The following is a 41,448-nucleotide window of genomic DNA, read 5'->3' on the forward strand; positions in this document are numbered from 1 at the left end:
GAGCCGTCGGGGTGAGGAAGTGCTCTGGCAGAAATACCATCGAATAACCCAGCTGCTCGGCGTGTTGGGCGACTCGCGCAATGTCGGCACCGGAGAGCTGATGTTCCCAGGGCTGCGTGATGGCGGCGACGTGCATGCAATTGGGCAGGTAAACCGTGAATCTCATCTGGCGCCTTCCGATTTCGTGGTCCGGGGGCGGAGCGCCGACTGAATGGTTCTCGCGCACCCGACCGTGGCCCGCCCATTATGGCAGTCTACTGACAAACGTCAAGGTTCCGGCGGCCGACCCAGCCGGTTCGGCGCCCGGTCAGGTCACGCCATCGGCGAGCCATGAGTCTGACGTTGACTGTGACAGTCGACTGTCATATTGTGGGTCCAATCCCTGGTTGTTGCGAAAGGCGTGTCACGTGGCTCCGAACCTGTTTATAGCGCTCACCAACCCGATCGAGGGTGAAGATGATGCCTTCAACAAGTGGTATGACGCTCAGCATGTACCGGAGGTGCTCGACGTTCCGGGAGTGGTTGCAGCGCAGCGTTACGACATCACCGAACTGAAGGTGCCCGACGACGAGGATCTGCCGGCCCAGCTCCCGCCGCCGACCCACCGTTACATGGTGATCTACGAGCTGGACAACGAGCCCGATGTCGTCATGGCGGAATTTCTAAAACGTGTCATGGCCGGAACCCTCACACTAGGGGAGTGGCTTGATCTGACCACGGTGTCGCTCACGGGATGGACGCCGCGCGGCGAACGCGTGCAGGCGGACCGCTAGTGGGCGAGCTGCTCGCCGGTATTCGCGCCCAGCGGGCGTGTCGGCGATTCGACCCGGACGGCAAAGTACCCGATTCCGACGTCGAGCAGATGTTGGCGGCCAGCGTGCACGCGCCGAGCGCGGAGAATTCTCAGCCCTGGACGTTCATCGTGGTTCGCGACGAGGGCAACCGTGCACTTCTCGCGTCTTGGTGGACGGAGACGTGGAATGCCGGCGGCGGCGACTTCGTCAAGCAAAGCGTCGAAGACAAGGTGCTGGTCGCCGACCTCGAATTCGGTTTCAGCAAAGGCGGCTTCGCCGCGGCGCCGGTTGTCATAGTGGTGTGCGCCGACACGGACCGCGTGCCGGAGATCTATGCACCGTCGTCGATCTACCCCGCCGTGCAGAACATGCTGCTTGCCGCTGCCGACCTGGGATATGGCTCGTGTCTGACCACCGGTCTGACTACCTTTGGTGTCGATCGTGTGCGGGAACTGCTGCAGCTGCCGCAGAACCTGATACCGATGGCCGCGGTCTACGTGGGCCTGCCCGCACGCAAGCTTTCACCACCGCGCCGCCGCCCGGCGACGTCGGTGACCTACCGCGAGGCTTTCGGTAACCCGTGGTGACCAGAACGGAGAGCTGCCAATGCCATTGGCGATAACCGAAGATCATCGCGCGCTCGCCGAAGTCGCGGCCGCGATGGTGGCCGGGCGCGCGGGCACCGTGCGTGCCCGCCGGATCCTGCTCGACCGCGAAAAGAGCGGTGCGTGGTGGTCGACCGATGGGCTCTGGAAAGAGATGGTCTCCACCGGGTGGCTTGGGCTGCACATCGACGAAAGATTCGGCGGTCAGGGTTACGGACTGCCTGAACTGACGATTGTGTTGGAGCAGCTCGGTCGCGCCGCGGTGGGTGGGCCATTTCTTCCCACGGTCGCGGTGTCCGCGGTGATCTCCGAAGTAGGGACCGACGAGCAGCGTGAGCGGTGGTTGCCGCGCCTGGTATCCGGTGACGTGGTCGCGGGTATCGGCACGAACAGCGATGTCGCCGTTCGTGATTCGACGGTCTCAGCGGCTGCGGTGCCCGCCCTGGCCGAAGCGGCCGCCGACCTTTTCTTGCTTCCTTCCGGCGACGACCTCGTCCTGGTGCAGGCCGGTGACGGGGTCAGCATCCGAACCATTGACTCAGTGGATCAGCTGCTCGCACCGGTGATCGTGGCCAGCCTGGACTCCGTTCACGTCGCCGAGGTTTTCCCCGGCGCAGCCGGGGTAGCGGTGCGGATCCTTCGTCTGCTGGCCGCGGCCGAAGCCGTCGGCGGTTTGGGCGCCTGCACCGAGATGGCCACGGCGTACGCCGTCGGCCGTGAGCAGTTCGGTAGGCCCATCGGCTCGTTCCAGGCGATCAAACATCACTGCGCGAACATGCTTGTCGACACCGAGCTCGCCACTGCCGCGACATGGGACGCCGCGCGCGCCGTCGGTGCGGAGGCCGAACTGGCCGCCACGATGGCCGCCGGACACGCGCTGACCGCCTATCAGCGGGTGTCGCTGCAGAACGTGCAAGTGCACGGCGGCATCGGCTATACGTGGGAGCACGACGCCCACCTCTACATCAGGCGGGCCACCGTCCTGCAGGCCTTCGCCGGTGATCAGGATGCACTGCGGGACAAGGTCATCGCGCTGCAGCTCAACGGCGTGCGCCGGCGTCAATCGGTGGACCTACCCGAGGGTGCCGAGCAATATCGGCAGGCCGCCCTGGATTTCCGTTCCGAACTCGAGGCGTCCGACGCCGTTGAGCGCCAACGGCTCTGGGCGCGTAGCGGCTATCTGCAACCGCACTGGCCCGCGCCGTACGGACGGGCCGCTGACAGCGTCGAGCAGTTGATCATCGAGGACGCACTGGATGGGTTGGACAAACCCAGCCTCGGACTCGGCGAATGGGTGGTTCCGACGCTCCTGCAGCACGGCAGCAAGGAGCAGGTAGACCGATTGATCTGGCCGAGCCTCGAGGGCGAGCTGCGGTGGTGCCAACTCTTTAGTGAGCCCGGCGCGGGCTCGGACGCGGCGGCAGTTGCCACCAAGGCCACGCGGGTCGCCGACGGCTGGGTGGTCAGCGGTCAAAAGGTATGGACCAGTGATGCGGTGAATTGCCAACGCGGGCTGGCCACCGTGCGCACCGATCCGAAAGCGCGTAAGCACAAGGGCATTACGGCGATGATCATTGACCTCTCCGATCCGGCGGTGCGGATCCGCCCGCTCACCGAGATCACCGGCGAGACGCTGTTCAACGAAGTCTTTTTCGACGACGTCTTCGTGCCCGATCGCGACGTGGTCGGCGCCGTGAACGACGGCTGGAGCGTGGCGATGGCGGCGTTCGGCAACGAACGGGTGTCGATCGGCGGTGGCTCTGTCACCATGACGGCCGAAGCTTTGATCGATCTGTTGGAGCGGCACCGACCCGGCGACAGTGGCGTTGCCCGCGAGGTCGGTGCATTGCTGATCGAGTCCTACACCTTGGCCACGCTGAACCTGCGGCAGGCTGCCCGCGCCGTCTTCGACGCCGGGGCCGGGATCGAAGGCAACATCGCCAAGCTGTTCGGGGCTGAGCATGCTCAGCGGGTGGCAGAGTTGGCGCTGCGGATTGCCGACCGGGCCATCCTGGTCGGTGAGGAACCCGAAGTTGTGCACGACTATCTGTTCAGCCGGTGCCTGACTATCGCTGGCGGTACGTCGGAAATCGTCAGAAACCTGATCGCGGAGCGCATTCTGGGCCTGCCCCGCGATCCGGCGCCTAAGTAGATCGGAGAGCCACATGACCTGTGCCGTCGTCGGGATCGGTCGTACCGAGTACTCCCGCAACTCCGGCCGCACCACCCGCGGGATGGCCGTGGCTGCCTGCCGCGATGCCATCGCTGATGCCGGCCTCACGCCGGCCGACGTCGACGGCATCTGCACCTTCATGGCCAACGACTCCGAGCAGCCGATCTTCGTCGGATGGGCGCTTGGCATCGACGAATTGGCTTGGGCCAACGCCATGTACGGCGGCGGCAATCTCGTGGCTGACCAAATCGCCACCGCCGCCGCGGTAATCGAGGCCGGCATGTGCAAGGCCGTGCTGGTGTACCGGTCACTGAACGGCCGCTCGGGCTACCGGTTCGGCCATATTGAGGGACCGATGCAGGTGCAGCACCACGACCAGTTCGACACGGCGTCCGGTTTCATGGTGCCGCCGCAGTGGTTCGCGATGTGGGCCCGTCGCCATCAGCATGAGTACGGTTCCACCAGCGAGGATTTGGGGCACATCGCGATCACTCAACGCAATCATGCGGGGCCTAACGAACACGCTCTGAGACGCGAACCGCTGACCATGGACGACTATCTGGCGGCGCGCTGGATCAACGAGCCGTTCCGGGTACTGGACTGCACTTCGGAGGTCGACGGCGCGGTAGCGGTGCTGATCGTCGGAGAGGACATCGCCCGCAACACCAAGCAGCCCCCGATGTGGCTGGTCGGATCGTCGAATTCACAGGGTGGTGCCGGCTGGAGCGAGTGGGACGATCCCACCGAGATGTACTCGCGCACAGCAGGACCGAAGATCTGGGAGAAGACGGGGCTTACCCCTGCCGACATGGATGTCGCCTGCATGTACGACTGCTTCACGTACACGGTGATGGCGACCATGGAGGGTTTCGGCTTCTGCGAGAAAGGCGAAGTGGGCAAGTTCTTCTCGACCGGACGCGCCACCTACGGCGGTGACGTGGTGGTCAACCCGCACGGGGGGCTGCTGTCCGAGGGCTATATTCACGGCCTCAACCACCACTACGAGGCAGCGCTGCAACTGCGCCACGCGGCTGGTGTGCGTCAGGTCGAGGGCGCTCAACTGGCACTGGTGACCGCGGGCGGCGGGCCCTTCGGTGGTGCGAACGTCTACAGCAAGGAGCACCCGTGACGAATCCTGCACTGGTAGCCCCAATTCCGGTACCCGACCCTGATTCGGCGCCGTATTGGGAGGGTCTGAAGAACGGTAAGTTGATGTTGTGTCGCTGCGACGACACCGGGAAATGGATCCATCCGCCGTTGGAACGCAGCCGGTACACCGGTGGTCCCGTGCACTTCGAGGAAGTCAGCGGTGACGGCACGATCTTCAGCTACATCGTCGTCCGGCAGGCCCTGGTTCCCGGCCGTACGCCTCCCTATGTCGTCGGGCTGGTTGAACTTGCGGAGCAGCCGGGCTTGCGGATCAACGCCGTCATCGACGTCGATCCCGCCGACGTCCGAATCGGACAAGACGTTGAGCTACGCATCGTCGATCTCGGCGAAAGTGGTTATCGCATACCAGAATTCGTCATCAAGTAAAGGCTGGGAGTGGCAGATGGGCAGAATGGACGGTCGAGTCGCCTTCATCACCGGAGCTGGCAAGGGCCAGGGACGGTCGCACGCTGTCCGGTTAGCCGAGGAAGGTGCCGATATCGTTGGTGTCGATATCTGTCGCCAACTCGACGGCGTGCTGTATGCGATGGCCACGCCGGAAGACCTCGACGAGACCGTCAACTTGGTGGAGAAGACCGGTCAGCGGATGATCGCCCGTCAGGCTGATGTCCGCGACCGCAAAACACTACAGGCCGCTTTCGACGATGGCGTCGCAGAATTCGGCTACATAGATACGGTGGTGGCTAACGCGGGGATCGTATTGAACCGGGTCGACGAGCCTGATCCCGAGGCGGCGTGGGAACTCGGCATCGGCGTGCTGCTCACCGGTGTGTGGAACACCCTGCAGATCGCAAGCGCCCACATGATGAAGTCCGATCGCGGCGGTGCCATAGTCGCCACCAGCTCGATGGCTGGTCTGAAGGCACTGACTGACGGCAGCGGCGGCGCGGATGCGTACGCCGCGGCTAAAATCGGCGTCACTGGACTGGTAAGGGCCTACGCACAGCGTATGGCAGCCAAAAATATCCGTGTCATGGCGATCGCACCGACCGGTGTCAACACCGCCATGATCGTGGAGAATCCGGCGCTGTTCGAGGTGATCGCCCAGAATGAGCATCTCGCTAAGGCGATGACTAACGCCCTACCGGTGACGGTGATCGAACCGTCTGATGTCTCGGAGACGGTGTTGTTCCTCGTCTCGGACAGTGGCCGGTATTACACGGGCACAACGCTAATGCTCGACGCCGGCATGAACATGACCTGACGGCTGCTGCCGCACGGAGTCAGCTCAACACCGTGCCGGTGCCCAGGTCGTAATAGGCCTCCGCGAAGCGGCCAAGCACCGCGCCCACGACCTCGACCGAATACATCTGGTCGGGCGCGATCGCCCACATGCAGAAGCCCCAGGCCGGGCTCTGGCGATACGCGGTCCACATGGACTCGCGGTCGGGTAGCGAGGTGACGCCGGCGTCGAGCAGCCGGCCGCGATAGTTGTCCAGCAACTCGCGCTCGTGGGCCCGCCGAAGCTCCGGGGATAGCGCGGCGATCAACGCATAGCCGACGTCGTGTGACCACGAGCCGCGCCGAATCAGCTGCCAGTCGAGGAGACCCATTCGGCCGTCGGGCAGCACATACGTGTTGCGTGGGTGTGGATCCCCGTGCAGCACCGTGACCGGCTCGCGGGCCACCCGGTCCTGGAGTCTCCAGAAAGCGGCCTCCATACCGTCCATGTCAGTGCCGGCAGCATCGAGCAGCGCCTTCTTGTACGGGGCATCAACGAGAGCGCGGATTATCGCGAACCCGTTTGTCGCGCAGAAAGTGTGCGAACCCGCCGGTGACGGGGTCCTGTAACCAAGACAGGTCGCCGCCGTTCGCCAGCCGTCGGCTGCCCCAGAACGGAGCGTGCAGTTGGCTCAACGTTGCGAGCAGCGCGTCGGCCTGCTCGACAGTAAGGCCGGCTACCGCATCGGGGACCTGCGCGCCGCGCAGTGTGATGTCCTCTCCGAGGATCAGGAACTGCGACGGGCCGTCGAGGTGGTCGGCGAAGTAGGTCGTCATGGTCTCGACGCTCAGGTCTGGGCGCAGGTCGCGGTAGAACCTCGTCTCGTCGTCGTACAACACGGTCCCGCCGCCGCCTTCGGACAGCGACTCATCGAACGCCTCCGGCAGGTCGTGCACAGTTCCCAATTGCGTTTTGATGAAGAGCCGCTGTGGAAGTCGGGTTTGCGGATCGGCGTAGGCCACGTCGAGGTGCAGGTGCGAGGTAGTGCCCTGCCAGGTGTGCCCAATCGTGACGCGGGTGACCGTCGCCTCGGGATCGTGTCGGCGTAACAGCGACGTCAGAATCGCAGGCGTGATGTCCTCGGCGGACTGAAGCGTGACGTGCAGGGCTTGTCCGGTCATCACAATCCTCATCTGTGAGATTCAACAATGACAGTCGACTGTCACGTTATCACCGGACCCAAGGCATGAACTGGTTTTGGGACCCTTTGGATGGACCGGCTTACTACCTCGTCTTGACCGGCCGGAACAGCGGCACCCACACCCGGCTGTCCTCTTCGCCCGAGAGCGCGGTCCAGTCTTCAAAGAACACCTCGACGGCCATCCCGACGCTGATCGCCTCCGGGGCAACGTCGACCACATTCGAAATCAACCGGGTATCGGGTTCCTCGGCAAGCTCCACCATCGCCACGATGTAGGGCGGTTCGAAACCAGGAATCCAGTTCTGGCGGTTCACCGTATATGCCGCGACTGTTGCCCGGCCGGAGACGGGTTCTGGTGCAACGTCGGTGCTGCGACAGCGCCAGCAGGCCGGGCCCGGCGGGTGAAAGAAGTGGCCGCAGCCGTGGCAGCGGGTGATCAGTAATTCGCCGTTGCGACCACCGGTCCAGAACGCAAGCGACTCGGCGGTAGGGCTGGGCGCCAATCGCAACTGGGGACGTTGGTAGTTCATGATCCGACCAACGATCGACCGATCACCAGCCGCTGAATCTGGTTGGTGCCCTCGAAGATCTGGGTGATCTTGGCTTCGCGCATGTAGCGCTCGACACGGTAATCCCTGGTGTAGCCGTAGCCGCCGAACACTTGCACGGCGTCGGTGGTGACCTTCATGGCGGCATCGGTGGCGATCAGCTTCGCCACGGAAGCGTTGCGCGAGTACGGCAGTCCTGCGTCGCGGCGCCGCGCCGCGTCCAGGTACGTGGCACGCGCGGAGTCGACCGCGGCAGCCATGTCCGCCAGCAGGAAAGCCAGGCCCTGATGGTCAATGATCTTGCGACCGAACGTCGTTCGTTGCTGAGCGTAGGAAACGGCCTCGTCGAGGGCTGCCTGCGCCAGTCCGACGGCTACCGCGGCGATGCCCAGGCGTCCGGAATCCAATGCACTGAAGGCGATCTGCAGGCCCTGCCCTTCGGCGCCGATCCTGCGTTGGGCAGACACGAGCGCATTGTCATAGTGCGCCGTGGTGGTCGGAATGGCGTGCAAGCCCATCTTCTCCTCGGGTTTGCCGAACGTGAGTCCTTCGGTGTCTTTATCGACCAAAAAGCACGAAATACCTTGTCCACCTTCACCAGTGCGGGCGAATAGGCTGTAGAAATCGGCTATGCCGCCGTGGGTGATCCAGGCCTTGGCGCCGTTGACGCGGTAACCACCGTCGGTCGCGGTGGCCTTGCAGGTCAGGGCGGCGGCATCGGAACCGGCCTGCGGCTCGGACAAGCTGTAGGCGCCAATCGTGTGACCACCCAGCATGGTCGGCAGCCACTCCTGCTGCTGTTCGTCGGTGCCGAACGCGATCAACGGATGGCAGGACAGGACGTGGACGCTGACTGCTACGGCGACTGCCGCCCACCGAGCCGCCAACTCCTCGAGAACCTGTAGGTACACCTCGTACGGTTGCCCGCCACCGCCCCACTGCTCCGGGTGCGGCAGTGTCAGCAGCCCGGTCTCACCCAGGGTGGCAAAAACTCCCTCGGGATAGGTCTCGTTCTTCTCATGCTCATCGACGATCGGATCAAGCACCTTGTCCGCGACATCGGCCGCCAGTCGAACCAGTTCGCGTGCTTCGGGTGTCGGCAGCAGTCGGTCAACGGTCATGGATGGCTGTCCTGCCACTCGCAACCGGTCAATTCGGCAGAGATGTCCCAGAGTCGTCGCGCGCTGTCCGCGTCGCGGGCCTTGTGTCTGAGTGTGGTGGGCTTTGGTTTTCCCCACTGGTGCATCAGGCCGCGCGGCGCGATGTAGGTGCCGTTGGGCAGCGTCGTGGTGATCGCCTGAATGGTCGAGCGGGCACCGTCGGCCGGGCTCTGCGCGATATGTGGCGAGAGCACTCGGCCTGCCCACTGCAACACGCCCGAACCGTTGCGGGTGATCCCGGTGTCGGTCATGCCGGGATCGGAGGCGTAGGCGGTCTTGCCGCGGGCGACCAGTTCGCGCACGAACAACAGGTTCGCCAGCTTGGACTCCCCGTACGCCGACCACGGGTTGTAGCGGCGATGGTGGTAGTTGAGGTCGTCGAAGTGCATACGGGCGGTGTTGTAGTTGGTGCTGGCCACCAGCACGACCCGGTCGCGGATCCGGTCGCCGAGCAGGCACGTCAACGCGAAATGGCCTAGGTGATTGATGCCCATGTGAGCCTCGAAGCCGTCGGCTGTCCGAGTCAGTGGCAAGCCCAACACACCGGCGTTGTTCACCAGCACGTCGACGTAGTCGACGGTGTCGGCGAACTTGCGCACGCTGGTGAGGTCGGCCAGATCCAGCTCGCGCACCGTGACGTCGCCGGGCATCGACGCTGCGGCTTGGTGCGCCTTCGTCAAGGAGCGGCAGGCGATGACCACTTCGTGGCCGGCAGCGGCCATTGCGTGCGCGGTCGCCTTCCCGACGCCACTGTTTCCACCGGTGACGATAATGCGCACGGTGCGACGGCCTCCTTCGTACAGTCCACACAAACAGTAAACTATTTATCGCTTTGGTGAAACGGTGAGGAGAGATGTTGAGAGATACCCACCCGACCAGTCCGGTTCAATCACTCGGATGACGTGGCTCGAGCGGATTTGCGCAGTCCACGAACGCAGTGAACGCGTGGCGGTCATCGGCGAAGTGGGCTCTGTAAGTGGACGCGAACTGATCGGTAAGGCGGTCGCGGCCGCGGACCTGCTCTGCGACCTCAACGTGCCGGCAGGTCAACCGATCCCCGCGTTGCTCACCACCAATGCCTGCGCGCTTGCCCTGCTGTTGGGCGGCGCCGCCGCCAACAGACCGCTCGCTTTACTTGGGCCGCGGCAGACTCCGACAGAGCTGGCCGCAATGGTGCGTCGGAGCGGCTCGCCAGTCCTGCTCGTTGAGGCCGAGTTCGCCGGGGCTGCCCGGCAGGTCGCCGACGCGGTTGGGATACGGGCGGTGACAATACCTTTCCTGCCGGTGTCGGATCGGTCGTTGCATCCGGAACCAGGTCCCACGGCGATCTACCTGCACACTGCGGGAACGACCGGATTCCCGAAGGCCGTTCCACTCACTGAGCGAGTGCTCGACGCTCGCGCTACGCTTTTGCGTCGCCTGATCGAGATTGACCCCGACGACCGCTACGCCACCGGCTCACCGCTGCATCACATTGGGGGACTGGGCAACGTCCTGGTGGCGCTCACGGCCGGGGCGGCGGTTATCTGTACCAACAGATTCTCCTTCGATTGGTGGCACAGCCTGAAGCAACTCGGTGCCACCCACTGTCTACTCGTTCCGACCATGATCGAGATGCTGCTCGGCAAGGGGCTACTCGACGCGGTTCCGCTGAAGACATTGATCTACGGTGCCTCGCCGATCACCGTCGACACGTTGCGACGCGTTCTTGACGTGTTGCCCGACGTCGCGATGGTCAGCCTCTACGGCCAAACCGAGGGCAGTCCGATCACCAGCTTGGGCCCAGCGGACCACCGGTTGGCCGCGGTTAAGGATCGCGACATTCTGTCTACCGTCGGCCGGCCGGTGGACGGCCTTCGCCTGCAGATCGACGAGCCGGACCCGGCAGGAATCGGCGAAGTGTTCGCCGCCGCGGCCCACCTTTCCGGCCAGGCGGCCGACGGATGGCTGCGCACCGGTGATCTGGGTGTGGTGGATGCCGACGGTTATCTCCGCCTCTGCGGTCGTCGGCACGACATGGTGGTTCGCGGTGGAGAGAACGTTTATCCGCTGGAAGTCGAGAATGTGCTCAGCGCCCACCCCGGGGTTGCCGCCGTCGGCGTCGTGGGCGTGCCAGAGACGCGACTCGGAGAAACCCTGGCCGCGTTCATAGTTCCTACAGATTTGGTGCATCCGCCACGGCCCGAGGAGCTAGGGTCTTTCGCCCGGGTCAAGCTCGCCGGTTTCAAGATTCCACAGTATTGGTATTCGGTCACCGAGCTGCCGCTGAACAGTGCAGGCAAAGTCGTTCGCGCCACACTTCGGGCGGCACATCTTGAGCGTCAGCACGGCGCGTCAACTTGAGTTATCTGCACACGCCGGACCAGGAGGCGGGGGCGTCGCGCTCCCGAGGATCTGGCGTAGGCGCAACTGTCGGAGCCCTACCCGTTGGCCCATCTCACCGATGGGAATCCCGATCAGGGTCGGCCAGGGCGTGGTCTGCCTGTACTTCTATGGTGACGCACCTGGACCTTATCCGTTATATAGTTTAACGTCTGGATCTATGCCCACTGCCGTGCGAAGCCGATCAGCTCAACGGGTGGACCAAGGTGCACTTTTGGACCCAATTGTGGCGATGCAGGCCACACGTTCGAGCCGCCAACCATGAAGCGTTGGAAATCGCTGGCTGCTTTGATCGCCGGCGCAGTTGCCATCGCCGGGCTCCTGTTGTCGTCACCACCGCGTGTACATGCCGCTCCGGCGCCCGAGGTCGAGTACGTGTACGACGTGGTGGTGCGGCGGCATTACGGATTTCCTGACAATGACGCGCTGGGCTATGGCCACGGAATTTGCGACAAAGTCGGCCGGGGCGAGGGCTACGGGCAAGTCATGGGTGAGGTCAAGAGTGACGTCACCCCCAACGATGAGTTCGCGGCTAATTACCTAGTCTCCTATGCGGTTAACTTGCTTTGCCCTGAGCTGATATGGCAGCTGCGGAACTCAGCCGCTGGCTACCAACCTCCGGGCGGAGCATCCGCGCCCGGTACCTATTACTGAGGCAACCTTTTTGTACTCACTCAGGGCCTGACTACCCGCACTCGATGTTACGACAAGCGATGGCTCGCAGGCAGCCACCGGGTCTGCTGCACGATCAGGTCTACATGTCACCTATCCGTGCAGCAGACCCGTGTTCTGCACCAAGGATATTGGCGTCTGCGACTGAAGAATCGCGTGTGTCCACTAGACTGGCTGGTGTGCGGGTCACATTAGACCGGGGTCGATCGCGAGCGCCTTCCAGCACTTAGGTCATTATCGGCGAGCCTGCGTTACCCTGACCACTTATCTTCTAGATAGATCGTCATTGAATCCTCTTGTCTGCGAGAGGATGTCCCGTGTTCAGTGGAACTTCGGTGGCGCTCAGTGAGCATCGGCGGTTACTCCTGGCGGGTCCGGTCGTCGGCGTAAAGCCCTGACGGCAATCGTTCGTCGTCAGGCAGCGCGTCGCCGGTTTTCACCGTGATGTGCTTGGACAGTAGCCAGCGCCCATTTTCACGACGAAGGTGATCGTGATAGCGCCCTACAAACGACATCTCGGCGGGGCCCTCTTCAGGTACCAGCGACACGATCACATCGCTCCAGGCTCTGGCATCGTTTCCATAGATCTCGATTACCGGTGCGTACACGAAATGTTTGATCCTGTGCGGGATCTTCGGTTGCGTCCCGGGCAGTCCCTCGATGATCTCTTTGCGCCCCCGAAACGTGTTTCCACCCCACGGCAGCACACCATCCGGGCAAAATAACGCCGCAAGTTCGGGCCATCGACGCTCATCGAGTAGCTGAGCGTGCAACGCGATAACGCGTCTGATCGCTTCGTAGTCGTTCACGACCATCCTCTCTGAAGGCGCACAAGCACCGATTTAGCCGACTAGGGCTGGCCCAGCAACAACTCGAAGATATCCCGAGCTCCGTGGAACTTCGGTGGCGGTCCGGTGAGCACCAGGTTGCGCCTGTTGACGACGGTTGAAGACCCGGCCAGTTGCGACGGTTGAAAAGTAGGCCACCCGATCAGATTGGATGGGGTGATCTCTTGGAAGACTGGGCCTTGATCAGGCATCTTCACCGCAGCGAGGGTTTGTCGCAGCGGGCTATCGCACGACAACTTGGCATCGCGCGTGACACCGTGGCGGCCGCGGTGGCCAGCCATGGTCCGCCGAAGTACGAGCAGGATTCCCGACCCGCAAATCGTTGGGGGACATCAACTTCGATCATCAACCCGCACTCAACCGGGACATGGTCGCTCATCTGGGTACAGGGGCGTTCCTGGGCAAGGCCCGCAACGTGGTGCTGCTCGGCCCGCCGGGCACTGGCAAGACCCACCTCGCGATCGGGTTGGCGATCAAGGCCGCACAGGCCGGGCACCGAATCGCGTTCGCCACCGCGGTGGACTGGGTCGCCCGGCTCAAAGGCCGCCCACAACGCCGGGCGACTACCGGCCGAGCTGGCCAAGCTGCGCCGCATCGGGCTGCTCGTCGTCGACGAGGTCGGCTACATCCCCTTCGAACAGGACGCCGCGAACCTGTTCTTCCAACTGGTCTCCCGCCGCTTCGAGCACGCCTCGCTGATCTTGACCTCCAACCTGCCCTTCGCCCGCTGGGGTGATGTGTTCGGAGATCAAGTGGTAGCCGCGGCCATGATCGACCGCATCGTCCACCACGCCGACGTCCTGACCCTCAAAAGCTCCAGCTGCCGCCTCAAAGACACCGGAATCGACACCTTGCCCTCCGCCAGAGCCGACAACACGGCACAATAACCACGACCACGTGGCCTACTTTTTCACCGTCGCTCCTGGCCTAGTTTTCGACCGTCGTCAACAGCGCCCACCTCGTCATCGTGCACGACAACTCCAGGTTCGGAGATCTCACGTTCCGGCGCGGCAGGAAGCGTCGGTCGGTGCGGGTGCACACTTTTCGACCGGAATCACCTGCTCACTTTTCGACCGGAACCGACAGACCGGCACCCGTCGTCCGCCCAGCGCCTTGACCGCGCTACTGGAAGCGGCTGAAGAAGCTGCTCGAGGGCGCATTGATTAAGGTGTCGGGCGGTGGCCAGTCGAAACTAGATACCGTCTCGGTGCGCGACATGCTCGCGGCGTCTGATCGCTGGCGAGCGCGACGCCCGACGACTCGCTGACTACCCAGTGCCCGGATGCGGATCAAACACGGCGCCTTGATTGGCACCCTCTGAGCGCGCGGATCGACACCTTCAACACTGGCGAGGATGACCAACTGGGCGCCCTCACCAATGTGGCAGCCGAAGCGGCGACTCCACTGCCAGCGGGGCCGGCGGCGGGCCAGGCCAGATCGTCGTCGACGACACCATCGCCGCCCGGCCGAGCGCCAAAGTCCTGCGGGCCTTCGCGCAGCGCGCTACGCTGCGCCAGGTTGTTGGAGTGCGGGTCGATACTGTCGTGGCCGCCTCGGCACTGCCAACCCGAGACGGAGATCGAGGATCGTTACCTGCCCCTATACCTGGAGCGTAGAGGCCGGTTGGATGATTACCTGCAGCGAATGCCATCTGGGCCCATGGGTTCGCCACCGGCGCGTGGACGCGCTGCCGCGCTGCGGATATGTGGAGGTGATCGTGAATGGCTACCAGTGGAGATGACGTCGACCGGATGCAGGCGGCGATCCTGGCGGCCATGATGGACCACGACACGTCAGCCTTGAGCACTCGTGATGATGACTTGTCCCGCATCAGCGTCGCGGCCCTGGTCGCTGACGACGCCCTCGGGCGAACAGTGTCTTCGCGTGACGACATCCGCATAAGGGGCGACGGCGTGACCGGGGTGTCGGGCGGGTGTTCGAAGTTGCCTGCGTGATGGCCGGATTTCAACGCCTGGCCACCGCGGTCGGGGTAGCCCAACAGGGCGATAAAGCGCTCGGACACCAACTCGACGCCGATATACGCCGCCGCACCGACCTGCTGCTGAGGTCCCCACCCGGCGCCGGATCGATCATTTTGACCCTCACCCCCGCGACCTCACCGATCGCCGAAACCGGCCACGACGGCGGAAAGGTCGGCATGTTCGCCGAACTCTCGAAACTGAAGGCCAGTTGCTCGACACCGCAACCGGTACGGCGATCGATGTGTTCAGCGCCGCCAACGACATCGGACCCAGCCCGCACCATTGGGCTTTGTGCAACAGCTCACCGAGATGGGCCGCGTACTGCCTCAGCCCTACGCGATCTGTCCAAAACGCTGGACCGCGCCCGCTGCGACATCGAAATCGACTGGCAGCAACCATCGCGCGCCATCCACCGCGTCATGGTGTCGTCAACTGCAGCCGCCCACGTCGCCGCCACTGTCGAAACGCCGACTTCGATGAACAACCCGTACACATCTTCGGCGAATACCGCGCTATCAACGCCGTCTCGTGGCTCATCCAGCAAGACGACGGCGACACCATCACCGGCAAACTCGGAGAAATGGGATGGATGAAGCCGCCGGCCTCGCCGTCGGCGACCGCGTCGGTATCGAGGCTCATGAATATCGAAAACATCCGCGGCGGCAGTATCAAACCGCCTACACCGCCCAGCCGTCCACGGCTCGGCGACCGACATTGAGTCTAAGTTAGCCAGGAGGCTTTATCCTCCCGGCGAGCCGGTGGTCCAATCGCTTTAGCAAATGACAGAGGAGAGCAAATGGCTGTTGACCGCCAGCGATCCAATAGTGCTGTGCAGAAGATTCTGACAGGCACTATGAAGGCGCTTAACCGAAAGGGCACCCAGAAGCTCTCGGTGAGTGACATTTGCGCGGCGTCACAGGTAGCGCGTGGCACTTTCTATCGTTATTTCGACAGCAAAGACGACGTTTTGAGGCACCTGGGACGCCACTTCGAGGAGGGCGCCGCAGAGGCGTTCGCAAAAGCTATCGCGGCTACTCCCGATCCTTCATCGCGGGTCAAAGTCGTTATGGATACTCTGACCGGCTATAACGCCGCCGGAGCGGATCTGACTCGGATGTTTGACGTAGCACCAGAGTTCACGTTGTCGTTAATCCGTGACATATTCCCGAACTTGATTGACTTGGTCGTCGAAGCGCTTGGTCCGGCCACCCACGAGTCACCGCTGGTGATGAGTGGAGCATTGACGGAACGCCAACTTGCAGATCTCTTTCTGCGCAGTGTGATATCGACTTTGCTCCTGCCCGGAAGCCAGCAGGATGAGGTTCCCGCGGTCGTGACGGCGCTGTTCGCCGCGAGCCCAAACAGCACTGAGGCAAGGCCGGCAGCGGCGACCTCTACCTGATCGGAGGACTCGGCGAGGCCGCCCGGCAGTCCCGTACCGGCACTTCGTCGAATGGTGAGTAGGCAGGGCCAAGGCACCCGGCGAAGCCGGGTCATGCGGTATCTGTTTGAGATGCGGATCACGCGGCGGTGTCGGTAACGACTGCTTTGCCGTCGCGGATGACGAGATGCTGACAGGTGTGGCTGTGGTGGTGCGCGAGCCACGTAGTTGCCTAACTGTGTGTGCTCACCGCCTTCGGCCACGCGAGTCGCCTGATGCTCGAAAGAATTCGGTTAGGCCCCCTGCGGTGTCTGGTCAACGGTGACGGCCTTGACGGTGTGGTGCTCGCGTTTGATCTCCAGCGCGATGTCGATGAGCTGGTCTTCCTGGCCGCCGATGAGTTTGCGCTGGCCCGCCCGGTGCAGCAGCTGGTGGGCCGGCACACCGTAGCGCTCGGACTGGCGGATGGCGTGCTTGAGGAAGCTCGAATACACGCCGGAGTAGCCCATGATCAGGGCGTTGCGGTCGAGCAGGCACTCGGCGGGCATGGCGGGGGCGACCACCTCTTCGGCGGCGTCGGCGATGTCGAAGAAGTCGATCCCGGTCTTGACGCCGATCTTGTCGAACACCCCGATCAGGGCTTCGACGGGCGCGTTGCCGGCCCCGGCGCCGAACCGGCGGCAGGAGCCGTCGATCTGCTTGGCGCCCGCCCGGACGGCCTCGACGCTGTTGGCGACGCCGAGCCCGAGGTTCTCGTGGCCGTGGAAGCCGACCTGGGCGTCGTCGCCGAGCTCGGCGACCAGCGCGGCGACCCGGTCACGCACGCCCTCGAGGACCAGCGCCCCGGCCGAATCGACCACGTAGACGCACTGGCAGCCCGCGTCGGCCATGATGCGGGCCTGGGCGGCCAGCTTCTCGGGGGTGATGGTGTGGCTCATCATCAGGAACCCGACGGTCTCCAGGCCCAGTTCGCGGGCCAGCCCGAAGTGCTGGATCGACACGTCGGCCTCGGTGCAGTGCGTGGCGATCCGGCAGATCTCCCCGCCGTTGTTCTGGGCCTCTTTGATGTCCTCCTTGGTGCCCACACCGGGCAGCATCAGAAAGGCGATCTTGGCTTCTTTGGCCGTGTCGGCGGCCAGCTTGATCAGCTCCTGCTCGGGTGTCTTGGAGAACCCGTAGTTGAAGCTCGAGCCGCCCAGGCCGTCGCCGTGGGTGACCTCGATGACGGGCACCCCCGCGGCATCCAGGGCGGCCACGATGGCGCCGACCTCGTCGGTGGTGAACTGGTGACGTTTGTGGTGGGAGCCGTCCCGCAACGACGTGTCGGTCATCCGGACGTCCCAGATCGGGTTGAAGAAGATGTCAGAAGTCATAGCGCCGCTCCTCCTCATCGCTTCGCTCTGCATCGTCGACGGCGCGGCTCATGATTGCGCTCCTCCGGCCGTCGCGCTCAAGGACTCCTTGGCGATCTCCTCGCCGACTTTGGTGGCCGCGGCGGTCATGATGTCGAGATTTCCAGCGTAAGGCGGCAGATAGTCGCCCGCACCCTCCACTTCGACGAACGTGGTGACCAGTGCCTGGCCCCCGGAGTGGATCGACGGGTCATCGAACTGGGGCTCGTTGAGCAGCCGGTAACCCGGCACGTAGGTCGCCACCTCGGCCACCACGTCGTGAATCGACTTGGCGATCGCGTCCCGGTCGGCGTCCTCCGGGATGGCGCAGAAGATGGTGTCGCGCATGATCATCGGCGGGTCCGCCGGATTCAAGATGATGATCGCCTTGCCACGCTTGGCGCCGCCGATGGTCTCCACACCCCGGCTGGTGGTCTTGGTGAACTCGTCGATGTTGGCGCGGGTGCCGGGGCCGGCCGACAGCGAGGCGACCGAGGCGACGATCTCGGCGTACGGCACGCCGCCGAGGTCGGCGACGGCGCGCGACACCGCGTAGACGATCGGGATGGTGGCCTGCCCGCCGCAGGTGATCATGTTGACGTTCGGCGCGTCCAGGTGCGCGCGCAGGTTGGCCGGCGGGATCACCGCGGGGCCCACCGCGGCCGGGGTCAGGTCGATGGCCCGGATGCCGGCGGCCTCGTACTTGGGGGCCGCGTCGCGGTGCACGTAGGCGCTGGTCGCCTCGAACACCAGGTCGGGCTTCTCGGACTGGGCCAACAGCCAGTCCACACCCTCGTGGGTGGTCTCCAGACCCAGCTTGCGGGCCCGGGCCAAACCCTCGCTCTCCGGGTCAATGCCGACCATCCAGCGCGGTTCCAGCCAGTCCGAACGCAGCAGTTTGTAAAGCAGGTCAGTGCTGATGTTCCCCGACCCGACAATGGCGATGGACGACTTAGACGGCATATGTGCTCCTCATAATGGCGTGCAGCGTTTGAAAAGAATTGGTTCAGCCAGCGCGACTGGAATCTCCGACTGAGCCCGAACTTCACCCGGCCGCCGTTGGTCGTGGTTTGAGGTCGACCCTGGCCACGTCTCCGATGGCGGCAACAGGTGGACGCCCAGCACGAGAACCACGGTGACCCGAGCAGGATTGGGCTCCAGCGTTGCAGTTCACGCCGAGCCCGCTGCGGATTAGCGCTTCATTGCACCGACTTCGGGGATGTGCGCGCGCACAGCAAGTTCCGGATCGGGTACCAGGGTTAGTCGGCGCAGCTGACCGGGATGCGGTCGGCGCGCCAGGATCATGCGTTGTGGTCGTGTTCCAGCACGCGGCCCCGGCTGCGCCAACAACAAGCCGCCCGTCGTCCGTCACGTGAGCGGCAGCGCGTCGGTAGCGATCCCAAGTTCGTCGAGACGTGCCAGATAGGCGCCAAGGTTACGCACCTTGACTTCCTCGTAGCCGCGAATGAGATCGGGGGCTGAGGCGACGGCCAGTGCCCATTCGTAGGAGTCGCGTGTGAGCGACCGCAGGAGGTCGTTGATGGTTGCTTCGTAGTGGGTGATCAACCGACGTTCGAGCCGTCGCATCTCGGTGTAGCCGAAGGGGTCCAGAGGCGTTCCCCTGAGACGTTTAGCCTTCGCCAGGAGCCGAAGCGCTACGTGGGTGCGCGGACCCATGCTGATCTTCTTCTTGCGACCGAGTGCCTTCAATATCGGTGGGTGCAGCTTGAAGGTCAGGTTTTCCCCGCCGGGGACCTGTGACCGCACCGATGCGAGGAACACCGGGTCGGTGAGCATGCGGGCGACCTCGTACTCGTCCTTGTATGCGATGAGCTTGAAGAAGTTTCGGGTTATGGCTTCAGACAGGTCGGTGCGCTCGGTGATTTCGCGCTCCTGATCCCACGCACGTTGTGTCAGGTTGATCAGCCGAGCAGCCGTGTGGTCGTCCTGGTATGCGACCAGGTCCGCCGCCCGCCGTTCCAAGAGTTCACGCACGGCGCCCGTGACCGTGCTCGTCGTGAAGAGATGGCTCGGCACCTGAGGCGTCGGGTCGTCGGCCGGGTCTGCGGTGGCGGTCCGGAATTCCGCGGGGTTGGCGACGGCGACCCGACCCCACCTGAAGGCCGCTTGATTCATCTGCACGGCGACCCCGTTGATCGAAATCGCGTCCTCGATCGCGGCGGCGGTCACCGGGAGCGCGCCGAGTTGATACGCGGCGCCGACCAAGAGAAAGTTCGCGGTGGTGGTGTTTCCGAAGAGGCGTTCGGCGGCGGCCAGCGCGTCAAAGGACACGAGCGACCGAGTCCGAACCTTCAACCGAGACAGCAGCGAGTCATCGCTCGGGTGCTCGACGGCGGCGTCGTAGACCATGTCGCCGGTGGGCGTCCTGCTGGTCGAGGCGACCGCGACGGTGCGAACCGGGTTGCTATAGCGGATGTTCTGGGAATCGACGGCCGTGAGCAGGTCGAAGGCCAGTATGCAATCGGCCGCCCCGGCGCTGATTCGGTTGGATGAGGGGACGGCTTCGGTACTGAGCCGTAGGTGGGAGGTGACCGGTCCAGCCTTCTGGCTGAGGCCCGTCTGGTCCAGGCCCTCGGCGTAAAAGCCGGTGCGCAGGGCGGCCATCGCCAGCACCTGGTTGACGGTCACGATTCCCGTTCCCCCGATGCCGGCCAGAAAGACGTTGTAGACACCGGAGATCGGTGCCACCTCGGGGTCGGGCGCGTATGGCGGGATGGGTCGCTCGATCTCAGTGGAAGGGCCCTTTGTCGCGGGCATTTCCACGGTCACGAATGACGGACAGTTGCCGTCCAGGCAGGAGTAGTCGGTGTTGCAGGTGCTCTGGTCGATTCGGGTCTTGCGGCCGAGTTCAGTTTCGACCGGCTGAACCGACAGACAGTTGCTCTTGACGCCGCAATCGCCGCAGCCTTCACAGACCGACTCGTTGATCACCACCCGAGTGCGCCGGGGCGGCAGCATTCCGCGCTTACGCTTGCGGCGGGCTTCTGCCGCGCACTGCTGGTCGTAGATCAGTGCCGTGACGCCTTGGGTGTCACGCAACAGACGCTGTGCCTCGTCGAGGCGATCGCGGGGCCACAGCAGCACTCCGTCCGCGAACACCGCACCCTTGTGTCGCTCGGGCTCGTCGGCGCAGACGATCACTTTTGACACACCGTCGGCGATGAGTTTGTGGGTGAGTTCGGGAACCGTCAGTCCTGCCGCGACGTCCTGGGCTCCGGTCATCGCGACCGCGCTGTTGTAGAGGATCTTGTAGGTGATGTTCACACCGGCGGCGACACATGCCTGCACCGCAAGCTGTCCAGAATGAAAATAGGTTCCGTCGCCGATGTTTTGGAAAATGTGTCGGACATCGGTGAACATCGCCTGGCCGATCCATTGCGCGCCCTCGCCTCCCATCTGGGTGAGGGCAGTGACCGCAGAATCTGTTCGCGAGGACATTGTGACTAGCGTGTGACAGCCGATTCCGCCGCCGGCCAGCGATCCGTCCGGCACCGCGGTGGAGCGGTTGTGTGGACAACCGGAGCAGAAGTAGGCGGTCCGGGTGGAGGGCAGCACCGTCAGGTCGAGCGCCGGCGGCGGGGCGGGCGCGAGTGCCACCCGTTCCTTCAATACCGCGCGAAGCGGTACGAGCAGGCGTGCGGTGGTGAGTTCGCCATCCGGGGGTATCAGCGTGCTCCCGTTGGACGCCTTCTTACCCAGGATCTCGGGCGCCGCGCGGCGGCCGTAGAGGATGTCCTTGACCTGCGTCTCGACGAACGCCGATTTGTCCTCGACCACCAATATCCGCTCGACGCCGTCGGCCAGGCGGGAGACAATTTGTGGGTCAAGGGGATAGGGCATACCGATGCGCAGGATGCGGATGCCTGATCGGGTCAGGGCCGGGTCGGTCAACCCTAGGTCGACGAGTGCCTCGCGCACCGTGTCGTAGGCCGTGCCGACGGCGACGATGCCCAGCCATGCCTGCGCGGGATCAACCTCGATACGGTCGAGGTCGTTGGCGGCGTTGAATGCTCGCACCATCGCCCAGCGGGGGCCGTATAGGTCCGCCTCGGCGAGCAGGCTGTCCGGCGGAGCGGCGCAGATGCGTTGGCGGTAGGTCCAGGGTCGGCCGTCCCATTCAATGGTGGGGACGGTGATGTCGAAGTCGGAGAAGTCGCGGTCCAGCGTCCAGAGTCCGTCTGCGACGTCGGCGACGATCTTCATGGCAGCCCAGCATCCCGAGGCGCGCGACAACGCGATGCCGTACATGCCGAACCTGATGACCTCTTCGGCATTGCGGGGGAACAGGATCGGCATCGATAGGGCCGCCAGGGATCGCTCACTGGCGACCGGGAGGCTCGAGGACTTCGCGCCGGGGTCGTCACCGACCAGGGCGAGCGCACCGCCTGCGGGGTTTGCCCCATACATCGCTCCGTGGCGCAGGGCGTCGCTGGCGCGGTCTAGCCCAGGGCCCTTGCCGTACCAGACACCGATCACCCCGTCGTAGCTGCGGCTACCACGGGGCAGGTCATTCTGGCTACCCCACACCGACGTGGCGGCGAGTTCTTCGTTGACTCCCGGCACAAGGTAGACATGATGCTCGGATTCGAGGTTGGGCAGGCTGGCTAACAGCTGGTCCAGTCCGCCAAGCGGACTGCCCTGATACCCCGAGACGAAGGTGGCGACGTGGTGGCCATTGCGGGCGTCCCGTTCGTGCTGTTCGACCATCAATCGAGCGATTGCTTGCACTCCAGTCAGCAGGACTGGCCCGGAGGATGGCCGGTACCGCGCGTTGAGGTCGGGGTCGGGCCCGGCTGTACAAAGATCAGTCAAGGTGATGCGCCGTTCAGGGGTTAATGAGTCGCGGGTGGCATGTGGTTCGAAAGTTCCTATCAGGTTGGTCTGGAATGGATTTCAGGTCAACTAATCTTGTTTCAACTGAGCAAATAGTTCAGTTGTACAGGTAAAACAACTTAGTGGGGTGACTCGAATGTTCAGCATTGATCGGCTCGACGTCGATCTGCTCGAGATGCTCGCGCGCGACGCGCGGGCCGGAGTCCTGGAACTGGCGTCCAGGCTGGGCATTTCGCGTAACACCGTGCAATCCCGGCTGAAGCGACTCGAAGAGGGCGGGCTGGTCGCCGGCTACCGCCCCGAACTCGACCTCGCACGGATCGGAATCGCCACGCAGGCCTTCATCGGACTCGAGGTGCAACAGGGCCGCCTCGGCCCAATCGTGGAAGCTCTCATCGGGATACCTCAGGTGCTGGAGATCCACGCGACCACAGGGCGCGAAGATCTTCTGGTCCGCGTCGCTACCGAGACACAGGCCGGACTCCAACAGTTGATCGAGCAGGTGGTCGGTATTCCGGGGGTGGTGCACTCGACGACGACGTTGGCGCTGACGACTCCGCTGACCTTTCGGGCCGTGCCGCTGCTCAAGGACATGACGCGCAACGCGGGTTGGGGACGGTCGACGCCGAAGGATTGAGGGGTCGGCGGTCGGGGCTGGTTCGCTGTCAGCACCGTACCGGCGGGCAAGGGTTACCTATTGAACACATATTATGCAATCTGTACTATCCATAGTAGACGTTTCGTCATCTGAGCTGACTTATTCGTACCCGCGGGGCCAACGAACGGAGAGTTGCGACCAGGCATGGGTATCGATCCCGTCGTTGTGGGACAGGCGTTGTCCAACGTAGCCCCCGATCATAGGACCCAACTCATTTGCAGCTCATGTCTTCCTGCAGAGAGCGGTCCTGCCACCAAGGGGGCGTTGCCCCGTTGCAGAAGGAAGGTGTCATGACCGACCAGTCCGTGGTCCTCGATGAGGTTCGCCGAGGCATGATCCCGGCCCACATCTATAACGACCGGGAGATCTATGAGTTGGAGAAGCAGCACATCTTCGCCCGGGCGTGGATTTTCGTCGGCCACGAATCGGAGATCGCACAGCCAGGAGACTATGTCGTGCGGCGGATTCTCGAGGACTCGTTCATCATCACCCGCGACGAAAACGGCAATGTCTGTGCGCATTTCAACATGTGTCTGCACCGCGGCATGCAGGTATGCCGGGCGGAGATGGGCAACGCCTCGCACTTCCGTTGTCCGTATCACGGATGGTCCTACCGCAATGACGGCAGGATCGTGGGATTACCCTTCCATCAGGATGCTTACGGCGGCGAGGAAGGATTTGCCCGCAAGGGACAACGGCTTCTGCCGGCTCCCAACGTTGCCGTCTACAACGGCATGATCTTTCTCAGCCTGAACGCCCAGGCGCCGCCACTGGAAGATTACCTGGGGGACTTCCGGTTCTACCTCGACTTCTACACGCGGCAGAGCTCGCGTGGCATTGAGCTGCACGGACCACAACGCTGGCGGATCAAGGCCAACTGGAAGATCGGCGCCGAGAACTTCGCCGGCGATATGTACCACACGCCCCAAACGCACACCTCGGTGGTCGAGATCGGGCTCTTTCGTGAGCCCAACGCGCAGAAGCGCAAAGAGGGCGCGCTGTACTGGGCCGGCAATGGCGGCGGAACCACCTACAAACTGCCTGACGGATCGTTGGTGGACCGGCTTCGGTACGTCGGCTATCCCGACCAGATGATCGAGCGGATGAAGCAGAGTTGGTCGCCGGAACAGATCGCCCTTATCGGTACCGACGGCTTCATGTTCAGTGCCGCAACGCTGTATCCCAACCTGTCATTCGTGCACAACTGGCCGAAGGTCGCCGACAGCGACGATGTGCTTCCGTTCATCACGCTGCGGCAGTGGCAGCCGATCAGCGAGGACGAGACCGAGGTGCTGTCATGGTTCGCCGTGGACGCCGACGCCCCGGAAGAGTTCAAGGCGCTGTCCTACAAGGCCTATCTCATGTGCTTCGGTAGTACCGGCATGTTCGAACAGGACGATGTCGAGAACTGGGTGTCGCTGACCAACACCGCGGCCGGCTCGATGGCGCGGCGATTACTGCTCAACAGCCGGATGGGTCTGCTCGCCGATGACTCGGAGGTAGCGCCTCCACTGCCTGCCGACCGATTCAGCGGACCGGGTATCGCCCGTCAAGGTTACAGCGAGTTCAATCAGCGAGAGCTCTTGCGGCGCTGGGCAAATGATCTACAAGCAGGTTCTGCTGAGACGGCACGCCCGGAACCATCCGACGGTGTGACGGTCAATGGCGGCCCCGGGACAGTGACGCGAGTATGAGCACCGCCCCCGACACCCATTCCAGCCGGTCCCGACTCGGAGGGTCGGCATCGCGCGTCACCCGGACAGGCAAGACACTGCGATTCGACGATGAGCGGCACCTGGTCGCCCACCAGTGGCTGGTGGACGAGTCCTATCTGCTGGACGCACAAGCGTATTCGCAGTGGCTCGAGGTTCTCTCTGAGGACATCCACTATCTGATGCCGGTCAGGGTCACGACGGCACTGGCCGCCGGCTACGACACTTCGCCTGGCATGGCACATTTCGATGAAGACAAGTACTCGTTGTCTCGCCGGGTAGCCCGCTTCCTCACCGAACACGCCTGGACCGAGGATCCGCCGTCCCGGCTGCGCCACCACCTGTCGAACGTGCGGACCTTCGCTACCGACGACCCGGACCACCTGATCGTCGAGTCCGCCACCCTCCTGTTCCGGAGTAGAGGCGACGTGCGGGAAGGTGCCTTTCTATCCGCGGGCCGGGAGGACCTGCTGCGGCTCGAGGGCGAGCAGTGGCGGCTGGCCCGTCGCATCATCTCGGTCGACGAATCCGTCATCCGGATGCAGAATCTGGCGGTGTTTCTGTGACGCCCCCCGAGCGTGAGCAGACTGGCTCGCCGGGCGCGGCACGCAGTGAGCTGCTCAAACATGTTGTCGGCGAACCGATCACAATCGGTAACGAGTTCAGTGAGGTGCGCCTCACCCGGGTCGATACCCGCAACGGCTCGCGGCTGCTGATCGAATCGCAGAAGTCCGGGCAGTGGGTGGCGCTGTGTCCTCTCGAAGTCGAGGCCCTGACGTGGCAGTCGACCGCGACATTCTCGGCAATGATCGGACACCCCTTCGGATCCCTGGTCGACGAGCGGTCGGGTCAGTCCGCTCCGGAGTCGTGGTGACCGGCTGGCTCACCGGTCGGCGGGCTCTTGTCGTGGGCGCCGGTTCGGGGATCGGCAGGGCGGTGGTCGACGCCTTCCTGGATGAGGGTGCGCGCGTGGCTGTTCTGGAACGCGATGAGGAGAAGTGCTCGGCGCTGAGCGCCCAGCATCCCGACGTCCCCGTGGTGTGTGGCGATGCGAGCTTGCGCGCCGCCAATGACGCGGCCGTCGACGCCGCTGTCGAGGCGTTCGGCGGTCTGGACGTGCTGGTCAACTGCGTTGGGGTGTTCGACTTTTACCGCAGCATTGAAGAAATCGACGTGGACGTGCTCGACGAGGCATTCGACGAGATCTTTCGCGTCAACGTCAGAAGCTACCTGCATTCGGTCAAGGCGGCGCTTCCCGCGCTGCGTGAATCCGAGCGGCCCGCCATCGTGCTGACCGAGTCCACGTCCGGGTACTACGCGGGGCGAGGTGGGGTGCTCTACGTGGCTTCCAAATTCGCCGTCCGCGGATTGGTCACCGCGCTATCTCATGACCTGGCGCCGCAGATCAGGGTCAACGGTGTTGCCCCCGGCGCCACCCTGGGTACCGACCTTCGCGGCCTGGCCGTTCTGGGCATGGCGGACCGCAGCATCTCGAAAGTGCCCGGTCGTGCCGAAGAGATGTCGGCGCGCGTTCCCCTGCAGGTCGCCTTGTCCGCTGAGGACCACGCGTGGAGTTACGTTTTCCTGGCATCGCATCGCGCCCGTGGCATCACCGGCGACGTGATCCACCCCGACGGAGGCATGAGCGTTGCCGCGGCCCCGAGGAAGCGCAGTTGAGCACTCGCACCGCACGATCGGAAGAGAGGGGACAACTATGCCCAGACTCCACGCTGACTACCAGTCGTGCCAGGGTTATGGCAACTGCGTAACCGGCGCTGCCGACACCTTCGATGTCGACGACGACGGCGTGGTGGTGCTGTTGCGCGACACCTTCGCAGAGCCTGAGCGCTCACGAATCGAGGACGCGGTTGGCAGTTGCCCCGTGAACGCCCTGAGCATCGAGGCCGACTGATGTCCGGGCAGACCGTCGTCATCGTGGGGTCGTCCGTCGGCGGAGTGCGCACCGCGAAGGCGCTACGATCCCAGGGCTTCGGCGGCCGAATCGTGTTGATCGGCCGCGAGAGCAATCTGCCCTACGACAAGCCGCCCCTCTCTAAGCAGTTCCTCGCAGGCTCGTGGGATCAGAGCCGGCTGACGATGCTCACCGCGGAGCAAGCCGACGAGGCCGGTATCGAACTGCGCCTCGGCAACGCAGCTGAGCAACTTGATCTTGCTGATCGAGCGGTGGTCCTCGCCGACGGCGCGCGCGTCCCATTCGACATCCTGGTCGTCGCCACCGGCGCTGATGCGCGACCGGCCCCGTGGCCGGTGGCCTCCGGCGTTTATCTCGTGCGGACGCTCGACGACAGCCGTGGACTGGCTCGCGCGCTGGCGGCCGCCGGACCGGTGGTAGTCGTGGGCGGCGGGTTCATCGGCGCCGAGGTGGCCTCGACTGCGCACGCCGCGGGGCGGAACGTGACCATCGTCGATCCGCTCACCGCGCCGATCGGCCGGATCGTCGGGGCTGAACTCGGCGCCATCCTCACCAGCGTGCACGCGAGGCACGGGGTGCAGACGCGATTCGGCGCCGGTGTCGAGTCGGTCGATGGTCGCGAGGGCGATCTTCGCGTCACCCTAACGAGCAACGAGACGCTGCGCGCGGCCATCGTGGTCGTCGGTATTGGCGCCATCCCCAACGACGCCTGGCTATCCTCCTCCGGACTGCTGATCGACGATGGCGTGGTGTGCGACGAATTCTGCCGCGCGGTAGGGCATCCGGGCGTCTTCGCGGTCGGTGACGTGGTGCGCTGGCGTCATCCTGGGCATAAGGAAGATGTACGCGTCGAGCACTGGACCAACGCCGCCGAGCAGGCCGCCTGTGTGGCCCACAACATCACCCACCCCGACGAACTGCGTTCCTACGCTCCGACCGAATACGTGTGGAGTGACCAGTACGACTGGAAGATACAAATCGCCGGGCGGCCGCACCGAGCGACGCTCGATCGGATCGTTGGCGACCTGGACGTCGACCCGCCGCAGAGTGCAGCAGTATTCGGCGATCAGGACGGGATGCTGACTGCGGCTGTCACCGTCAACTGGCCGAAGGCCTTGATGCTGTGCCGCAGAATGATTGGCGCGGGAACGACCGTCGCCGACTGCCTGGCGGAAGTGGAACGCTTACCGCAGCTCAACGTAGGCCAATCGGCCGGAGGGTGATCACCGGATGACTATGGAAGCAGAACCGATCGTTGCCCGGGCATACGGGCCGACACCCCAGTACCCCGTGGAATCGGTCGACAACGCCTTGCAGATCGTCATGCTCCTGGCGACCCGGAATGAACTCCGGCTTACCGATGTGAGCGCCTACCTCGGCGTGGCGAGTTCAACGGCGCACCGGCTACTCGCCATGCTGTCCTACCGCGGACTGATCCGCCAGGATCCGAAAACTAGGGCCTACCGTGTAGGACCGGGTCTGGATCTGCTCGCCTTCAGCGTGCTGCGCCAGCTGGATGTCCGCGACCGTGCCCGGCCGGTGTTGGAAAAACTGAACGCCGGTCTAAGGGAAACCGTGCATCTGGGAAGGCTGGAAGGCGCCGAGGTCGACTTCGTCGCCTCCATCGAGAGTCCGCAGGCGCTGCGGGTGTCTAACCGTCTGGGCGTGGCGATGCCCGCACACTGCACGTCGACCGGCAAGGCGTTGCTTTCCGCTCTTGGGCCCGGGGAGCTCGACCGGCTCTATCCCCACGCCGATCTGATCCAGATGACGCGGAATTCCATTGCATCGAGGGTGGCGCTCGATGCGGAGCTCGCCGAGGTGCGCAAGCGCGGGTATGCCATCAGTAATGAAGAGGGCGAGGTGGGCGTGATCTCCATCGCAGTAGCGCTGCGCGGCGGATCGTATGCCCTCAACGCATCGGTGCCCGTCAGCCGAATGACTAAGCGCTTGCGCAGAACAGTGCTCAGTGAGCTGATTGCTGCTACCGATGAGATCGATGGACTGCTGCCATGAACCGGGCAGAGCGTCTCGAATTGACCTACGGTGGCGAACTTTATGACAGAACGCGTCGCCTCTACACGGGCGAGGTCGCACCTGAGGGTATACGGATGCGCTACCTGCACACCGCGATCGAAGACCTCTTCTGGCGCCAGGGCAAGTACGGCGAGTTCGACGTGGCCGAGTATTCGATGGGCGCATACCTGTCCACGGTTGACGATCCCGATCGGCCTTTCGTCGCCCTCCCGGTCTTCCCGTCTCGGCTTTTCCGCCACTCCAGTGTCTACGTGCGCGACGACGCGAATGTGTCCGAGGCGGCCGACCTCAACGCCGGCGTCATCGGGACCCCCGAATGGAGCATGACCGCCTCGTTGTGGATGCGCGGCATACTGGGCGAGCACCACGGTGTCGATCTCGCGTCGATCCGTTGGCGCACAGGTGGTCTCGAGGAGCCGGGTCGTCAGGAGAAGGCGCCGGTGACACCCCCTGCCTATTTCGACGTGTCCCGCATCGACGACGAGGACACCCTCAGCGAACAGCTGATCCGCGGTGAACTGGACGGACTGATCACAGCGCGTGCCCCACGGGCGTTCCTGCAAGGCGATCCGCGGATTCGACGGTTGTGGCCAGACTTCCGTGCCGTGGAGCGCGCCTATTTCGAGGCGACTCAGATTGTTCCGATCATGCATGTGGTGGTCGTCAAACGTTCGGTGTTGACCGCTCATCCATGGGTGGCCAACAACCTCGTCGATGCGTTCGAACGGGCCCGCAAACCCGTACAGCGGGAGCTTATCGACACCGCAGTCTGCACGACCAGCCTGATATGGGAGTCCTCCTACGCGGAAGCAGAAAAAGACATTCTCGGCGATCCCTTCCGCTGCGGCGTCGCTGAGAACCTCGCCGCCCTACAGGCACTGCTGGCCTACGCGCACGAGCAGGGGTTCAGCGAACGCCCGCTGCGACTCGAGGATGTGTTCGTACCGTCGACCGTCAGCGCAGCGCGCGTGTAGCCCCAACAAACCCGCTGTGACTCAGGCGAGTCCAAGGATCCTCTCGGCGGTCAGCACGCTGACCGCCGAAGTGACCGCGTCGGGGAGACCGGCGCCGAGCAGGGCCGCTCCTGCTGGTCGTTCGGCGATGGCGAACGGATAATCGGTGCCGACCACCACCCGATCTGCCCCGACCCGCCCGACCAGAGCCGCAACCGCGTCCTCGTCGAAGAGCAGCGAGTCGTAATAGAAGCGGCCGGCATAACTCGACGGACGGTCGCTGCAGTACGTCACTGCCGATGAGTTCTCCCAGAATCGCTCGATTCTCGGAAGCAGTGCCAGAAATGCACCTCCGCCGTGAGCGAGCAGAATGTCGAGGTTGGGATGGCGGTCAAGAACGCCGCCCATCACCAATGACGCTGCAGCCGTCGCCGTCTCAGCGCCCATTCCGATGGAATCGGCGAGACCGTGCTTCGTGAGCCGATCCGAACCCAGCACCTGCCACGGGTGTACAAAGACCAGAGCGCTGTGATCGGCACAGGCCGCGAAGAAGGGATCCAGCGCGCGGTCGTCGAGATTAAGTCCGCGGACGTTCGAGCCGATCTCGACACCAGCGAGGCCGAGAACCTGCCGAATTTCGACGACCATCTCCGCGGCCCGGTCCGGGTCCTGCAGCGGGACTGTGCCCAGCCCGCTGAACCGCGCCGGATATGCGCGAACCGCGTCGGCGATCCATTCGTTCTGCACCCGCGCCATCTCGGCCACGCCATCGGCGCTCAGACCATAAGAGAAAGTTATCGGTATGGGTGAAATAACCTGTCTTGCAACGCCGTCAGTCTCCATGTCGGCGAGTCGTCGCTCCAGGTTCCAGCATTGGTCCGTGATCGAACGAAAGTGCCGGTCGCCGAGCATGATATCGGCGCTACACGGACCGGTTTCCACCAGTTCCAGCCAGGAACCCGCGAAGCGTCGGCCGAAGTTGGGTAGGGAGCGGGGCAGGCCATGGGTGTGGAGATCGATCACAATATCGCCTGAAAAGACGCCGGTAGTCTCATGAAGACACCTGACCACGGAGCCTCGGGCGTGGGCGCTTGAGATCGGCGCCATTGGTGACGGTCTGGCAGTTCTGTTCGATCGAGTCGTAGAACTTGCCGAGCAACGTCTGCAGCTGACGCTTCTGCGGGGGTGTCAGATCGCTCATCAGGGTCTGTAGGTATGCCCAATGTCCGGGCAGAAACTTGCGTAGAAAGGCGCGGCCGGGTTTACCGATGCGGATCAGGAAGGACCGACGGTCATCGGGATTCGTTATGCGTTCGACGTAACCCCGCCGCGCCAACCCGTCCACGACACCGGTCAGGTTAGCCGGCAGCACGGAGACCGCCTGACCAAGAGCCCCCATCGTCAGCGGCTCCGAGGCGCGGTCGAGCACCGTGAGGATATTGAGCTGGCTGATGTTCAGGTCATGCGGCAGTAGTTCGCTGACGTGAGCCCGCTCAAAGGCGGTCGCGGTACGGAACAGCGCCAACGTCAGTCCCAGGACTGCGGTGTCGAATCCCGGATCCTCCCGGTCGGCCGCCCTTGCGATCTCCTCGGCGATCGAGCGTGGGTTACGGGGTCGTCGCGGCATGGGATCGCCTCCCGATTTGATCACGATTGTGGATAGTTCCGGTTCTGTACAGTACCGACGTCAACAAATTTGTCGCGGTGTCGGGTGAATGGTTTACAACTCACGGGAGAGGAATGTTGACGGTCTTGGTCTGGAGGTAACTCTCCAATTCCTCGACTCCCTCTTCGGTACCTGTTCCGCTGTCCTTGCGCCCACCGAACGGCGCACCCAGAAAGTGGCTGCCGCTGCCGTTAATCCACACATAGCCGGTGTCAAGCCTGTCTGCCACCGAGACTGCGGTCGTGATGTCGTTGCTCCAGATCGCGCCGGTTAGACCGAACGGTAGTGCGTTGGCCTGAGCGATGGCGGCGTCAAGATCTGTGAATCGCAGCACCGACAAGACCGGGCCGAAAATCTCCTCACGGGCAACGGTCATCGACATGTCGACGTCGGCGAAGACCGTCGGCTCGACGTAGAAGCCCGCCTCGAATTGCTTCCCCGGCGGCCGTCCGCCGCCGGTGACCAAGCTAGCCCCTTCGCGTTTCGCGACGTCGATGTAGTGATTCACCTTGTCGAACTGCGCTTGGGATACCAGGCATCCCATCTCGGTGGCCGGATCCAGCGGATGACCGATCCTGATCGACTTCAATCGCTCGACCAGGCCGGAAACCACCTGGTCGTGAAGTGACTCGTGAAGAAAGAGCCGGGTCGTCGATCCGCAGGACTGTCCCTGGCTCCAATGACAGTTCATGCCGAAAGCCGCGCCCTCGACGACGGCGGTCGGGTCGGCGTCTGGGCAGACGATCATCGCGTTCTTGCCGCCGAGTTCCAGGGTGACGTGTTTGATGCCCGCCTCGGCTGCCGCGGCCATCACTTTCTGGCCAGTGGGGACGCTGCCGATGAGTGCGATGCGCTTGACGTCGCGGTGTCGGACCAGTGCGTCTCCCGCCACCGCACCGCTTCCCGAGATGATGTTGACAACGCCGGGCGGAAACGACTCGAGAACCACCTCGGCCATCAGCAGGGAGGACAGCGGAGCCTGATCGGGCACCTTGAGAATCAGTGTGTTGCCGGTGATCAGCGGAGCGCCTACTTTGGCGGCGGCGAACAGGATGGGGTGGTTATAGGGAATTATCCGCCCGACCGCGCCGTACGGTTCTTTGCGGGTCATCAGCCAGCTGCGCGTCATCGACGGAAGGGTGTCGCCGGTGACGCTGAAGGCCACCGCCGCGTGGTAGTCGAGCCACCGGCTAGCCATAATGACGTCGCCGACCATGGCTGTCACGGGATTGCCGGTGTCGATAGCGTCGAGCAGACCGAAATCGGTTGCGCGGGCACGCAATCTCTGCGCGAACGACCTAATCATCTCCGAGCGCTCAAGCAATGTGGTGCCGCGCCATTGCGGGAACGCCGCCACCGCCGCCGCGACAGCTGCGTCAACGTCGGGGAGGCCCGCGGCAGGAACGCGGGCGATGGTGGAGCCGTCATGCGGGGCGGTGATCTCCATCGCCGCGCCGTCAGCGGCGCTGACGCGGTCGCCCCCGATGAGCATCCGCCAGTCACGGTCGAGCAGCCTAGCGACGTCCGTCTTGTTGCTTTCGAGAGAGGATTGCACGTGCTATGCCCACTTTCTGGAGGACCACTCGTCAGCGTAAGCCGACTCTAGCGGTTAAACCTGCCGTTGAGCCTATATCCACAAATATTTCATAACTATAACTAATTCGGACGCTACCGCACACCGCTACGTGGCCGCGACCAGGTCACGTAATGGCCTGTTGCGCAGGGCGAATCTTGCGACTTCGATCCGACAGGGGTCATTGCGCTCGCCACCTCCCTAGGTGTGCAGGGACGGCTTTGACCCGAAGGGCAGTACGCAATATAGTTCACAAGCATAAGTAAAAACCGAGTGGCGCATCTGGGATGTCGCGGTGCGGGCTGAGTTGCCTCGTCAGGTTCAGGAAGGTCGGAGATGATCGAACTGCAGGACATTGCTTACGTGCGATCGGGGGTGACCGATCTCCAGCGTGCGACCCGCTTCGCGGTCGACATCGTGGGACTGGATCCGGTCGCGCAGGACCAAGGTGTCACCTATTTGCGGGCCGACGGCCGTCATCACTGCCTAGCGCTGATCGAAAGCAACCGGCCCGGCGTCCTCGCATCGGCGTTCTCGTTGCGAGACGATGCCGCGCTCGAGTCAGCCGAAGTCGAGTTGCAGCAGTACGGCTGCACGGTTTCGCGTGGCACCGAACAGGAAGCGCGACACCGACATGTTCGCAATTTCATCGCTTTCGACGACCCCTTCGGCAATCACGTCGAATTGGTCACGGGCCAGAGCACCCTGGCGCGTCCGATCAACTTCGGTCGACCCGCCGCAGGTATCACGGAGTTCGGCCACCTGTGCCTCGATGCCCCCGATGTACGGGCTGCGCACGCCTTCTGGTCTACGGTGTTCAGCGCCAAGGTGTCCGACTGGATCGGTGAGGGCGCTTGCCTGATGCGAATAGACCCCGTCCATCACAAGCTCGCGTTCTTCCAGAGCGACGCGGGACCAGGCTTCTGTCACATCAACTTCCAGGTCGAGACGCTCGACGATGTGATGCGCAATTGGCGATTCCTGCAACAGAACGATGTGCAGATTCTGCATGGGCCAGGCCGTCACCCGACGTCGACGGCCATCTTCGTCTACTTCCTCGGGCCCGACAACCTGACCTACGAGTACTCATTCGGGGTTCAGTTGATTGAAGACGAGGCGTGGACCCCCCGCATGTTCGAGCTCGGAGAGCCGGGCTCGATCGATATGTGGTTGGGTCCAACCCAGCGGACCGTCTCCCAGAGTCAACTCGTAGGCCGCTCGACAGCATCGCTTTCTGTCGTTGCGCCTGAGCTCAGCGTGTGATGCGTACCGAAGAGTGCCATCAGATGGCCGAGGAGCTGCTGGCGGCCTACCAGACGCGCAGCCCGATCGCCCCGCTGACCGACCGATTCCCTGACTTGACCGTGGCGGAGGGCTTCGACATCCAGCGAGCACAGGTCGACCGGTGGATGGCCGAAGGCCGGATCATCAAAGGCCACAAAGTTGGCCTGACCTCTGCGGCCATGCAACGCCAAATGGGGGTGAATCAACCGGATTTCGGTGTCTTGCACGACCAGATGTTCCACCCAGAGTCCGATCCCATCCCGGTGACTGCTTTCCTGCAGCCGCGTGTCGAACCGGAGATCGCCCTAGTAATCAAGCGTGACCTTGCCGGTCCCGGCGTGACAGTCGCCGAGGCCCTGGCCGCGGTGGACTTCGTGCTGCCGGCACTGGAAATCATCGACAGCCGCATCGCCGACTGGCGTATCAGCGTCGCCGACACGGTTGCCGACAACGCCTCGTCGGGGGGAGTCGTGCTCGGCGGGCGTCCTGTTCGACCCACAGATGCGGACCTTCGGCTCCTCGGATGCAACCTGTACTGCAACGGCGAGGTGGTCGCGACGGGTGCCGGGGGAGCGGCGCTCGGCTCGCCGGTGATATCGCTGGCATGGCTGGCCAACACCCTGGGTCAGCAGAACGACTGCCTGAGAACCGGTGATGTCGTGCTGCCGGGTTCGGTGACCGCGGCACAACCGGTGCGACCAGGCGATGTCTGGACCGCGCAGTTTGCCCAACTCGGGCTCGTCACCACACGTTTCGCCGCAGGAGAGTCGTGAATAAATGGACCGTTGATCGGGCGGCCTCCGCGCTGCTTGACGCAGAGGACACGCGAACCGCCCGCAACCCGATCACCGATGATTGGGCCGACCTCGACCTGAGGACCGCCTATGCGGTTCAGGACGAGGCGTTGTGCCGCCGAGTCGAGCGTGGTGAAAGCGTCGTCGGTGTGAAGCTGGGCCTGACGTCTCGAGCCAAGCAGCAGCGAATGGGTATTTCGTCGCCGCTCGTTGCGTGGCTGACCGATGCGATGACGCTGCCCGCCGGGGCGCCGTTGCCGGCGGGCGTGTTGATTCATCCGCGCGTCGAGCCGGAACTCGTCTTCGTCATGAAGGAGCGGTTGAGCGGTCCCGGTGTTACAGCGGCACAAGCGATGTCAGCGGTGGGGCACGTCTACGCGGGCATGGAGATCATTGACTCCCGCTATCGCGATTTTCGGTTCACGCTGCCTGACGTCGTCGCCGACAACGCCTCATCGGGTCGATATCTGACGGGCCCAATCGGATTGCCGCCGGAAGAACTGGACCTCTCACTGGAGGCGTGCTTAGTCGAAGTCGACGGCGTCATCGTCGACAGCGCCACCGGAGCCGCGGTTCAAGGTCACCCTGCGGAGGCGCTGGCGCTGGCGGCGAACGTGCTCGCCGACCGGGGGTTGGCGATCGAACGCGGTTGGATTGTGCTCACCGGCGGGATGACCGATGCGGTTGCGCTCGGTCCTAAAAGCGTTGTGAGAATGCATTTTTCGAACCTAGGCTCACTGGTCGTCCACGAAGGGAAGTAACGCGATGCCGTTAGTCGAAGTCACCCTGGTCCAGGGCCGGGCACCACACCAGTTACGCACGCTAATCAGCGAGTTGACCGACGCCGTCGAGACGGCGCTGGGCGTCTCACGTTCCGCCATCCGGGTGGTCCTGCGTGAAGTTCCCGATACCCATTGGGCCGCCGGTGACGTGACCATCGCCGAGCGCAACAAGAGTTCATGATCATGACCGAGCTCATACCTCACGTCATCGATGGTGAAGAGACCGAGTCGGCCAGTCAGGCGTGCTTCGACACCGTCGATCCGTGGACCCGCCAGCCGTGGGCCAGGGTGGCGCTCGGCGGCGCTGAGGAGGCCGCCCGGGCCGTAACCGCGGCGCGCCGGGCCTTCGACGAAGGCCCCTGGCCACGAATGGGTTTGGCTGAGCGGGGCGCGATTCTGCACCGGCTGGCCGATCTAATCATCGAGCATCGCGACGAGCTGGCCCTCGCGGACACCACCGATATGGGAAAGCCGATCACCGACACACGAGGCAACGACGTGCCGCGGTCTGCGCAGAACTTCCGTTTCTTCGCAGACCATGCGCGGCTCTCAGCCGGTGAAGCACTGCCGATGGACACCGGTCACCATGCCTACACCAGATTCGAGCCGGCGGGTGTCGTCGCCGCGATCGCACCGTGGAACTTCCCGCTGATGCTTGAGACGTGGAAGGTCGCGCCGGCCCTCGCGTGGGGAAACACGGTCGTCCTCAAACCTGCCGAGGACACTCCCGCGTCGGCGACCATCCTGGCGAGACTTGCCCTGCAGGCCGGGATGCCCGATGGCGTCCTGAATGTCGTGCACGGATATGGTCCCGATTCTGTGGGATCCGCGCTCACCGGCGATCCCCGCGTTGACAGGATCACCTTCACCGGCGAAACCGGTACCGGCAGAACCATCGCGGCGGCGGCGGCGGCCCACCTGACCCCGGTAAGCCTGGAACTGGGCGGAAAGGGTGCCAACCTGGTCTTCGCCGACGCCGACCTCGACAGCGCGGTGAGCTGGTCGATCCGGGCCATCTTCTCCAATGCCGGGCAGGTGTGCCTCGCCGGTAGCCGCCTGTACGTCCAGCGGCAGGTCTACGACGAGTTCTTGGCACGTTTTGTGAGAGCCTCCGAATCGCTGATTGCTGGAGATCCGAAAGCCGTTGACACCCAGGTTGGACCGCTGGCCTCGCAAGAACACTGGAAGAAGGTCCGCTCCTACGTCGAGGGGATCCCCGCCGAAGGGGGCACCATGCGCACGGGTGGTCAGGGCGAGGGGTGGCTCATCCACCCGACGGTCGTAACCGACCTGCCTGCAACCGCGCGCCTCTGCCGTGAAGAGATCTTCGGCCCCGTCGCGGTCGTCGCGCCGTTCGACACCGAGGCAGACGGCATTGCTGCAGCCAACGACACACCCTACGGGCTAAACGCGATGTTGTTCACCGAGAACCTCTCGCGTGCCCACCGCGTGGCAGCCGCGCTGAACGCGGGCACCGTGTGGGTGAATTGCTTTTTCATTCGTGACCTGCGGGCGCCGTTCGGCGGGGTGGGTGATTCCGGAATCGGCCGTGAGGGTGGCACATTCAGCCGCGAATTCTTCACCGAGCCGAAGGCGGTGGTGATGGCGATCAGTGACGGTGGCACCGCCTAGGACGTCGCTGATGTAGTGACCTGCAGCGGTGCCGGAATTGGCGGTCCGTGCTCGCGACTTATGACACGGGGGGCTTGAAGTTGAACGGTGCAAATCAGCCGATCTCGGGCACCCGCCGCACGATCCGAAACACCCCGTCATGGCCCCACCGTGCTCGGCCGGCAGACGGATACTGCCCGCAGACAACCGATCGCCGACCAGCAGCAGCACTTCATCAAATCGACCCAGCTGGTATCCGTCTAAGTGCCTTGCATGTGATCCTCGTCGCCCATCCGCGCCAAACCTGCTCCCGCCCAACGAAACTCAGTCACTAGAACGGAACCGTCCTAGGTCACCTCAGCGCAAACCGCGGTGCTTCTGCTCCAGTTCCGCCCACCGGCGGCCGGTCTCCTCACCGCCAGCGACCATGTCGGGCGGAGCATCGGTGTAAGGCGGCCGACTGGGCCCGCAGTCGATCAAGCCCGCTCCGCGGAACCGGCCACGCCCGACCGGAATGCTGTAATCCATGAAGCGCGACATGTCACCGCCGAACTGCGGGGCCAACGCCCAGTTCACCTGCTCGGAAATGCGATCCGCCTGTGCCCAGTCCTCGGACAGCACGGCGCGCGACAGCGCAGCCAACGGGGACGGTGCACAGGCCACGTTCCCCGACCAGCAAGCCGTGGCCCTAGCGGGAAAGCGCTTGGCAACGCGGACCCAGTCGCTGTCGAGGGGCAGCACGGCAACCTTGTCGCCGAAGGCCTCGATGTCGCCCTCCAGTGTCGGTCCGCCTGCGTGCTTGGTCGCCACGACCTCGGGCGCATCGGCAAGTTGCCGGTAGGCCTCGACGCTAATCTTTCCTTTGAACGCGGCGGGGTTGTCATAGATGACGACCGGTACCCCGGGCAACGCCTCGGTGATATCGCGATAGAAGCGCACGATGCCGGCGTCGTCGAGCGGCAGCCACATCGGACGACCTACGAACAGTCCGTCGGCGCCCACATCGATCGCTTCGCGACCTCGTGCGATGGTGTCGCGGGTGTTCAACGTCGTCACGCCGGCGAAGAAGGGCACCCGACCCCGGATCGTCTCGGCGACGCAGGACGAGAACTGAAGCCATTCTTGATGAGTCAGCGATGCGCACTCGCCGAAGGTTCCGGTGGACATCACGAGCTCGATCCCGGCCTCGACGACCTGCTCGACCATTTTCTCGGTCTCAGCGACATTGACGCTGTTCAGGCAGCGCCAGTCATCGGCGTCGCTGGTCGCAGGCGTCGGAACGATGCCCACGATCCCTCTGATGTCTGCACGGGTGATCGTCATGGTCATACCCTCTTATTCGCCGGGGATGCCAGATCGCCTGGCACCGCGGGATACGGCTGGGTACCGAACGAGTGACGCGGCTCCTCGCGGTACATTCCGAGCACCTCGAGCATGGGAGCGTCGGTTGCGGAGAAGAGCACGGCGTCGACCTCGGAGGACCGGTTCATGTGGGCGTGCCACATCCAGTTGGGCACTACAAACGAGTCGCCGGCAGACCATTGAATTTCCTCGTCACCGACAACTGTGGTGCCTTCGCCTTCGACGACGTAGTAGACCGCACTGGAAGTGTGGCGGTGGCGTTCGGTGCACAGACCCGGACGGAGCAGCTGTGCGAAGCAGTCGATAGTGGGCAGTGTCGGGCCCCCGCTGATCGGGTGGGCGTAGTGCAGGATGACGCCGTCGAACGGGCTTCCGCTACTGTGGCGATGCGTGTCCAAGGCGGCCCGAACCTCGCTCCACGCGTAACGGAACGGAATCCGTTCACCCTGTCGAGCTTCCCACGCGGGGCGTATGTGGGAGGCGCGACTGCTGGTGAAGGCAGCAGCGTCTTCGTGCAACGGCTGCGTGCGCCCACCGAACGGTTCGAAGAACATCTGCCGCAGGTAACCCATGAGCGGTACGTCGAGGATGTCGACCCAGACGCCGCGTTTGTCGCTTTCGTTGTGGTGATCGTGCCAGGAATAGGCCGGCGTGATGATCAGGTCACCGTCCTCCATCGCAAGTTTCTCTCCGTCGACCGCGGTGAACAGGTCGGGGCTACCGTCCACGACGAAGCGCAAGGCGTTGATGGAATGCCGGTGCGCCGGGGCGATCTCGCCAGGCAGGGTGATCTGCATACCCATCGCCAAGGTCTGCGTCGTGCCGTTGACGTCAGGAGCCGGGTTGATGAAAGTGAAGTTCCTGCGGGCAGTTTCGCCGGACACCGCCGTGCACATCTCGGTCAGGGCGCGATCCGCGAGTTCCCATGACCACCGGAACGGCACACCCGCCGGGACGGGACCGTCGGTGAGCTGGACCAGCTGCGCATCGTACTGCCACTGGCCACGGAGGTGCAGTTCGTCAAGCTTCCTGTCGAACTGTGCCAGATCTGAAGCGGGCTCCTGTGTAGTCGTCATAATCCCTTGTCCTCGTGAAGAAACCGTGGCTGTTAGAGACAGGTCGCGATCGACCGCGCCGCTGGTCAACCGAAGGGTCCCGGCGGCCTCGAGCGTCGATGCCTCGGGTCGGCGGGACCACTCCCGGTGATGATGACGCAGCGCTGACGCTAGCACCGGCCGCAGCCGTCCACAAGACACTTAGTATGGTTTGTGTCTAAACAGTACTTCTCGTACTACGCCTTTTATGCAGGCGGTAGCTTCTGGCAGGCCGTCGACCGGGGGATCGTGATCCGTTTCAAAAAGAAACGCCTAATGCTGTGGATCCCACCTCTTCCTCTGCAGGGCGGGAATACACTCTGCGAAGCGGGAAGACGAGGAGGACCCTGATGGCGGCGAACGGCGACATGCTTGCGCGTATCTTCGATGCGACCACTACGACGTTGGCACGCAGTGGCGCCAGGGTAAGTCCCCTGGGGTGGTGGGGTTTCGGAATCGGGGTGTGACGGTGCCGGGCCTTTGCCGGGTGTGTCGTTGCCGGTGTTGGGGTGGGGCCATCGCGTAGTGGTCAGTGAGTTACCTACCAAAGTGACTCAGGAAAAGGACACACCACGCGATGACCCAGGACCATTCTGCTCTGCTGGCCCAGCTCGATGCGTTGAAATCGGCTGATGTCGGGGCGGTGTTCGCCGAGCTGATCCGCGCCGGGCTGCAGGCGCTGATCGAGGCCGAAGCCACTGAGAGGATCGGCGCCGGCCGCTATGAGCGCACCGACGGTCGCGGTACGCACCGTAACGGGCACCGGCCCAAGACGGTGTCCACGACGGCCGGCGACATCGAGGTGCAGGTCCCCAAGCTGCGTGCCGGGTCGTTCTTCCCGTCGCTGCTGGAGCGGCGCCGCCGCATCGACCGGGCCTTGCACGCGGTGATCATGGAGGCTTACGTGCACGGAGTGTCGACGCGCAGCGTCGATGACCTGGTGTCGGCGATGGGCGTGCAAGCCGGGGTGTCCAAGTCCGAGGTCTCGCGGATCTGCGCTGGCCTGGACAAGGAGATCGAGGCGTTTCGCACCCGTAGCCTGTCCCACACCGAGTTCCCGTACGTGTTCTGCGATGCGACGTTCTGCAAGGTCCGTATTGGGGCTCACGTGGTCTCTCAGGCCCTGGTGGTGGCCACCGGGGTGTCCATCGACGGCACCCGCGAAGTCCTGGGCACCGCCGTCGGGGACAGCGAGTCCTACGAGTTCTGGCGTGAATTCCTGACCTCGCTGCGCTCTCGCGGTCTGACTGGCGTTCACCTGGTCATCTCCGACGCCCACGCAGGATTGAAAGCCGCTGTCGCCCAACAGTTCACCGGCTCGTCGTGGCAGCGTTGCCGGGTGCATTTCATGCGCAACCTGCACACCGCCGTATCGGCCAAACACGCCCCGGCGGTGACCGCGGCGGTCAAGACCATCTTCGCCCACACCGACCCCGGCGAGGTCGCCGCACAATGGGACCGCGTCGCCGACACCCTGGCCGCCTCGTTCCCGAAAGTGGCGACGATGATGGCCGAGGCCAAGACCGACGTGTTGGCATTCACCGCGTTCCCGAAGGCGCATTGGCAGAAAATCTGGTCGAACAATCCGATATCCGTTAACCGGCTCTCCGGGGACACGGTTCGGGCTGCAGCGTGAGGTTCACGCACAAGCGCTGAGCACGGATGG

The 41,448-nt window shown here is 63.9% G+C and carries 38 protein-coding genes and 3 pseudogenes (1 of these 41 cut by a window edge); 27 read left to right on the plus strand and 14 right to left on the minus strand.

Annotation, left to right across the window (positions count from 1 at the left end):
* Positions 1-166, minus strand: partial view of a TIGR03619 family F420-dependent LLM class oxidoreductase gene (locus BST44_RS04015; protein WP_083175183.1) — the 5' portion only. Its footprint begins 785 nt before the window's first position; the window shows 166 of its 951 coding nt (coding positions 1-166); the start codon lies at positions 164-166; the stop codon falls past the left edge of the window.
* Between the two features lie 241 nt (positions 167-407).
* Here BST44_RS04015 and BST44_RS04020 point away from each other — a divergent pair, with 241 nt between their 5' ends.
* The 6 genes from BST44_RS04020 to BST44_RS04045 are packed head-to-tail and all read left to right on the plus strand — an operon-like array spanning position 408 to position 5,946.
* Positions 408-773, plus strand: coding sequence for a DUF4286 family protein (locus BST44_RS04020; RefSeq protein ID WP_009953881.1), 366 nt, complete (start codon positions 408-410; stop codon positions 771-773).
* A complete protein-coding gene (locus BST44_RS04025; protein WP_047322056.1) occupies positions 773-1,381 on the plus strand; it encodes a nitroreductase family protein in 609 nt (202 codons plus the stop codon). The genes BST44_RS04020 and BST44_RS04025 overlap by 1 nt, the downstream gene beginning before the upstream one ends.
* 19 nt (positions 1,382-1,400) lie before the next feature.
* Positions 1,401-3,551, plus strand: a complete 2,151-nt coding sequence (locus BST44_RS04030; protein WP_011724959.1) for an acyl-CoA dehydrogenase family protein — start codon at positions 1,401-1,403, stop codon at positions 3,549-3,551.
* A gap of 13 nt (positions 3,552-3,564) precedes the next feature.
* On the plus strand, positions 3,565-4,701 hold the full coding sequence (locus BST44_RS04035) for a thiolase C-terminal domain-containing protein (RefSeq protein ID WP_009953884.1): 1,137 nt from the start codon (positions 3,565-3,567) through the stop codon (positions 4,699-4,701).
* A complete protein-coding gene (locus BST44_RS04040) occupies positions 4,698-5,108 on the plus strand; it encodes a Zn-ribbon domain-containing OB-fold protein (protein ID WP_033722650.1) in 411 nt (136 codons plus the stop codon). The genes BST44_RS04035 and BST44_RS04040 overlap by 4 nt, the downstream gene beginning before the upstream one ends.
* A gap of 16 nt (positions 5,109-5,124) precedes the next feature.
* Positions 5,125-5,946, plus strand: coding sequence for a mycofactocin-coupled SDR family oxidoreductase (locus BST44_RS04045; RefSeq protein ID WP_011724961.1), 822 nt, complete (start codon positions 5,125-5,127; stop codon positions 5,944-5,946).
* 19 nt (positions 5,947-5,965) lie between these two features.
* On the opposite strand, the pseudogene BST44_RS31445 reads toward BST44_RS04045, so the two are convergent.
* The 4 genes and pseudogenes from BST44_RS31445 to BST44_RS04065 all read right to left on the minus strand — a co-directional run bounded on the left by BST44_RS31445 (position 5,966) and on the right by BST44_RS04065 (position 9,592).
* Positions 5,966-7,085: pseudogene (locus tag BST44_RS31445) on the minus strand (phosphotransferase).
* 103 nt (positions 7,086-7,188) lie between these two features.
* Positions 7,189-7,635, minus strand: coding sequence for a Zn-ribbon domain-containing OB-fold protein (locus BST44_RS04055; protein ID WP_020188798.1), 447 nt, complete (start codon positions 7,633-7,635; stop codon positions 7,189-7,191).
* Positions 7,632-8,774: an acyl-CoA dehydrogenase family protein gene (locus BST44_RS04060; protein ID WP_009953890.1), complete on the minus strand. Its 1,143-nt coding sequence runs from the start codon at positions 8,772-8,774 to the stop codon at positions 7,632-7,634. The genes BST44_RS04055 and BST44_RS04060 overlap by 4 nt, the downstream gene beginning before the upstream one ends.
* Positions 8,771-9,592 carry an SDR family NAD(P)-dependent oxidoreductase gene (locus BST44_RS04065; protein WP_009953891.1) on the minus strand — a complete coding sequence of 274 codons (822 nt, stop codon included), beginning with the start codon at positions 9,590-9,592 and terminating at the stop codon, positions 8,771-8,773. Before BST44_RS04065 ends, BST44_RS04060 begins: the two co-directional genes overlap by 4 nt.
* A 118-nt stretch (positions 9,593-9,710) precedes the next feature.
* Here BST44_RS04065 and BST44_RS04070 point away from each other — a divergent pair, with 118 nt between their 5' ends.
* Positions 9,711-11,156 (plus strand): class I adenylate-forming enzyme family protein, encoded by a 1,446-nt coding sequence (locus tag BST44_RS04070; protein ID WP_009953892.1) that lies wholly within the window; start codon positions 9,711-9,713, stop codon positions 11,154-11,156.
* A 300-nt stretch (positions 11,157-11,456) separates the two neighbouring features.
* Positions 11,457-11,849, plus strand: coding sequence for a DUF732 domain-containing protein (locus BST44_RS04075; RefSeq protein WP_020415599.1), 393 nt, complete (start codon positions 11,457-11,459; stop codon positions 11,847-11,849).
* Positions 11,850-12,226: 377 nt separating this feature from the next.
* Here the strand turns inward: BST44_RS04075 and BST44_RS04080 are convergent, their stop codons facing one another.
* Positions 12,227-12,682, minus strand: a complete 456-nt coding sequence (locus BST44_RS04080) for a nuclear transport factor 2 family protein (protein WP_009953895.1) — start codon at positions 12,680-12,682, stop codon at positions 12,227-12,229.
* A gap of 331 nt (positions 12,683-13,013) precedes the next feature.
* On the opposite strand from BST44_RS04080, the pseudogene istB reads away from it, so the two are divergent.
* The 4 genes and pseudogenes from istB to BST44_RS04105 form a co-directional block, all read left to right on the plus strand.
* A pseudogene (gene istB / locus BST44_RS04090) lies at positions 13,014-13,602 on the plus strand (IS21-like element helper ATPase IstB); the annotation flags it as partial.
* Between the two features lie 834 nt (positions 13,603-14,436).
* Entirely contained in the window at positions 14,437-14,670 is a 234-nt protein-coding gene (locus tag BST44_RS04095) for a hypothetical protein (protein ID WP_014379546.1), read from the plus strand.
* Positions 14,649-15,290 carry a hypothetical protein gene (locus tag BST44_RS04100; protein ID WP_014379547.1) on the plus strand — a complete coding sequence of 214 codons (642 nt, stop codon included), beginning with the start codon at positions 14,649-14,651 and terminating at the stop codon, positions 15,288-15,290. The genes BST44_RS04095 and BST44_RS04100 overlap by 22 nt, the downstream gene beginning before the upstream one ends.
* 203 nt (positions 15,291-15,493) lie before the next feature.
* Positions 15,494-16,099: a TetR/AcrR family transcriptional regulator gene (locus BST44_RS04105; RefSeq protein WP_225323321.1), complete on the plus strand. Its 606-nt coding sequence runs from the start codon at positions 15,494-15,496 to the stop codon at positions 16,097-16,099.
* A gap of 272 nt (positions 16,100-16,371) precedes the next feature.
* Here BST44_RS04105 and dmpG read toward each other — a convergent pair whose 3' ends face one another.
* From dmpG to BST44_RS04120, 3 genes are all read right to left on the minus strand, one after another.
* Complete coding sequence (gene dmpG, locus BST44_RS04110; RefSeq protein WP_009953902.1) at positions 16,372-17,451, minus strand: 4-hydroxy-2-oxovalerate aldolase; 1,080 nt, start codon at positions 17,449-17,451, stop codon at positions 16,372-16,374.
* Between the two features lie 48 nt (positions 17,452-17,499).
* The gene (locus BST44_RS04115; RefSeq protein ID WP_009953903.1) at positions 17,500-18,432 is read right to left on the minus strand and encodes an acetaldehyde dehydrogenase (acetylating); all 933 of its coding nucleotides are present in this window, start codon (positions 18,430-18,432) and stop codon (positions 17,500-17,502) included.
* Between the two features lie 405 nt (positions 18,433-18,837).
* A complete protein-coding gene (locus BST44_RS04120) occupies positions 18,838-22,302 on the minus strand; it encodes an indolepyruvate ferredoxin oxidoreductase family protein (RefSeq protein ID WP_141224620.1) in 3,465 nt (1,154 codons plus the stop codon).
* A 157-nt stretch (positions 22,303-22,459) separates the two neighbouring features.
* On the opposite strand from BST44_RS04120, the gene BST44_RS04125 reads away from it, so the two are divergent.
* The 9 genes from BST44_RS04125 (at position 22,460) to BST44_RS04165 (ending at position 29,637) form a co-directional block, all read left to right on the plus strand.
* Positions 22,460-22,960 (plus strand): Lrp/AsnC family transcriptional regulator, encoded by a 501-nt coding sequence (locus BST44_RS04125; protein ID WP_014379553.1) that lies wholly within the window; start codon positions 22,460-22,462, stop codon positions 22,958-22,960.
* A 311-nt stretch (positions 22,961-23,271) separates the two neighbouring features.
* A complete protein-coding gene (locus tag BST44_RS04130) occupies positions 23,272-24,675 on the plus strand; it encodes an aromatic ring-hydroxylating oxygenase subunit alpha (RefSeq protein ID WP_009953907.1) in 1,404 nt (467 codons plus the stop codon).
* Positions 24,672-25,259, plus strand: a complete 588-nt coding sequence (locus BST44_RS04135; protein ID WP_009953908.1) for a 3-phenylpropionate/cinnamic acid dioxygenase subunit beta — start codon at positions 24,672-24,674, stop codon at positions 25,257-25,259. Before BST44_RS04130 ends, BST44_RS04135 begins: the two co-directional genes overlap by 4 nt.
* 50 nt (positions 25,260-25,309) lie before the next feature.
* Positions 25,310-25,567, plus strand: a complete 258-nt coding sequence (locus BST44_RS04140) for a hypothetical protein (RefSeq protein ID WP_196771120.1) — start codon at positions 25,310-25,312, stop codon at positions 25,565-25,567.
* Entirely contained in the window at positions 25,564-26,370 is an 807-nt protein-coding gene (gene hcaB, locus BST44_RS04145) for a 3-(cis-5,6-dihydroxycyclohexa-1,3-dien-1-yl)propanoate dehydrogenase (protein WP_009953911.1), read from the plus strand. Before BST44_RS04140 ends, hcaB begins: the two co-directional genes overlap by 4 nt.
* Before the next feature lie 37 nt (positions 26,371-26,407).
* The gene (locus tag BST44_RS04150; RefSeq protein WP_009953912.1) at positions 26,408-26,605 is read left to right on the plus strand and encodes a ferredoxin; all 198 of its coding nucleotides are present in this window, start codon (positions 26,408-26,410) and stop codon (positions 26,603-26,605) included.
* On the plus strand, positions 26,605-27,849 hold the full coding sequence (locus tag BST44_RS04155) for an NAD(P)/FAD-dependent oxidoreductase (protein ID WP_009953913.1): 1,245 nt from the start codon (positions 26,605-26,607) through the stop codon (positions 27,847-27,849). Before BST44_RS04150 ends, BST44_RS04155 begins: the two co-directional genes overlap by 1 nt.
* Before the next feature lie 7 nt (positions 27,850-27,856).
* Positions 27,857-28,642 carry an IclR family transcriptional regulator gene (locus tag BST44_RS04160; protein WP_009953914.1) on the plus strand — a complete coding sequence of 262 codons (786 nt, stop codon included), beginning with the start codon at positions 27,857-27,859 and terminating at the stop codon, positions 28,640-28,642.
* Positions 28,639-29,637 (plus strand): substrate-binding domain-containing protein, encoded by a 999-nt coding sequence (locus BST44_RS04165; protein ID WP_036390486.1) that lies wholly within the window; start codon positions 28,639-28,641, stop codon positions 29,635-29,637. The genes BST44_RS04160 and BST44_RS04165 overlap by 4 nt, the downstream gene beginning before the upstream one ends.
* Positions 29,638-29,658: 21 nt before the next feature.
* On the opposite strand, the gene BST44_RS04170 is transcribed toward BST44_RS04165, so the two are convergent.
* The 3 genes from BST44_RS04170 to BST44_RS04180 all read right to left on the minus strand — a co-directional run bounded on the left by BST44_RS04170 (position 29,659) and on the right by BST44_RS04180 (position 32,837).
* Positions 29,659-30,639: an amidohydrolase family protein gene (locus tag BST44_RS04170; RefSeq protein ID WP_052955271.1), complete on the minus strand. Its 981-nt coding sequence runs from the start codon at positions 30,637-30,639 to the stop codon at positions 29,659-29,661.
* A gap of 28 nt (positions 30,640-30,667) precedes the next feature.
* Complete coding sequence (locus tag BST44_RS04175; RefSeq protein ID WP_020415598.1) at positions 30,668-31,243, minus strand: MarR family winged helix-turn-helix transcriptional regulator; 576 nt, start codon at positions 31,241-31,243, stop codon at positions 30,668-30,670.
* Between the two features lie 100 nt (positions 31,244-31,343).
* Complete coding sequence (locus tag BST44_RS04180) at positions 31,344-32,837, minus strand: aldehyde dehydrogenase family protein (protein ID WP_014379557.1); 1,494 nt, start codon at positions 32,835-32,837, stop codon at positions 31,344-31,346.
* Positions 32,838-33,191: 354 nt separating this feature from the next.
* On the opposite strand from BST44_RS04180, the gene BST44_RS04185 reads away from it, so the two are divergent.
* From BST44_RS04185 to BST44_RS04205, 5 genes are read left to right on the plus strand one after another with little or no spacing between them, the layout of a single operon-like run.
* Positions 33,192-34,118: a VOC family protein gene (locus BST44_RS04185; RefSeq protein ID WP_009953924.1), complete on the plus strand. Its 927-nt coding sequence runs from the start codon at positions 33,192-33,194 to the stop codon at positions 34,116-34,118.
* A complete protein-coding gene (locus BST44_RS04190; RefSeq protein WP_047322053.1) occupies positions 34,118-34,912 on the plus strand; it encodes a 2-keto-4-pentenoate hydratase in 795 nt (264 codons plus the stop codon). The genes BST44_RS04185 and BST44_RS04190 overlap by 1 nt, the downstream gene beginning before the upstream one ends.
* Positions 34,909-35,694 (plus strand): 2-keto-4-pentenoate hydratase, encoded by a 786-nt coding sequence (locus BST44_RS04195; protein ID WP_009953926.1) that lies wholly within the window; start codon positions 34,909-34,911, stop codon positions 35,692-35,694. The genes BST44_RS04190 and BST44_RS04195 overlap by 4 nt, the downstream gene beginning before the upstream one ends.
* A 4-nt stretch (positions 35,695-35,698) precedes the next feature.
* A complete protein-coding gene (locus BST44_RS04200; RefSeq protein ID WP_009953929.1) occupies positions 35,699-35,896 on the plus strand; it encodes a tautomerase family protein in 198 nt (65 codons plus the stop codon).
* Positions 35,893-37,347 (plus strand): aldehyde dehydrogenase, encoded by a 1,455-nt coding sequence (locus tag BST44_RS04205; protein ID WP_009953930.1) that lies wholly within the window; start codon positions 35,893-35,895, stop codon positions 37,345-37,347. The genes BST44_RS04200 and BST44_RS04205 overlap by 4 nt, the downstream gene beginning before the upstream one ends.
* Before the next feature lie 336 nt (positions 37,348-37,683).
* Here BST44_RS04205 and BST44_RS04210 read toward each other — a convergent pair whose 3' ends face one another.
* Together BST44_RS04210 and BST44_RS04215 are read right to left on the minus strand one after the other, a co-directional pair.
* On the minus strand, positions 37,684-38,649 hold the full coding sequence (locus BST44_RS04210) for a dihydrodipicolinate synthase family protein (RefSeq protein ID WP_225323274.1): 966 nt from the start codon (positions 38,647-38,649) through the stop codon (positions 37,684-37,686).
* A gap of 2 nt (positions 38,650-38,651) precedes the next feature.
* The gene (locus tag BST44_RS04215; protein ID WP_225323275.1) at positions 38,652-39,833 is read right to left on the minus strand and encodes a cupin domain-containing protein; all 1,182 of its coding nucleotides are present in this window, start codon (positions 39,831-39,833) and stop codon (positions 38,652-38,654) included.
* A 526-nt stretch (positions 39,834-40,359) separates the two neighbouring features.
* Here BST44_RS04215 and BST44_RS04220 point away from each other — a divergent pair.
* Positions 40,360-41,412: pseudogene (locus BST44_RS04220) on the plus strand (IS256 family transposase); the annotation flags it as partial.
* Positions 41,413-41,448: the final 36 nt, after the last annotated feature.

Origin of the sequence: Mycobacterium scrofulaceum (assembly GCF_002086735.1) — a bacterium.
Classification (GTDB): domain Bacteria; phylum Actinomycetota; class Actinomycetes; order Mycobacteriales; family Mycobacteriaceae; genus Mycobacterium; species Mycobacterium scrofulaceum.

Coding starts and splice junctions, on each gene's coding strand:
- BST44_RS04030 (WP_011724959.1), top strand. CDS start 1,401: ATGCCATTGGCGATAACCGAAGATCATCGCGCGCTCGCCGAAGTCGCG.
- BST44_RS04035 (WP_009953884.1), top strand. CDS start 3,565: ATGACCTGTGCCGTCGTCGGGATCGGTCGTACCGAGTACTCCCGCAAC.
- BST44_RS04045 (WP_011724961.1), top strand. CDS start 5,125: ATGGGCAGAATGGACGGTCGAGTCGCCTTCATCACCGGAGCTGGCAAG.
- BST44_RS04055 (WP_020188798.1), bottom strand. CDS start 7,635: ATGAACTACCAACGTCCCCAGTTGCGATTGGCGCCCAGCCCTACCGCC.
- BST44_RS04060 (WP_009953890.1), bottom strand. CDS start 8,774: ATGACCGTTGACCGACTGCTGCCGACACCCGAAGCACGCGAACTGGTT.
- BST44_RS04070 (WP_009953892.1), top strand. CDS start 9,711: ATGACGTGGCTCGAGCGGATTTGCGCAGTCCACGAACGCAGTGAACGC.
- BST44_RS04075 (WP_020415599.1), top strand. CDS start 11,457: ATGAAGCGTTGGAAATCGCTGGCTGCTTTGATCGCCGGCGCAGTTGCC.
- BST44_RS04080 (WP_009953895.1), bottom strand. CDS start 12,682: ATGGTCGTGAACGACTACGAAGCGATCAGACGCGTTATCGCGTTGCAC.
- BST44_RS04095 (WP_014379546.1), top strand. CDS start 14,437: ATGGCTACCAGTGGAGATGACGTCGACCGGATGCAGGCGGCGATCCTG.
- BST44_RS04105 (WP_225323321.1), top strand. CDS start 15,494: ATGGCTGTTGACCGCCAGCGATCCAATAGTGCTGTGCAGAAGATTCTG.
- dmpG (WP_009953902.1), bottom strand. CDS start 17,451: ATGACTTCTGACATCTTCTTCAACCCGATCTGGGACGTCCGGATGACC.
- BST44_RS04115 (WP_009953903.1), bottom strand. CDS start 18,432: ATGCCGTCTAAGTCGTCCATCGCCATTGTCGGGTCGGGGAACATCAGC.
- BST44_RS04125 (WP_014379553.1), top strand. CDS start 22,460: ATGTTCAGCATTGATCGGCTCGACGTCGATCTGCTCGAGATGCTCGCG.
- BST44_RS04130 (WP_009953907.1), top strand. CDS start 23,272: ATGACCGACCAGTCCGTGGTCCTCGATGAGGTTCGCCGAGGCATGATC.
- BST44_RS04135 (WP_009953908.1), top strand. CDS start 24,672: ATGAGCACCGCCCCCGACACCCATTCCAGCCGGTCCCGACTCGGAGGG.
- BST44_RS04150 (WP_009953912.1), top strand. CDS start 26,408: ATGCCCAGACTCCACGCTGACTACCAGTCGTGCCAGGGTTATGGCAAC.
- BST44_RS04155 (WP_009953913.1), top strand. CDS start 26,605: ATGTCCGGGCAGACCGTCGTCATCGTGGGGTCGTCCGTCGGCGGAGTG.
- BST44_RS04160 (WP_009953914.1), top strand. CDS start 27,857: ATGACTATGGAAGCAGAACCGATCGTTGCCCGGGCATACGGGCCGACA.
- BST44_RS04165 (WP_036390486.1), top strand. CDS start 28,639: ATGAACCGGGCAGAGCGTCTCGAATTGACCTACGGTGGCGAACTTTAT.
- BST44_RS04175 (WP_020415598.1), bottom strand. CDS start 31,243: ATGCCGCGACGACCCCGTAACCCACGCTCGATCGCCGAGGAGATCGCA.
- BST44_RS04185 (WP_009953924.1), top strand. CDS start 33,192: ATGATCGAACTGCAGGACATTGCTTACGTGCGATCGGGGGTGACCGAT.
- BST44_RS04190 (WP_047322053.1), top strand. CDS start 34,118: ATGCGTACCGAAGAGTGCCATCAGATGGCCGAGGAGCTGCTGGCGGCC.
- BST44_RS04200 (WP_009953929.1), top strand. CDS start 35,699: ATGCCGTTAGTCGAAGTCACCCTGGTCCAGGGCCGGGCACCACACCAG.
- BST44_RS04205 (WP_009953930.1), top strand. CDS start 35,893: ATGATCATGACCGAGCTCATACCTCACGTCATCGATGGTGAAGAGACC.
- BST44_RS04210 (WP_225323274.1), bottom strand. CDS start 38,649: ATGACGATCACCCGTGCAGACATCAGAGGGATCGTGGGCATCGTTCCG.